The sequence below is a fragment of the Actinomadura craniellae genome, assembly GCF_003289645.1.
In the GTDB taxonomy this organism is placed as follows: domain Bacteria; phylum Actinomycetota; class Actinomycetes; order Streptosporangiales; family Streptosporangiaceae; genus Actinomadura_D; species Actinomadura_D craniellae.
Genome location: NZ_QLYX01000017.1, coordinates 54976 through 112138 on the forward strand (window position 1 = coordinate 54976; position 57163 = coordinate 112138).

Here is a 57163-nt window from a genome sequence, read left to right on the forward strand (position 1 = left end):
ATCCGGATCGCCGACCGGGTGAAGGTCCGCAGCCTGGACCTCGGCGGCCAGCCCGACTCGATCGCGGTGAGCGGCGACCGCCGGTACGCCGCGATCGTCATCGAGAACGAGCGCGACGAGGAGGCGACCCCGCCCGGTGGCGACGAGGGCGACCTGCCGCAGGCCCCGGGCGGCCTGCTGCGGATCCTCGACCTGACCGGCAGGAGCCCGGCCTCCTGGGGGCTGCGCACGGTGCCGTTCACCGGCTCCGGCGGCGCCGCGCTGCCGTCGTTCGTCCAGGCCGGCCTGGACACCCCGCAGGACCCCGAGCCCGAGTACGTCACCATCAACGACGACAACCGCGCCGCGGTGACGCTCCAGGAGAACAACGGGATCGCGATCGTCGACCTGCGCACCGGGCGGATCGAGCGGGTCTTCTCGGCGGGCAAGGTGACCGTCACCGGCATCGACATCGACAACGACGGCTCCTACGACCCCACTGGGAAGATCGAGGACACCCCCCGCGAGCCCGACGCCATCGCCTGGATCGACCGGCACACCCTGGCCACCGCCAACGAGGGCGACTGGAAGGGCGGCACCCGGGGCTGGACGGTCTTCAGCGACACCGGCCGGGTGCTGTGGGACGCGGGCAACTCCTTCGAGCACCTCGCGGCGCGGTACGGCCACTTCAACGACGACCGGGCCGACAACAAGGGCACCGAGCCCGAGGGCCTGGCCGTCGCGACCTTCAAGGGCCGGCGGTACGCGTTCGTCGGCTCCGAGCGGTCCAACTTCGTCGCCGTGTACGACGTCTCCCGGCCCACCCGGCCGGAGTTCGTGCAGTTCCTGCCGACCAACGCGGGGCCCGAGGGGCTGCTGCCGGTGCCGTCCCGGGGCCTGCTCCTGGTCTCCAGCGAGAACGACGACGCCTCGATCGGGATGCGCGCGGGCGTCCAGGCGTTCGGCCTGGGCCGGCCGGAGGTGCCCGGCCTGGTGGCGCGGGACCCGATCGGCTGGGGCGCGCTGTCGGGGCTGTCCCCGGTGCCCGGCGACAGGCGTGGCCTGTACGCGGTGTCGGACGCCGTTTTCACCCCGACCCGGATCTTCCGGATCGACACCGGACGGACCCCGGCCATGATCACCCGCACCCTGACCGTCACCCGAAACGGCACCCCGGCCGGGTACGACATCGAGGGGATCATCGCCCGGCCGCACGGGGGCTTCTGGCTGGCCGCCGAGGGCGACGCTGCGGCGGAGAACCCGCTGGCCACGCGGAATCTGCTGGTCCTGCTGGACGACCGTGGAGCCGTCCGGCAGGAGGTCCCGCTGCCCGCCGACATCGCCGCCAAGGTCGGCAAGCAGGGATTGGAGGGGGTCACCGTCACCGGCACCGGCAAGGACGAGGAGGTCTGGACGATCCTGCAGCGTGCGCTGCCCGGCGACCCCGCCGACGTGGTGCGGATCGGCCGCTACCGCCCGGCGACCGGCACCTGGGCCTGGTACGGCTACACGCTGGAGAAGTCGGCCTCCGCCGCGAACTGGAACGGCGTGTCGGAACTGGTCGTGGTCGGCGACCGGCTCGCGGTGGTCGAGCGGGACAAGGCGAGCGGTACCGACGCCGCGCACAAGAAGATCTACTCCGTTCCGCTGCCCGGCGGGACGCCCGCCCCGGGCACCCTGCCGGTCCTGCCCAAGCGGCTGGTCCGCGACCTGCTGCCGGACCTGCGGGGCTTCGGCGGCCACGTGCAGGAGAAGGTCGAGGGCCTGGCCGTCGCCGGCGACGGCCGCGTCTGGGTGGTCACCGACAACGACGGGTTCGTGGACGCCACCGGCGAGACCGTCTTCTACTCGCCGGGCACCGCGCGCGGCCTCTTCGGCCGCTGAGCCGCCGGCCCACCTGGGGCGCGGGTCCCGCGCCCCAGGTGGGGGTCGCCCCCCGGCGACAAGTAGCTTGATATCAAGATAAATCGGCTAAGCTTGTCCCCGGGGGAAAAGGTGCGGAAGTTAGGCTGCCCTGGGTCACGGAGAGATCCCCGGCTAGGGCAGGATTCATGGGGAATGACCTACCGCGCCGGACCCTGCGGTGCGCCCCGACGCGCACCTTGCCGGCAGCCATACGCGCCCAGATGAATAGTGCCGCGCCGCGCCCCCCGGCGCGGTGTGCTGAGGAGGAGTCGTGTCCGCGAACAGCTTCGGCAGCCGTAACACGCTGCGAGTAGGCGACAAGTCGTACGAGATCTACCGGCTGGACGCCGTCGAGGGCGCGGCCCGTCTCCCGTACAGCCTGAAGGTGCTGCTGGAGAACCTGCTGCGCACCGAGGACGGCGCCAACGTCACCGCCGACCACATCCGCGCGCTGGCCGGCTGGGACCCGGGCGCCCAGCCCAGCCGGGAGATCCAGTTCACCCCCGCCCGGGTGATCATGCAGGACTTCACCGGCGTCCCCTGCGTGGTGGACCTGGCCACCATGCGCGAGGCCGTCCGCGACCTGGGCGGCGACCCGTCCCGGATCAACCCGCTGGCCCCGGCCGAGATGGTCATCGACCACTCGGTGATCGTCGACTACTTCGGCCGTCCCGACGCGTTCGAGCGCAACGTGAACGTCGAGTACGAGCGCAACCGGGAGCGCTACCAGTTCCTGCGGTGGGGCCAGACCGCGTTCGACGAGTTCAAGGTCGTCCCGCCGGGCACCGGCATCGTCCACCAGGTCAACATCGAGCACCTGGCCCGGGTGGTCTTCGACCGCGACGGGGTGGCCTACCCCGACACCTGCGTCGGCACCGACTCGCACACCACCATGGAGAACGGCATCGGCGTCCTGGGCTGGGGCGTCGGCGGCATCGAGGCCGAGGCGGCCATGCTCGGCCAGCCGATCTCGATGCTCATCCCGCGGGTGGTCGGCTTCAAGCTGACCGGCGAGTCGCCGGCCGGCACCACCGCCACCGACCTGGTGCTGACCATCACCGAGATGCTGCGCGAGCACGGCGTGGTCGGCAAGTTCGTGGAGTTCTACGGCGAGGGCGTGGCCGCGCTGCCGCTGGCCAACCGGGCCACCATCGGCAACATGAGCCCCGAGTTCGGCTCCACCTGCGCGATCTTCCCGATCGACGGCGAGACCCTCAAGTACCTGCGGCTCACCGGCCGCAGCGACGAGCAGATCGCGCTGGTCGAGGCGTACGCCAAGGAGCAGGGCATGTGGCTGGACCCGGCCGCCGAGCCGGAGTTCTCCGAGTACCTCGAACTCGACCTGTCCACGGTCGTCCCGTCGCTGGCCGGGCCCAAGCGCCCGCAGGACCGCATCGCGCTGTCGGAGGCCAAGGAGACCTGGCGGCGCGACGTCCGCACCTACGCGCCGAGCGTCCTGAGCCCGGCGGACGAGGCGTCCGACGAGTCGTTCCCCGCCTCGGACTCCCCGGCCATCTCCCACGGCGGCGCCGGTGACAAGCCCCGCGACCACGGCACCAACGGCGGCGGCCGCCCGCACAACCCGGTCCAGGTGACGCTGGAGGACGGCACCACGTTCGAGCTCGACCACGGGCACGTCGCGGTCGCCGCGATCACCTCCTGCACCAACACCTCCAACCCGTACGTGATGGTCGGCGCCGCGCTGCTCGCCAAGAAGGCGGTGGAGCGGGGCCTGACCCGCAAGCCGTGGGTCAAGACCTCGATGGCGCCCGGCTCCCAGGTGGTCACCGACTACTACGAGCGGGCGGGCCTGACCCCCTACCTCGACAAGCTCGGCTACAACCTGGTCGGCTACGGCTGCACCACCTGCATCGGCAACACCGGCCCGCTGCAGCCGGAGATCTCCCAGGCCGTGAACGACAACGACCTCGCGGTCACCGCGGTGCTGTCGGGCAACCGGAACTTCGAGGGCCGCATCAGCCCCGACGTGAAGATGAACTACCTGGCGTCGCCGCCGCTGGTGGTCGCCTACGCGCTGGCCGGCACGATGGACATCGACATCCTCAACGACCCGATCGCCGAGGGCGCCGACGGCGAGCCGGTCTACCTGCGCGACATCTGGCCGTCGCAGGAGGAGGTCGCCGAGATCGTCGAGTCCTCCATCGGCCAGGAGATGTTCACCAAGAACTACGCGGACGTGTTCAAGGGCGACGAGCGCTGGCAGGGCCTCGACATCCCCACCGGCGACACCTTCGAGTGGGACCCGGCCTCCACCTACGTCCGCAAGGCGCCCTACTTCGAGGGCATGGAGATGGAGCCCGCCCCGGTCACCGACATCCACGGCGCCCGGGTGCTGGCCAAGCTGGGCGACTCGGTGACCACCGACCACATCTCGCCGGCCGGCGCGATCAAGGTGGGCACGCCCGCCGCCCAGTACCTCGAAGGCCACGGCGTGGCCGTCAAGGACTTCAACTCCTACGGCTCGCGCCGCGGCAACCACGAGGTGATGATCCGCGGCACTTTCGCCAACATCCGGCTGCGCAACCAGCTGCTGGACGGCGTCGAGGGCGGCTACACCCGCGACTTCACCCAGGAGGACGCGCCGCAGGCGTTCATCTACGACGCGTCGGCCAACTACCAGGCCGCGGGCGTCCCCCTGGTGGTCATCGCGGGCAAGGAGTACGGCTCCGGGTCCTCCCGCGACTGGGCGGCCAAGGGCACCGCGCTGCTCGGCGTCCGCGCGGTCATCGCCGAGTCCTACGAGCGGATCCACCGCTCCAACCTGATCGGCATGGGCGTGCTGCCGCTGCAGTTCGCCGAGGGCGAGTCCGCGCAGTCGCTGGGTCTGACCGGTACTGAGACCTTCGACATCGTGGGTGTGGAGGAGCTCAACGCGGGCGGGACCCCGCGCGAGGTCACGGTCCGGGCCGATGGCCGGGAGTTCCGCGCCGTCGTCCGCATCGACACCCCGGGCGAGGCCGACTACTACCGCAACGGCGGCATCATGCAGTACGTGCTCCGCTCCCTGCTCCGCAAGTAGCGGCTCAGCGGGCCGGCGGGCCGTCCCCCAGCCGGGGGGCGGCCCGCTCGGCCGAGAGCATGGCGGTGACCTCGGTGACGAGGCTGGGCAGGGGCTGCCACAGGCCGAGCCGGCCGAGGGAGACGATGGGGCGGGGGAGCGCGCGGATGTCGGCGAGCCGCCAGTGGTGGGCGTCCCGGTCGGCCCAGGGGCCGCACCCGCACTCCTCGTCGCGCACGGCCGCCGAGCAGACGTCGGCGAGTTCGGCCACCGCGATCGCGGCGCCGATGGTGGCCAGCGGGTCCCGGACGTCCCAGCCGGCCGTGCGGATCAGCGGGGAGTCGCAGGAGTCGAGGTCGACGCGCATGGAGGCGTGGATCAGCAGTGTTCCGCGGTAGGCCGTGGGCAGGTTCTGGTTGGAGATCCTCTTGTGCCCGCGTGCGATGGCGAAGGCCCAGGGCTGCCGAACACTGATCGCCTGCACTTTGGTTGCCTCCCGAGTTCGCCCGAGTCACAGCCCCTCGACCGGAACGCTCAGGGAATTCTCCCTGGTATGCGTCGTCTTCGGGCCGTGATGTCGTGATCAGCGCGTCACCGTCAGGCAAACGTGGCCGCTGAGTAACGCCCATACCTGTGGACATGGACGTTGCCCGGTGGGTTACCGGTCTGTAAGGATGTTTCTAACATAAAAAGGGTGAAGGTAACCATAACCGATCTATCGCGACATCCCACACGGGTTCGGCCGGTGGATGTGTCGCGTGCCGGGGTTTCGATCATCCCGGCGCCCATCCTTGCACCGGCTTCCGGCCGGGGGGCGTCCCGGGGTGGGTCCTCCGGCCGCGGGCGGCCGGAGGCGCCGCCGTGCGGCGCACGGCGGGCTCCCGGCGGCCCGGTGGTGGTGAAACGCGTGCCGCCCATGCGTCTCCTCGGCGAATCGGGGACGCACGCCCGCGACCGGGTCGCGAGAGTGACGTATCACCGACTTATTCGGTTTACTATGAAATGTAAGAAAAGCGGAGTTCTTCTGGTTAATTTGGTGATGGATTTGTCATCTGGCCGCATGCGGCCAGGCCTGTTCGGATTCGCCGGGGTGTGGCAATTCCGGTGGCTTTCTTACCGCTTCATCACCAATGCGTCACCAGAGGGAACGCCCCGTTACCGGCGCGTTCCGTCACCAGGCGAGAGCAGGGGGCAACTGCGTGAGGTCGGCGGCCGGCCACTTCTCCGGCGGGCCCAGCGGCACCAACTGCTCCATCTGCATGCGGAACCAGGGCGAGGAGTCGGGGTGCCTGGTCAGCTCCCGGCACTCCTCCCAGGTGCGCCACTCGGCCGCCGCCACCTCGGCGGGGTTGGGCTGTGGCGATCCGACCGGCACGGCGCGCACCACCGGGCAGCGCTCGTGTTCGACGAGGCCGTCGGAGGCGGTCGCCCGGTAGTCGAACTCGGGCAAGACCAGGGTGAGCTCCTGCGCGCCCATGCCGAGCTCGGTCTCGACCCGGCGCTGCACGGCCTCCCGCAGCCCCTCGCCGGGCGCCGGATGCCCGCAGCAGCTGTTGGTCCACACGCCGGCGAAGCTGGGCTTGTCGAGCGCCCGCTGGGTGATCAGCACCCGGCCCCGGGCGTCGACGAGGTAGCAGGAGAAGGCCAGGTGGTAAGGGGTCTTCTCGTGGTGGCTCGTGGCCTTGGGCGCGGTGCCGATCGCTTCTCCGGCCGTGTTCAGCAGCACGATCTCCTCGGTGCGCATGAGACGGGGTACCCCCAATGGTCGGGTGCGGAGATTTCTGCCTGGGATCTTCGCAGAAGATTGGGACTGGCGCACTGGAGTTCAAGCGGGACTAAACTCGTGCCCATTGCACGTCAAGATGAAAAGCATCGCCATGAGGGGATGACGCGCGTTGAGCCTGCTGAAGTCGATCTCAGGTCCCGAGGACCTCAAACGACTGGATGCGACGCAGTTGCCAGAACTCGCAGGGGAGATTCGTGACTTCCTGGTCGAGTCGGTTTCCAAGACCGGAGGGCACCTCGGGCCGAACCTGGGTGCGGTGGAACTGACCATCGCCCTGCACCGGGTTTTCGCCTCGCCGCACGACAAGATCCTCTTCGACACCGGCCACCAGTCGTACGTGCACAAGCTGCTGACCGGCCGGCACGACTTCTCCGGGCTGCGCCAGCGCGGCGGGCTCTCGGGCTACCCCAGCCAGGCCGAGTCCGAGCACGACATCATCGAGAACTCGCACGCCTCCACCGCGCTGTCGTACGCCGACGGCCTGGCCAAGGCGTTCGAGTTGAGCGGCGAGACCGACCGCGCCGTCGTCGCCGTGGTCGGCGACGGGGCGCTGACCGGCGGCATGTGCTGGGAGGCGCTGAACAACATTGCGGCGGCCGACCGCTCGGTGATCATCATCGTCAACGACAACGGCCGTTCGTACTCCCCGACGATCGGCGGGCTGGCCAGCCACCTGGCCGACCTGCGCGTCACCCGCGGCTACGAGCGCGCACTCGACCTGATCAAGAAGACCGTCCCCCGGACCCCGGTGGTGGGTCCGGTCGCCTACGAGACCCTGCACGGGTTCAAGAAGGGCATCAAGGACATCCTCCAGCCGCAGGCCATGTTCGAGGACCTGGGCCTGAAGTACGTCGGCACCATCGACGGCCACGACACCGAGGCCGTCGAGCACGCCCTGCGCAAGGCCCGCGACTTCGGCGGCCCGGTGATCGTGCACTGCATCACCTCCAAGGGCCACGGCTACGAGCCCGCCGAGAACGACGAGGAAGACTGCATGCACGGCGGCGGGGCGTTCGACCCCGCCACCGGGAAGCAGCTGCCCAAGGGCGGCGGCCCCTCGTGGACCAAGGTCTTCAGCCAGGAGATGGTGGAACTCGGCGCCGAGCGGCCCGACGTGGTCGGCATCACCGCGGCCATGCTCTACCCGGTGGGGCTGGCCCCCTTCGCCGAGGCCTACCCCGACCGCATCTACGACGTCGGCATCGCCGAGCAGCACGCGGTGACCTCCGCCGCCGGGCTCGCCCTGGGCGGCGCGCACCCGGTGGTCGCGATCTACGCGACCTTCCTCAACCGCGCCTTCGACCAGGTGCTGATGGACGTCGCGCTGCACCGGCTGCCGGTCACGCTGGTCCTGGACCGTGCCGGGGTGACCGGTGACGACGGGGCCAGCCACAACGGCATGTGGGACCTGTCGATCCTGCAACTGGTACCCGGCATGCAGATCGCGGTGCCCCGCGACGGCACCCGGCTGCGCGAGCTGCTGCGCGAGTGCGTCGCGGTCTCCGACGGGCCGACGGCGCTGCGCTTCCCCAAAGGCCCGGCCATCGAGGACGTCGAGGCCATCGACCAGATCGGCGGCATGGACGTGCTGGCCCGGCACACCGGCGCCAACGGGGCCAGCGTGCTCGTCGTGGCGGCCGGTTCCATGGCGGCCCCGGCCGTCGAGGTGGCCGACCGGCTGTCGGCCCAGGGCATCGGGGTCACGGTCGTCGACCCCCGCTGGGTCAAGCCGCTGGACCCGGCGCTGGTCGAGGCCGCCCGGGAGCACCGGATGGTCGCCGTGGTCGAGGACAACGGCCGGGTGGGCGCGGTCGGCGACGCGGTGGCCCGGCTGCTGCGCGACGCCGAGGTCGACACCCCGGTGCGGACCTTCGGCATCCCGCAGGAGTTCCCCGACCACGCCAAGCGCGCCGAGTTGCTGGTCGACTTCGGGCTCACCCCGCAGTACCTGGCCCGCGACATCACCGAGGCGATCGCCCGGGTCACCCATGCCGAGCCGGTCACGGTGCAGACCTCGGACTGATCAGTTGACCTCCTGAGCGGAGATCAACCTCCAGTAGTGCGTGATGACGGGGGCGGGGCCGCCGATGTCGCGGCCGACGTAGGTCCATCGGCCCGACAGCCGCCACGACCGCCCCGCCCCGTCCCGCACGTACACCTGGAGCGGGAAGGCGGCGTCATGCGCCCGGCCCGGGCCGCCGCCGTCCTGCACCGTCGGGCCGCCCTCGCACCGGATGCCCAGCACCCTGGTCCCGGTGTCCTGGCGGCGCAGTCCGAGCGTCAGGTCGCGCACGAGCATGCCGACGTAGTCGGGCCCCAGCCAGCGCAGCCCGGGCAGCACGTCCAGGGGCGGAAATCCGTACACCTGAGGACCATCGGTCACAAGCGCACGTTAGCGCCACGATGTCCACTACGTCACGTGCTGTGGCCCTATGACCTCAGCCGTGGGTGTGCTATTGCGGGTGGCAGGCCGCCCGCATGGCCGCCCAGTGGCCGAGCTTGACCCGCTCGCCCCGCTGGAGCGAGCGGGCCAGCTCGATCTCGGCGGTGTCGAGGTTGAGCCAGTGGGCGTAGGTGACGATCGGGCCGCGGCCCTCAAGGAGCTCCTCGATCCGGCGGGCGGGCCGGGGTCGGCCCGCGCCGGTGGCCTCGACGTCGGCGAGCAGTGCCGTGACGGTTTCGGCGGCGTCGGACTTGTTGGTGCCGACGACCCCGGTCGGGCCGCGCTTGATCCATCCGGCCACGTACTCGCGCGGCACCGGCGTGCCCGCGGCGTCGAGCACCCGCCCGGCCGCGTTCGGTACCACGGAGGCGCGCTCGTCGAACGGCACCCCGGTGAGCGGGACGCTCCGGTAGCCGACCGAGCGGAGCACCAGCCCCACCGGCAGGGTCTCGTACGTGCCGGTGCCGGTGACCCGGCCGTTTTCGTCGAGCGCGGTCCGCTCCAGCCGCAGCCCGGCCACCCGGTCGGTGCCCTCGATCTCCACCGGCGCCCGCCAGAACCGGACGTCGATCCGGCGCGGCCGGTCGCCCGTCGGCGGTTCGGTCCAGCCGCGCAGCACCTTGAGGTTGCCGCGCACCAGCCGGTCGGTCTCGGCCAGTTCCGCGTCGGCGGGGGAGAGTTCCAGGTCCCCGGGGCTGACGTGGATCTCGGCGCCGGGCAGCACGCCCAGCTCGCGAGCTTCCTTGGTGGTGAACTTGGCCTGGGCCGGGCCGCGCCGTCCGACCAGGTGGATCCGGCGGACCTTGCTGCCCGCCAGCGCGTCGATCACGTGCTCGGGGATGTCGGTGTCGCGCAGTTCGTCGGCGGTCTTGGCCAGGATCCGCACCACGTCGACGGCGACGTTGCCGACGCCGATCACCGCGACCTCCTCGGCGGACAGGTCGAACGCGTGGTCGGCGGCGTCGGGGTGCCCGCAGTACCAGTTCACGAAGTCGGTGGCCGCGACGCTGCCGGGCAGGTCCTCACCGGGCACGCCGAGCCGCCGGTCGACCATCGCGCCGGTGCTGTAGATCACCGCGTCGTAGCAGTCGAGCAACTCCTCGCGGGTGATGTCGTCGCCCAGCTCCACGCAGCCCAGGAACCGCACCGAGGGGTGTTCCAGCACCTGCTGCAGGTAGCGCGCGATGGACTTGATCGACTTGTGGTCCGGCGCCACGCCGTAGCGGACCAGGCCGTATGGGGTGGGGAGGCGGTCGATGACATCGACCTCCACCGTCCCGCCGGCCTGCTTGACCAGCGCCTCGGCCGCGTACAACCCGGCAGGACCGGAACCGACCACCGCGACGCGTACAGGATCTGCCATGCGGGCCATTCTGCCTATCCGATGGGGAAATGAGTACCGTGGGGTTGATCACCGTAACTCGGGTGAATTATCACTTTGCTTCAAATCTACGGCGTGCAGCGCAAGCCGGCTGTGCCGGTACCCGTACAGCCCATAGAGCACCACCCCGACCAGCAGCCAGGCCAGGAAGCGCAGCCAGGTCTCGACCGGCAGGTTCACCATGACGAACAGGCAGCTCAGTACCGCCAGTGCGGGGACCAGGGGCACCAGCGGGGTGCGGAAGGCCCGGGGCAGGTCCGGCCGGGTGCGCCGCAGGACCACGACGCTCACCGCCACCACCACGAAGGCGAACAGCGTGCCGATGTTGACCAGCTCCGCCAGTTCGGCCAGCGGGATGAACCCGGCCAGCACCGCCACCACCGCCCCCATGATCAGGGTGACCCGGTAGGGAGTGCCGAACCGCGGGTGGACGGCCGACAGCCCCCGGGGCAGCAGCCCGTCCCGGCTCATCGCGAAGAACACCCGGGTCTGGCCCAGCAGCATGATCAGCACCACCGTGGTGAGCCCCGCGATGGCCCCGACGCTGACGATCGTGGCGAATCCGGGCCGCCCGACCCCCCGGAACGCGTCCGCCAGCGGGGCGCTCGCGCTGAGCTGCGTGTACGGCTGCATGCCCACCACGACCAGCGCCACCGCCACGTACAGGACGGTGCAGATCGCCAGCGAGCCGAGGATGCCGATCGGCAGGTCGCGCTGCGGCCGGCGGGACTCCTCGGCCGCGGTCGCCACGATGTCGAAGCCGATGTAGGCGAAGAAGACGATCGCCAGCGCGGCGAAGACCCCCAGCCAGCCGTAGTTCACCGGGGCGGCCCCGAACAGCACCTGCATCAGCGGGGCCCGCACGCCCTCGACCTCAGCGGTGGACTGCGCTGGCGGGATGAACGGCCGGTAGTTGGCGCCCTTGACGTAGAACAGGCCGGCCACGATCACCAGGAGGATGACCGCGAGCTTCACCGTCACGATGATCGCGTTGAACCGTGAGGACATTTTGACCCCGAAGATCAGCAGCGCGGTCACCACCAGCACGACGAAGACGGCCGGCAGGTTGATGACCCCGCCGTCCGACCCGGGCGAACCCCCGATCGCGGTGGGCAGCGTGAGGCCCATGCTGTCCAGCAGGGAGGCGGCGTACCCCGACCAGCCGACCGCCACCACCGCCGCGCCGAGCGCCAGTTCGAGGATGAGGTCCCAGCCGATGATCCAGGCGGGGAACTCGCCCAGCGTCGCGTAGGAGAAGGTGTAGGCCGAACCCGCCACCGGGACCGTCGAGGCGAACTCCGCGTAGCACAGGGCGGCCAGTCCGCACACGATCCCGGCCAGCACGAAGGAGATCGCCACCGCCGGCCCGGCCTTGTCCCTGGCCACCACCCCGGTGAGCACGAAGATCCCGGTACCGATGATCACGCCCACGCCGAGCACGGTCAGGTCCAGCGCGGTCAGATCTCGGCGCAGCCGGTGGTCGGGATCCTCGGTGTCCCGGATCGAGTGTTCGACCGGTTTGGTACGGAACAGCGGCACGGTGCCCTCCAGTCCGGAGGCGAAGCTCTCCGTACGCAGTGGTCACCCGTAGTGATCGATCGAAACCCGCAGCTCAGACATCGCCTTTGGTCTCCACCCGCAGCAGCGCCCTGGCCAGCGGCACCGCGACCAGCTCGACCTGCCACTCGCGGGCGCCCAGCAGGGCCAGCGTGGTCGCCACACGTTCGGCGTCGACCGGCTCCGGCGGCGACCAGGCCAGCCGCCGGATCAGGTCGGGCTGCACCAGGTTCTCGCTCGGCATGGTGTGCTCGTCGGCCAGCGCGGCCACCACGCCGCGGGCGGCGGTGAGCCGCCGCGCCGCCTCGGGGTCGCGCTCGGCCCAGCGGTGCGCGGGCGGCGGGCCGTCCCCGGGCAGGCTCGACTCGGGCAGCTCGCGCTCGGTCAGCCCACGCGCCCGGTTCACCGCGCGCAGCCACACCGACAGGTACCGGCGGGCGCCCCGGCCGCGCATCGTGGACAGCTCCTGCAGCTCGGCGGGGGACTTGGGCTGGTTCAGCGCCAGCTCGACGATGGCGGTGTCCTGGAGCACCCGGCCGGGGGACAGGTCACGCTCGACGGCGATCCGGTCGCGGGCCTCCCAGACCTCGCGCACCACGGCGAGCCCGCGCCGGTTGCGCACCCGGTGAATCCCGGACGTGCGGCGCCACGGGTCGGGCCGCGGCGGCTTGGGCGGGGTGGCGAGCACCGCGGCGAACTCCTGCGCCGCCCACTCCAGCTTGCCCGCCGCGGTCAGCTCGGCGTGCAGCGCGTCGCGCAGCTCCACCAGCAGTTCGACGTCCAGCGCGGCGTAGCGCAGCCACTCGGGGGGCAGCGGCCGGGTCGACCAGTCGGCGGCCGAATGCCCCTTCTCCAGGGTGAAGCCCAGCACCGTCTCCACCATCGAGCCGAGCCCGACCCGGGGGTGGCCGAGCAGCCGCCCCGCCAGCTCGGTGTCGAAGATGCGCCGCGGCACCAGGCCGAGCTCGGCCAGGCAGGGCAGGTCCTGGCTGGCGGCGTGCAGCACCATTTCGACGTCGTCGAGCGCGGCGGCCAGCCCGGACAGGTCGGGGCAGCCGATCGGGTCGATCAGCGCGGTGCCGGCGCCGGCCCGGCGCAACTGCACCAGGTAGGCGCGCTGTCCGTAGCGGTAGCCGGAGGCGCGCTCGGCGTCCACGGCGACGGGGCCGTCGCCCGCGGCGAAGGCCGCGATGACGCGTTCCAATCCGTCGGCGGACGCGACCACCGGCGGGACGCCCTCGCGCGGTTCGAGCAGCGGCGTGGGCCGGGGCTCCTCCTCGGCGGGGACATCACCCCGGGGTTGACTGGTCTCGGACACTCCCACGCGCCTACCGTACGCCGTTCAATCGCCTGTTCGACCCGTCAACCCCGGCAGAGCGGTCACACCGGACGGGGGGAGTCCCGCCGCCATGCACATCACCTCGCACCAGGCGGTGACGTGACCCGACAGATCCTCACCGGTGGGCGACCAGGACGCGCGCAGTTCCAGCTCGGTAGTGGACGGGTCGTCGGCCTTGTCGCCGAAACTCTCCGAGACGGCCCGGGTGATCGTGCCGGACACCTTGGCGTACCCGGCGGCCTCCAGCGCCTCCAGCAGCCAGCTCCAGGCGACCGAACCGATCAGCTCGTCGGCGGCGATCTCGGGTTCCAGGTCGGCCCGGATATAGGCGACGACCCGGAACTCGCCGGCCCAGTCGCCGCGGCCCTCCGGGTCGTACAGGATGATCAGGCGACCCATGGCGATCTCGTGGTCGTCGCGGTAGACCGACCCCGAGATCGCCGCCGAGTAGGGCGCCAGCCGCTGCGGCGCGGGCATGTCCTCGAGTTCGAGCTCGGGTCGGCCCGGGTCGCCCTCGACCGCGCTGCGCAACGTGTCCAGCGCGTGCTGGAACGGGGCAGGTGTCATGTCCCGAGCGTAGGTCGCCGGATCGGCCGGTCCGGTGGCCGCCACGCCGGGCGGGCCGTCGGAGGAGCCCGTGGAGGGGCTCGCGGGTATGCGGGGAGTACGGGTTGGCACTGCGTGATCTCGGTTCGGCTCGATGCGGGGGTGGAGCCAGAGGCGGGGTTCGCCCCGTGGTGGGAAGATCACCGTGACACGAGGTCGCCACGGAATGGGGGACTTCGCGCGGCGTGTCCGGAAGTTCCTTGTCCCCAGTGCGCAACCCGGCGGAGGGTTCGCGGCGGCCTGTGGGAGCATTCGCTACGTGGCTGACGACGTTGCGGGGACCGGCATCCCCGGTGAAGAGTCCGTGTTCCTGAACGCCTGCCGCCGGCGGCCGGTTCCCCACACCCCGGTCTGGTTCATGCGTCAGGCGGGCCGTTCACTGCCGGAGTACCTGCGGATCCGCGAGGGCGTCCCGATGCTGGAGGCGTGCGCCCGGCCCGACATGGTCGTCGAGATCACGATGCAGCCGGTGCGCCGGTACTCGGTCGACGCGGCCATTTTCTTCAGCGACATCGTGGTCCCGCTCCGGGCGGTCGGGATCGACCTCGACATCAAGCCGGGCGTGGGCCCGGTGATCGCCGACCCGATCCGCGACCTCGCCGCGATCGAGCGGCTGCGCCCGCTGACCCCCGACGACGTGCCCTTCACCACCGAGGCGATCCACGGGCTGCTCGGCGAGCTGGGCCCGATTCCGCTGATCGGTTTCGCCGGCGGGCCGTTCACGCTGGCGTCCTACCTGATCGAAGGCGGTCCCTCCAAGAACCACGACCGCACCAAGGCGATGATGTACGGCGCGCCCGAGCTGTGGGCGGCGCTGATGGAGCGGCTGACCGACATCACGATCGAGTACCTGAAGGTGCAGATCGCCGCTGGGGCGCGCGCCATCCAGCTGTTCGACTCGTGGGTGGGTGCGGTCGGCCCGCAGGACTACCGGGAGAGCGTGTTCCCCTACAGCAGCCGTATCTTCGCCGCGCTCGCCGACACCGGGGTACCGCGCATCCACTTCGGCGTCGGCACCGGCGAACTGCTCGGCCTGATGGGCGAGGTGGGCGCCGACGTGGTCGGGGTCGACTGGCGGGTGCCGCTGGACGAGGCCGTGCACCGGGTGGAGTTCGGCAAGGCGCTCCAGGGCAACCTCGACCCGGCGCTGCTGTTCGCGCCGTGGGAGGTTGTCGAGCGCCGGGCCCGCGACGTGCTGACGAAGGGCCGCACCGCCGAGGGGCACATCTTCAACCTGGGGCACGGCGTGCTCCCCTCGACCGACCCGGACATGCTCGCCCGCCTCGCGGACCTGGTCCACGAGGCGAGCGCGCGCTGACCGTCAGTTCGGCGGGGCGGGTTCGGCCGGGCCGCCGGCTGCCGGGGGAACGGAAGGCCGTGGTGTGTCGCCGGGCGTCCGGCGCCGGACCAGCCGGCGCCGCAGCCGCCAGGCGGGCAGCGCGAGCACCGCGGCCAGGACCAGGAACGGCAGCAGCCAGCCGAGTACCGTGGCCAGACCGGTGAGGAAGGCGACGAGCGCGTTCCAGCCGGAGACGAGGCCGCCGACGAAGCCGTGGCGCTCCTCTTCCTCTTTGGCGCCACCGCTGTCGGGGGCATGCAGGGCCAGCGTCACTGTGGCCAGCCGGGTGCGGTGCTGCAGCGACTTCTGCCGGGCCAGCAGCGACTCCAGCTCGGCCTGCCGCCGGGCGATCTCCTGCTCGACGTTGATCACCTCGCCGACGGTGTTCGCCCGGTCGAGCAGCTTGCGGAAGGACTTCAGCGTCGCCTCCGCCGAGCGCACCCGGCTGTCGACGTCGGCGACCTCCTCGGTGACGTCCTCGGCCTCCTGCCGCAGCGACAGCCGGGTGCCGAGCCCGCTGGAGAGCTGGCCGAGCACCGCCTGGTACCGCTCGGCCGGGATCTTGAACGTGATGTTCGCGTACGTGGGGGGCCCGCCGTCGGCGGTCGCGCCGCTGCTGCGCTCGGTCTCGACGTAGCCGCCGGCCGCGGTGACGAGCTGCTTGGCGCGGGCCGCGGCGGGCTCCACCCCGTCCTTCCCTGCGATCCGGACCCGCAGGTCCGCGGTGTAGACGACGGCGCGTCCGGTGGGGTTGTCGGGCAGGTCGGTGGTGGCCGGCCCGGCGCCTTCGGCGGGCTTGCGATTGTCGGCTCCGCCGCCGCCCAGCTGGCGGCCGCCCTCGGCGGGCGCGGGCGCGGCGGGCGCGGCGTTCCCGCCCGCGTCTTCGGCGGTGCCGCTGGAGCTCTCGGAGGAGCCGCCGGCGCAGCCGGCCAGCAGCAGGGCGAGCGGCAGCGCGAGCAGGAGGGCTGCGCGGGCGTTTCGAGCAGTACGCATGGCCGTTGGACGGTAGGCGGCTTATTGGCGTTCTGCTCATGCGGTCGCAAACCGGTCACGATGCCGCCGCGCCCCGGTTACGGCACCACCCCGGATCGCGGTACCGCCGCGGGTCTGGGATCGTGGAGGGCATGAACGGGTCGCACGTCGTGGTCATCGGCGGGGGCATCGCCGGGCTGGCCGCCGCCCGCTTCCTGGCGGACGGCGGCGCGCGGGTCACCGTGCTCGAAGGGGCGTCGCGGATCGGCGGCAAGCTCCAGGTGAGCGAGGTCGCCGGGCTCCCCGTCGACGAGGGTGCCGAGGCGATCCTGACCCGCCGTCCCGAGGGGCTCGACCTGATCCGGGACGCCGGGCTGGGCGACCAGGTGGTGGACTCCGCCGGCGAGCCGGCCGGCATCCTCAGCCACGGCGCGCTCCGCCCGCTGCCCGCGGGCCAGGTCATGGGGGTGCCGTCCGACCTGACGGCACTGGCCCGCAGCGGGGTGCTGTCGCCGGGCGGGGTGGCCCGCGCCGCGCTGGACCTCGCCCTGCCCGTCTCGGGCCGGGGCATTCCGGTGGACGCCGCGGCGGACGTCTCGGTGGCCGCCTACGTCGGTGCCCGGCTCGGCCGGGAGGTCGTCGACAGGCTCGTCGAACCGCTGCTCGGCGGCGTGTACGCGGGCCGGGTGGAGGAGCTGTCCTTCCACGCTGCGCTGGGCGGGGTGGCCGCCGCGGCCCGCTCCCACCGATCGCTGATCATGGCGGCCCGGGCGGTGCGCGCCGCGGGCCCCGCAGATCCGGGGCCGATGTTCGCCACCCTGGCCGGCGGGCTGGGCTCCCTGCCACCCGCGCTGGCCGAGACGATCACGGCCGCGGGCGGCACGGTCCGGACCGGAGCCACCGTCCGGGAGCTGCGGGCGGCCGATTCCGGCTGGCGGCTGACCGTCGGGCCCACCAGGGCCCCCGAGCACCTGGACGCCGACGCCGTGGTGGTCGCCGTGCCCGCCCGCCCGGCCGGGCGGCTGCTGGCCGACCTCGCGCCGGTCGCGTCCCGCGAGCTCGCCCGCATCGAGTACTCCAGCATGGCGCTGGTCACCCTCGCCTACCCGGTGACGGCGTTCCCCGAGCGCCCGTCCAGCACCGGCTACCTGGTGCCCTCGGTGGAGGGCCGCACGGTCAAGGCCGTGACGTTCGGCTCGGTCAAGTGGCCGCACCTCGCCGGGCGCCGGCCGGACCTGGTGGTGCTGCGCTGCTCCATCGGCCGGCTGGGCGAGGAACACCTGCTGCAACGCGACGACGACGAGCTCAAAGCGGCCGCCATCGCGGAGCTGGCCCACACCTGCGGCGTCCGGGAACTGCCGGTGGAGAGCCGGGTCACCCGGTGGGGCGGCGCGCTGCCCCAGTACACGGTGGGCCACCTGGACCGGGTGGCGCGGATCCGCGCCACCGTGGCCGGGCTGCCGGGTCTGGCGGTGGCCGGCGCCGCCTACGACGGTGTGGGCGTCCCGGCGTGCGTCGCGTCGGCCCGAGCGGCGGCGGCCAGAGTGCTCGACCACCTCGCCGATCGGCAACGATCGGCCGTGAGCTGAGATTCAGGGGAGGACACAGTGGCCGACAGGCCGAAGGCACGCGATCTCAACCAGGTGATCCGCTACACCATGTGGTCGGTCTTCCGGGTGCGCGAGGCAGGGGCGCCGACCGGGGAACGGGTGGCCGAGGAGGTTGAGGAACTGCTCGAACAGGCCGCGCGCAAGGACGTGGTCACCCGGGGCCTGTACGACGTCGCGGGGTTCCGCGCCGACGCCGACTACATGTTCTGGTGGCACGCGCCGAGCTCCGACGACCTCCAGGAGGTCTACGGCCGGTTCCGCCGGACCGCGCTGGGGCGCGCCTCGACGCCGGTGTGGTCGGCGATGGCGCTGCACCGCCCGGCCGAGTTCAACAAGAGCCACGTCCCGGCCTTCCTGGCCGAGGAGGAGGCGCGGGCCTACGTCTGCGTGTACCCGTTCGTCCGCTCCTACGACTGGTACCTGCTGCCCGACGAGGAGCGGCGGGGCATGCTGGCCGAGCACGGCAAGATGGCCCGCGGCTACCCTGACGTCCGGGCCAACACGGTCGCCTCATTCGCGCTGAACGACTACGAGTGGGTGCTGGCGTTCGAGGGCGACGAGCTGCACCGGATCGTCGACCTGATGCGGCACCTGCGCGCGTCCCGGGCGCGGCTGCACGTCCGGGAGGAGATCCCCTTCTACACCGGTGCGCGCAAGCGGGTCGCCGAGCTGGTCGCGGGGCTGCCGTAACCCGGCGGACGGCGAAGGGCGGGCAAACCTTCGTTCTCCTCAAACCCAAGGCAACGTCCCGGTAAAGTGCGCTGCGTGAGTACTCCACCACGGCACGCGCGCGGGCGGCACCACAAGCCGCCGCCGGAGTTCGTCACGAGGTGCGATCGCGCGCTGCGCGGCGCCTTGGAGGAGCGCAACCGGCGCCGGCTCGTGGTCGTCGGCGCGGGTACCGCCTCGGTCGGGCTGCTGGTGGTGACGACGTTGGTGATCCTGTCGGCCACCGCGCCGGGCGAGTCGCCCGCACCGGAGGTTCCGGCGGGTTCGGCGGCTCGACCGGCGCAGCGGGCCGCTCCGGTGCCGGCCACCGGCGGCGACGCCGCCGACCTGCCGGACGCCGTCGCCTTCCTGCGGCGCAAGGACCCGCAGGAGACGGTGGTCAAGCACGTCCGGCAGGTCAGCCGGAGCGGGGCCTTCCTGCGGGTCTACACCGACCTGAAGGAAGGCGACGAGAACTCCCGGCCGGCGATCTCGCTGTGCGAGTGGACCGCGCAGTACCTGCGTGACCTCGGTGCCGCCGAGCCGATCGTGTTCGTGCACGCGCGCGAGAACGACAACGGCCATGTGGTGCTCGCCAACAAGCAGAGCGCGGCCGACGACTGCGCCGTCGGGGACACCCGCTAGTGCAGGGCCGTCGCACGGGTTTCGGCTTTCAGCCGCCGTCCGCGGGTTCGAGGGACAGCGAGACGCTGTTGATGCAGAAGCGGTCGTCGGTGGGCGTGCCGTAGCCCTCCCCGTGGAAGACGTGGCCCAGGTGCGAGTCGCAGGCCGCGCACCGGACCTCGGTGCGGACCATGCCGAGCGAGCGGTCTTCCAGCAGCCGCACCGCGGTGCTGTCGGCGGGTGCGTAGAAGCTCGGCCAGCCGCAGTGCGAGTCGAACTTGGTCTCCGAGCGGAACAGCTCCGTGCCGCAGGCCCGGCAGCGGTAGACACCGACGGTCTTGGTGTCGGTGTACTGCCCGGTGAACGGCCGCTCGGTGCCGCCCTCGCGGAGCACGTGGTACTCCTCGGGCGTCAGCCGGGCGCGCCATTCCTCTTCGCTGGTCTTCTCCATGAATCAGACGTTACCTGGCCGGATGTCCGGCGCCGGCCGCCGTAAGAAGACCGAAAGCAAGCCGAAAAATGTCGGCCCGCCGGGTTAGCGTGCCGGTATGGCCTCACCGTTCGTCGAGATCCCGGTCGGAGACCGTCTCGTCAAGGTCTCCAACCCGGACAAGATCTACTTTCCGGAGTCCGGCGCGACCAAGCGCGACGTGGTCGACTACTACCTGTCCGTGGGCGAGGGGGTCCTGCGCGCGCTGCGCTCCCGGCCCACCACCCTGGAGCGCTGGCCCGCGGGGGTGTTCGAGGGGGCCCGGCTGTCGACCCGGGCCGACAACCGCGGCGACGCCTTCTACCAGAAGCGGGTGCCCAAGGGGGCGCCCGACTGGGTCGGCACGTCCCGGATCGAGTTTCCCAGCGGGCGGTCCGCCGACGAGGTCTGCCCGGACGAGCTGGCCGTGGTGATCTGGGCGGCCAACCTCGGCACGCTCACCTTCCACCCCTGGCCGGTCCGGGCCGCCGACGTCGACCATCCCGACGAGCTCCGCATCGACCTCGATCCCCAGCCGGGCACCGACTTCGCCGACGCGGTCCGGGTGGCGCTGGGCCCGGTCCGCGAGCTGCTGGACGAGTTGGGCATGGTCGGCTTCGTCAAGACCTCCGGCGGGCGGGGTGTCCATGTCTTCGTGCGGATCGAGCCGCGCTGGGGGTTCACCGAGGTGCGCCGTGCCGCGCTGGCGTTCGGCCGCGAGGTGGAGCGCCGGATGCCCGATCTGGTGACCACCGAGTGGTGGAAGGAGAACCGGGGCGAGAAGATCTTCATTGACTTCAACCAGAATGCCCGAGACCGGACGATCGCCTCGGCCTACAGCGTTCGCCCGCGCCCGCACGCCCCGGTCTCGGCCCCGGTGACCTGGGACGAGCTGTCCGAGGTGGTTCCTGGTGACTTCACCATCGCCACCATGCCGGCGCGCTTCGCCGAGCTGGGCGACCTGCACGCGGCCATCGACGACCGGGCGTTCTCGCTGGACGGGCTGCTGGAGCTGGCCGAGCGCGACGAGCGTGACAGGGGGCTGGGCGACATGCCCTATCCGCCGAACTATCCCAAGATGGAGGGGGAGCCGGCCCGGGTGCAGCCCAGCCGCGCCAGATCCGACAAATAGCCGTAATTCAGGTATCGGGCGTCCCTAACCAGGACATCCTCGTCGTTCGTGATCCCGGGGGAATCCCCCTCCCGACCGTTCGACGACGATGAGGAGGCGACGATGGGCTTTGGATTCCGCAAGTCGGTGAAGGTCGGTCCGTTCCGGTTGAACTTCTCCAAGTCCGGGGTCGGGCACAGCGTGGGCGGCCGCGGCGCCCGGTACACCAAGACGGCCGACGGCCGGCGGCACATGACGCTGCGCGTGCCGGGCACCGGCCTGTCCTGGCGGCGGCCGCTCAGCCGCCGCGACCGCCGGCGCTGACGCGGCTCCGGCGGCCCTGACCGGTGCGGGCGCGGGTGGCCGCGCCCGCCCGCTCAGTCGGCGACGTACTGCACCTTGACGACCCGGAAGCCGGTGGCGGCGCTGAAGTTGACGTAGTAGTTCTGGCCGCCGCCCTCGTAGTAGAAGAAGCAGTGGTAGGCGTACGCCCCGCTGGGCGTGCGCTCACAGTTGCGCTGGGCGGGCAGCGGATAGGACGCCGGGTACCCGAACACGTAGTGCACCGAGGCGGCGTTGGCCGCGCGCAGCGCGTCCGTCCGGTCGTTCTGGGAGCGCGCCCGGGCGAGGTGCTCGATGGCGGCGAGCGGGCCGGTGAAACGGATCGCGCCGGGGCTCGGCGGGCTCGCCCCCGGGGCCGGCGGGGCCGGCGGGGCCGAAGGTGGCGCGGAGGCCGGCGGCGAGGCCGGGTCCCCGCCGGGCCCGTCGGCCGGCGGTGAGGCGGGGGCGCTCGGACCGCCCGGCGGGTCGTCAGGCGCCGCGGCGCCGGGCCCGTCGGTGGCGGGCTCGGCCGAGGCCACAGGGGCGGCCGGAGTCGGCTTACCCCCGAAGTCACATCCCGTGATCGTCATGTTACAAATAGTGATGGTGGCGGCGATGGCGACGAGGGGGCGAAGCTGCGACATGGGAGGCTATGCCTTTCTCAGGGCCGGTCACGGCTGTGCCGGGCGGTATGTCAGATGAGATGTCGGGGAATCCGCCCGGGTTCGCGAGGAGCCCGTCCGGACGTGCCACGGCGGGCCGGAGTCACCCTTCCGGAAGAGCGGCGTCGCCGGGCCTGCCGCGGTGTCTCCCGGAAGGCCGGTCGTGCTGCCGCCTGAGGGTTCCTCGTCGCTGGACCGGCGCTCCCTGCTCGTCGGCGGCCTCATCGTCGGTACCGTCGCCGCGCTGCCCGGCACCGCCTTCGCCGCCGGGCCCGGGCCGGGCCGGGCGCTGCGCACCGATCCCTTCACCCTGGGCGTCGCCTCCGGCGATCCGCACCATGACGGCTTCGTGCTGTGGACCCGGCTGGCCGTCGAACCGCTCGCCGGAGACGGTCTCGGCGGCATGCCGGACCGGCCCTATCCGGTGCGCTGGGAGGTCGCCACCGACCCCGGGTTCCGCACCGTCGTGCGGCGGGGCACGGCCTCGGCCCGGCCCGCGGCGGCGCACAGCGTGCACGTGGAGCTGAGCGGCCTCAAGCCCGGCCGCGAGTACTGGTACCGCTTCAAGGTGGAGCGGTACGTGTCACCGGTCGGCCGCACCCGGACCGCCCCCGACCCGGCGACCTACGGGCCGGCGCTGGCAATGGCCTTCGTCTCGTGCTCGGACTACGAGCACGGCTACTTCACCTCCTACCGGCGGCTGGCCGAGGAGCGGCCCGACCTGATCCTGCACCTGGGCGACTACCAGTACGAGTACCGGCGGAACACCTACACCATCCCTGGCGGCAACGTCCGCAACCATGTGGGCCCGGAGACCGAGACACTGCCCGAGTACCGGCAGCGGTACGCCCAGTACAAGACCGATCCCGACCTCCAGGCCGCGCACGCCGCCGCGCCGTGGCTGGCGGTCTGGGACGACCACGAGGTGGACAACAACTGGGCCGACGGGTTCTACGAGAACCCGCAGATCCCGCAGCCGCACTTCCGGGAGCGCCTGGCCGCCGCGTTCCAGGCGTACTACGAGAACATGCCGCTGCGCCGCACCGCGGTGCCCCACGGCGCCGAGATGCGGCTCTACCGCCGGGTCCGGTGGGGGCGGATGGTCGATTTCCACATGCTCGACACCCGCCAGTACCGCAATGTCCAGGCCTGCGGCGACGGCTACCGCGACTGCCCGGAGGCCACCGCCCCCTGGCGGACGATCACGGGGGACGCGCAGGAGCGATGGCTGCTGAAAGGCTTCCGTGCCTCCCGGGCGCGCTGGAACGTCCTCGGCCAGCAGGTGTTCTTCGCCCAGCGTGACAGGAACGCCGGCCCGCTCAAGGTCACCAGCATGGACGCCTGGGACGGCTACGTCGCCTCCCGCGACCGGATCACCAAGGGCTGGGTGACGGCGGGGGTGCGCAACGCGGTCGTGCTCACCGGTGACGTCCACGCCCACTGGGCCAGCGACCTCAAGCTGAACTACGACGACCCGGCGTCCGCGACGGTCGGTTCGGAGCTCGTCGCCACCTCGATCACCAGCGGTGGGAACGGGTACGACTCCGATCCCGCCGACAATCCCTTCCTGGCCATCAACCCGCATCTGCGCTTCTTCAACAACCAGCGCGGCTACGTGCTGACGAAGATCGACAAGTCGGAGATGAAGGCCGATTTCAAGGTCGTGCCGCAGGTCACCGTCCCCGGTGCCGCGGTGCACACCAAGGCGACGTTCGTGATCGAGGACCGGGTGCCCGGGCTGAACCAGACCTACCTGCGCCCGGTCGGACGCTCGAACGCCCGGCTGCGCGGCGACCACGAGGCAGGGAGCACCGTGCGGCGCGAGTGCGACCGCCCCGATCCGGCGTCGCGGCACGGAGCGGCCGGGACCTTCCCGAGGTCGTAGCCCGCGGGCGCTTCCGGGTGCCGGTGACCGCGGCGCGGGATGCAGCGCCTGCTCAGGGGCGGTAGGGGCCCCGCCGAGCCCTTGCGCGGGCGGAATGCCGAAGGACCTCCCGCCCGGCGGGCGGCCTGAGCGGACGTGCCGTGTTGGGGTGCAGGTCATCTTTCCGGAATGAGGGCGTTACCGGGCGTGCCGAAGCTGTCAGGCGGCTGATGTCCGATACCTCCCGGAAGGTCATCCCTTATGCCGCTTGACGGCCCCTCGCTGCTGAACCGCCGTTCCCTGCTCGTCGGCGGTCTCGCCGCCGGCACCGTCGCCGCGCTGCCCGCCGCCGCCTCCGCCGCCACGCGCGGCCATGGCCGGGCGCTGCCCACCACCCCCTTCACCCTGGGCGTCGCCTCCGGCGACCCCGACCACGACGGCTTCGTGCTGTGGACCCGGCTGGCCGTCGAACCGCTCGCCGAGAGCGGCCTCGGCGGCATGCCCGACCGGACCTACCCGGTGCAATGGGAAGTCGCGGCCGACCCCAGGTTCCGTTTCGTCGTGCGCCGCGGTACGGCCTCGGCCCGGCCCGCGGCGGCGCACAGCGTGCACGTGGAGCTGAACGGGCTGCGGCCCGGCCGCGAGTACTGGTACCGCTTCAAGGTGGAGCGGTACGTGTCACCGGTCGGCCGCACCCAGACGGCCCCGCACCCGGCGACCTACGGCGCCGCGCTGTCGATGGCCTTCGTCTCCTGCTCCCAGTTCGAGCACGGCTACTTCACCTCCTACCGGCGGCTGGCCGAGGAGCAGCCCGACCTGATCCTGCACCTGGGCGACTACCAGTACGAGTACCGGGCCGACACCTACACCATCCCCGGCGGCAACATCCGCGACCACCACGGGCCCGAGACCGAGACGCTGGCCGGGTACCGGCAGCGGCACGCCCAGTACAAGAACGACGTCGACCTGCAGGCCGCGCACGCCGCCGCGCCCTGGCTGGTGGTCTGGGACGACCACGAGGTGGACAACAACTGGGCCGACGAGGTGTACGAGAACCCGCAGACCCCGCAGCCGAACTTCCTCGCCCGCCGCGCCGCCGCGTTCCAGGCGTACTACGAGAACATGCCGCTGCGCCGCACCTCGGTGCCCCGCGGGATCGACATGCAGCTCTACCGCAGGGTCCGGTGGGGGCGGATGGCCGACTTCCACATGCTCGACACCCGCCAGTACCGCGACGACCAGGGTTGCGGCGACGGCTACCGCGACTGCCCGGAGGCCACCGACCCCCAGCGGTCCATCACCGGGGCCGCGCAGGAGAAGTGGCTGATCGACGGGTTCCGCAGGTCCGGGGCCCGCTGGAACATCCTCGGCCAGCAGGTGTTCTTCGCCCAGCGCGACAACAACGCCGGCCCGCTCAAGGTCACCAGCATGGACGCCTGGGACGGCTACGTCGCCTCCCGCGACCGGATCACCAAGGGCTGGCTGGACGCCGGGGTGCGCAACGCGGTCGTGCTCACCGGTGACGTCCACGCCCACTGGGCCAGCGACCTCAAGCTGAACTACGACGACCCGACCTCCAAGACGGTCGGTTCGGAGCTCGTCGCCACCTCGATCAGCACCGGCGGGAACGGCAGCGACTCCAACCCGGCCGACCACAGCTTCCTGAAGATCAACCCGCATCTGCGCTTCTACAACAACCAGCGCGGCTACGTGCTGACGAAGATCGACAAGTCGGAGATGAAGGCCGACTTCAAGGTCGTGCCGCAGGTCACCGTCCCCGGTGCCGCGGTGCACACCAAGGCGACGTTCGTGATCGAGGACCGGGTGCCCGGGCTGAACCAGACCTACCTGCGCCCGGTCGAGCCCGCGGCCGCTGCCCGGCGGTCGGGTGACGGAACCGACGACATCGCCGACATCGTCCGGAACGAGACCGAGCGTCCCTGACGGCTCAGGACGGGCCGGCGAACACCTCGTCGAGGTCGTAGGCTACGGGCACCTCCAGCTGCCCGTAGCCGCACGACCCGGGGGTGCGGTCGGTGCGCCAGCGGCGGAACCGCGCGGTGTGCCGGAACCGGCGCCCCTCCATCGCGTCGTAGGCCACCTCGCAGACGAGCTCGGGACGCAGCGGCACCCACGCCAGGTTCTTCCCGCCGCTCCACCGCGACACCGCGCCCGGCATCCGGTCGGCCGCCGCCGACCCGTCCTGCTGCGCCCAGCCCTCCCACGGATGGCCGGCCAGATCGTCGGTGCGGTACGGCGCCAGCTCGTCCAGCAGCTCGGCCCGGCGCTTCATCGTGAACGACGCCGCCACCCCGACGTGCTGGAGCGCGCCGCCGTCGTCGTACAGACCGAGCAGCAGCGACCCCACGATCGGGCCCGACTTGTGCCAGCGGAACCCGGCCACCACGCAGTCGGCGGTGCGCTCGTGCTTGACCTTGAACATCACCCGCTTGTCGGGCTGGTAGGGCAGCGCGCGGGGTTTGGCGATCACACCGTCCAGGCCGGCGCCCTCGAACTCGTCGAACCAGCGCAGCGCGGTGGCGTGCGCGTCGGTGGCGATCGTGACGTGGATCGGCGGCCGGACCCCGGCCAGCTCGGCCACCAGCCGCGCCCGCCGCTCCCCGAACGGCAGCCCGAGCAGCGACTCGTCGCCGACCGCCAGCAGGTCGAAGCCGATGAACGAGGCGGGTGTCCGCTCGGCCAGCAGCGTGATCCGGGAGGCCGCCGGATGGATGCGCTGCTGCAGCGCCTCGAAGTCCAGGACCTGGCCCTGGCGTAGCACGATCTCACCGTCGATCACGCAGCGTTCCGGCAGCTCGCGGCGGACCGCGTCGACCAGTTCGGGGAAGTAGCGGGTGAGCGGCCGCTCGCCCCGGCTGGACAGCTCGACCTCGTCGCCGTCGCGGAACACCACGCAGCGGAAGCCGTCCCACTTGGGTTCGTACAGCATGTCGCCGTCGGGCAGCGTCTTGACCGCCTTGGCCAGCATCGGTGCCAGCGGCCGACTGATCGGGAGGTCCACGGCCCCATCCTGCACCCTCCCGGCGACATTTCCCCGCGCCCGGCCCGGCTAGCCTGCCCGCATGCGCCGACTGCTGCCCGAGCCCGCCGCCGACATCGACCCCTACGCGGCGTACGGCGACGTGACCGGCCCCTGGCTGCGGGTCGGCATGGTGATGAGCGCCGACGGCTCGGCCACCGACGCCGAGGGCTGGACGGACGGGCTCGGCGGCGCGGCCGACTTCCGGGTGTTCCGCACGCTGCGCGCGCTGGCCGACGCCATCCTGGTCGGCGCGGAGACCGTCCGCACCGGCCGGCTCGGCCCGGCCCGGCTGCGGCCGGACCTGCGCGTCCGGCGAGGCCGCCCGCCCGCCCCGATCGTGGTGGTGAGCCGCTCGCTGGACCTCGACTGGTCCCTGCCGCTGTTCACCGCGGCCGAGACGCCCACCCTGGTGGTCACCTCGGCGGCGGGTGCCGCCCGGGCACCGGCCGGAATCCCGCTGGTCGTCGCGGGGGAGGACGCGATCGACTTCGGCGCTGCGGTGCGCGCGCTGCGCGACCGCGGCCTCGCCCACCTGCTGTGCGAGGGCGGTCCGGCGCTGACCGCCTCGCTGCTGGCGGCGGGGCTGGTCGACGAGCTGTGCCTGAACCTGGCGCCCACCCTGGTCGGCGATCCGGGCGGCCCCCGGCTGCTCGGCGCGGCGTCCCCGGCCGAACTCGAGCTGACGGCCCTGTACACCGACGAGCAGGTGCTGTTCCTGCGCTACCGGCCGCGGACGTAACGCAGGAACAGGAAGTCGTCGTCGACCATGGCCTGGGAGAGCCGCATCCGGTCCGGCGCGGGCAGCGGGGGGCCGGTCAGGATCCGGGACGGGTCACCGCCGACCAGGGCGGGGCTGAGCGTCAGGCACAGCTCGTCCAGCGCGCCGTCCAGCACGGCCCGGCCGAGGACGGAGGGGCCGCCCTCGCACAGCAGCCGGGTGTGCCCCCGGGCGGCCAGCTCCGCCCGGACGACGCCGAAGTCGACGCCGTCCCGGCCCGCGACGATCACCTCGGCCCGCTCGGCCGCGGCGCGCAGCCGGTCGGCCGGGGCCGTCTCGGCGGTCAGCACGATGGCCGGTCCCGCGGTGAAGATCGGGGCGTCGAAGTCCAGGTCGAGCCGGCGCGACACGATCGCCAGCGGGGTGGGGACGCCGTCCGGGCCGGGCTTGACCGGCCCGTACCCCTCCACCCGGACCGTCTCGGCTCCCACGATCACCACGTCGGCCAGTTCGCGCAGCAGCGCGAACAGCCGCTGGTCGGCGGGGGAGCCCAGCGCTTCGGTGCGCGTCTCGTACCAGGCGGCGCCGTCCAGGCTGGAGATCATGTTGGCTCGGAGCCAGGGCCGGTCGGGATAGGCGTACGCCGCGCGGAGTTCGGTCGGGTCGGTCGGCAGGCTGCGCATGCCCTGACGCTAGCAACCTGGGTGATATGCCGGACTTGCCCCCAGGCGGTTCAGCCGAGCCGCTGGAGCACCACCATCGAGCGGTTCGCCACCCGCACCCGGTCGCGGGCCTTGACCATGCGGTCGCCCGGATCACCGGGCACGGCGGTGTCGAGCACGTAGATCCAGCGCTCGCCGAACTCCGCGTCCGGCAGGGTGAACAGCACGTACTCGGAATGGGCGTTGATCAGCAGCAGGAACGAGTCGTCGCGCACCGGCCGGCCCCGCGGGTCGGGCTCGGTGATGGCCTCGCCGTTCAGGAAGGCCCCCACCGACTTGGCGAAGTGGGCGTGCCAGTCGCCGTCGGTCATCTCCGTGCCGTGCGGGGTCAGCCAGGTCAGGTCCTGCGGCCCGGCGGCGCCGTTGGCGCGGCCCTGGAAGAACCGGCGCCGGCGGAACACCGGGTGCTGGGCGCGCAGCCGCGACAGCCTGCGCACGAACTCCAGGTCGTCGTGGGGCCCGGACCAGTCGACCCAGGCCAGCTCGCTGTCCTGGCAGTAGACGTTGTTGTTGCCGTGCTGGGTGCGGCCCAGTTCGTCGCCGTGCGAGAGCATCGGCACGCCCTGCGACAGGAACAGCGTGGCCAGGAAGTTGCGCTTCTGCCGGGCGCGCAGCGCCTGGACGCCCGGATCGCCGGTCGGCCCCTCGACGCCGCAGTTCCAGGAGCGGTTGTCGTCGGTGCCGTCGCGGTTGTGCTCGCCGTTGGCCTCGTTGTGCTTGGTGTTGTAGGACACCAGGTCGCCCAGCGTGAACCCGTCATGGCAGGTCACGAAGTTGATCGACGCCACCGGGCGGCGGCTGCTGTGCTCGTACAGGTCGCTGGAGCCGGTCAGCCGGGAGGCGAACTCCGGCATCGTGGCCGGCCGGCCCCGCCAGAAGTCCCGCACGGTGTCGCGGTACTTGCCGTTCCACTCGGTCCACAACGGCGGGAAGTTCCCCACCTGGTACCCGCCCTCACCCACATCCCACGGCTCGGCGATCAGCTTCACCTGCGAGACCACCGGATCCTGCTGCACCAGATCGAAGAACGCCGCCAACCGGTCGACGTCGTGCAACTCGCGGGCCAGCGCCGACGCCAGGTCGAACCGGAACCCGTCGACATGCATGTCCAGCACCCAGTACCGCAGCGAGTCCATGATCAGCTGGAGTGCGTGCGGGTGCCGGACGTTCAGCGAGTTGCCGCAGCCGGTGTAGTCGAGGTGGTAGCGCCGGTCGTCGTCGCGCAGCCGGTAGTACGCCGCGTTGTCGATGCCGCGGAACGACAGCGTCGGCCCCAGATGGTCGCCCTCGGCGGTGTGGTTGTAGACCACGTCGAGGATCACCTCGATGCCGGCCGCGTGCAGGGCGCGCACCATGGCCTTGAACTCCAGCACCTGCCCGCCCGCCTGGCCCGAGGAGCTGTAGGCGTTGTGCGGGGCGAGGAAGCCGATGGTGTTGTAACCCCAGTAGTTGGTCAGCCCGCGTGCCACCAGCGCGTGCTCGGGCACGTGCTGGTGGACGGGCATCAGCTCCACCGCGGTCACGCCCAGCCCGGTGAGGTAGTCGACCATCGCCGGGTGGCCCAGGCCGGCGTAGGTGCCGCGCAGCTCCTCGGGGATGTCGGGGTGCTGGATCGTCAGGCCCTTGACGTGCGCCTCGTAGATCACCGTCTCGTGGTACGGGGTGCGCGGCGGGCGGTCGTCGGCCCAGTCGAAGAACGGGTTGATCACCACGTTCTTCGGCATGTAGGCGGCGCTGTCCTCGGTGTTCAGCACGTCGGGGTCGGCGAAATGGTAGGAGAACAGCGACTCGTGCCAGTCGATCTCACCCTCGACCGCCTTGCCGTAGGGGTCGAGCAGCAGCTTGGCCGGGTTGCACCGGTTACCCTGCGCCGGGTCGTAGGGGCCGTGCACCCGGTACCCGTAGCGCTGGCCGGGGCCGACGCCGGGGACGTAGCCGTGCCAGACGAACCCGTCGGTCTCGGGCAGCGCGATCCGCGTCTCACGGCCCGCCGCGTCGAACAGGCACAGCTCGACGCGCTGCGCGACCTCCGAGAACAGCGCGAAATTGGTGCCGGTACCGTCCCAGGTGGCGCCCAGGGGGTACGGCTCGCCGGGCCAGACCTCCGGCATCGTCTCGACTCCTCGGCTGGTGATCATGGGCATGGGTCATTGGCAGGGCACGGGCACAGTCGATTCTCGCCTACCCCGGCGTGATCCGCGCACCGCACCGCCGACAGCGATGTGTCACGTCGGCGGTGCCCCGCCTCACCCCCCGAGCTTGGGAGTGACCTGGGCGAGGATGGCGGCGAGGTCGGTCCCCGGGGGCAGGGTGCCGAACGCCAGACCGCCGTCGCCGGCCAGCCGGGAGGCGCAGAACGCGTCGGCCACCGCCGGATGCCCGTACCGGACCAGCAGCGAACCCTGCAACGCCAGGGCCAGCCGCTCCACCACCCGCCGGGCCCGCAGCTCGGCGTCGGCGGGGTCGGCGAGTTCGGCCCGGACCCCGGCGACGGCGGCGTCCAGCCGGTGGTCGGCCCCCGCCGCGGCGTCCAGTTCGGCCAGCACCACCTCGACGCTCTCCGGCTCCTTGAGCATCGCGCGCAGCACGTCCAGCGCCGAGACGTTCCCCGACCCCTCCCAGATCCCGTTGAGCGGGGACTCGCGGAACAGCCGGGGCATGCCGGACTCCTCGACGTAGCCGTTGCCGCCCAGGCACTCCAGCGCCTCCGCCGCGTGCGCGGGCCAGCGCTTGCACACCCAGTACTTGCCGACCGCGAGCGCCAGCCGCTTGAAGGCGGTCTCGGCGGCGTCGCCCCGCACGGACCGGTCGGCGGCCCCGGCCAGCCGGGTCATCAGCAGCGTCGCGGCCTCGGACTCCACCGCCAGGTCGGCGAGCACGTTGCGCATCAGCGGCTGGTCGGCGAGGTAGGCGCCGAACGCCGAGCGGTGCGCCGCGTGGTGCGCCGCCGTCGTGACGCCCTGCCGCATTCCGGCGGCGGCGCCGATCACGCAGTCCAGCCGGGTCATGTTGACCATCTCGATGATGGTGCGGACGCCCCGGCCCTCGGCGCCGACCCGCCAGGCCACGGCGCCCTCGTACTCCAGTTCGGCGGAGGCGTTCGACCGGTTGCCCAGCTTGTCCTTCAGCCGCATCAGCCGCAGCGGGTTGCGCGAGCCGTCGGGCAGCACCCGCGGCACCAGGAAGCAGGTCAGCCCGCCGGGCGCCTGCGCCAGGGTCAGGAAGACGTCGCACATCGGCGCCGAGGTGAACCACTTGTGCCCGGTGAGCCGGTACGACCCGTCGGACCCCGGCTCCGCGCGGGTGGTGTTGGCGCGGACGTCGGAGCCGCCCTGCTTCTCGGTCATCGACATGCCGGCGAGCAGCGCGGTCTTGGTCAGCGGCGCGCGCAGCCCGGGGTCGTACCCGGTGCGGGTCAGCAGCGGCTCGTAGTGCGCGGCCAGTTCGGGGGCGTGCCGCAGCGCGGGGACGGCCGCGTAGGTCATGGAGATCGGGCAGCCGTGCCCGGCGTCGACCCGCCAGACGTAGAACTTGGCGGCCCGCGCGACGTGGGCGCCGGGGCGGCCGTCCGCCCAGGGCGCGGCGTGCAGGCCGTGGGCGACGGCGGTGCGCAGCAGGTCGTGCCAGGCCGGGTGGAACTCGACCTCGTCGATCCGGTGCCCGTAGCGGTCGTGGGTGCGCAGGACCGGCGGGTGCTCGTTGGCGAGCCGGCCCCACTCCTGGGCCTCGGCGGTGCCGGCCAGCCGGCCCAGCTCGTGCACTTCGGCGGCGGCCCAGCCCGCGCCCTCCCGGTCGAGCCCGGCCAGCAGCGCGGCGTCGTCGGCCACGTCGTATCCGGCGAGCGGCGGAACCTGGTTGAACACCTCGTGTGTCACGGCGCTGCTCCTACTGCGGGTGAGTCCTCCCCGCACTCTATCCAGCTGTCCAGAACGCGGTTCGGGGTCGACCCTGAGGCCGTCCGGCCTGCGGGTCCTCCGAAAGGGGCAGTGCGGTTCGTCCGGGCGGCGGAGGAGAAACGGACTCCGCGCGACATACCTTCGGATCATGCCGATCACTCCAGCCACCCCAGATCCCGTGCGGGCGTCCGACGCCGAGCGCGAGGCCACCGTGGAACGGCTCCGCGTGGCCTCCGTGGAGGGCCGGCTGACGCTCGGCGAGCTGACCGAACGCACCGAAGCGGCCTACGCGGCCGCCACCCGCGGCGAACTCGCCCGCATCACCGCCGACCTCCCGCAGCTCAAAGAGGCCCCGCCCGAGTTCGCGCCGGCGCAGCGCCACTACCGGTTCACCGCGGTCCTGGGCGACACCAAGGAGCGCGTTGTCGGCCGGGTCGAGGCGGAGTTCGAGGCGCTGTCGGTCCTGGGCGACGTGGTCCTCGACCTGCGGGACGCGCAGGTCCCCACCGGCGAGGTGCAGATCACGGCCACCTCCGTCCTGGGCAACGTCAAGATCGTCGTACCCGACGGGGTGGAGGTCCGGCTCACCGGCTCGGCCCTGCTCGGCGACCGGCGGGTCCGGACGCGCCGGGTGCCGCCCGGCCGGACGGTCCCGGTCGTCCACGTCCACGCCACGGCGGTCCTGGGCGACGTCGAGATCGTGGACGACGAGCACCACGAGCGGGGACGGCGCATCCTGGCGGCCTGGTGGCGTTCCCGCACCGGCCGCCCGGCCGGCCCGCCGCGCGGCTGACGGCCCCGCTCAGGCCCGGTCGCCCGGGGAGGCGTACTTGCGGTGGACGGCCTGTTTGCTGACTCCCAGGGCCGCGGCGATCTGCGTCCAGGACGACCCGTGCAGCCGGGCCCGGTGGACCTGGAAGGCCTCCAGGCGCTGCGCCCGCCGGCGCAACTCCGCCACCGCCGTCAGGGCCATCAGTGGGTCCTCCACGCCGGTCGCCTTCGCCAGCCGTACGAGATCTTCCACATGATCAACCCTGCGTGACCATCAGGCCGCCGTCAAGTGCCGTTGGTGACAATGCGTGGTCGAACGACGGCTATTCGACCGTCAATGTTCGCGGGAGGCGTCGCCGCGCTCGGCCTCGCGCACCCCCTCCTCGTTGGCGGGAATCGCGTCGGGGTGACCGACGTCGACGCCCGGTGTCCCGGTGCCGCCGGCCGCGTCCTCCTGGCGCTGCATGCCCTCTTCCGCGGGGGTCCGTGTCCCGGGCGGGCCGAACGGATCACCTCCCGGGTCCACGCTCCGCGGTACCGGCTCGACGGTCTCCCCGCTCCCTGCCCTCGTGCGGCCCCGGGCGTCGGAGCCCCGGTTGACCGGGGCGAATCGCCGGTCGTGGGTCTCCGCCGGCTCGTGTCCGACGTCTTCGGCTCGCTGCTTCTCGTTCATGAGCAGCCGCATACCCGGCGTGCGCGGGTTATGCGCGAAGAGGCGGGAAAGGGCGGGAAAGAAGTTCAGCCGGCCGCCGCCCGGACGTCCGTCAGCGCCTCGGCATGGCGGTACAGCACCAGGTCGGCGACCTCCGGCGCGGCGCCCAGCACGGGGGAGACCACGGTGGCCCCGGCGGCCAGCGCCTCGGCCCGGACCTTGTCGGCGAAGTGACCGGGGGCCAGGAAGTACGACGCCACCGCCACCCGGGGGGCGCCCGCCCGGTACAGGGCGGCGATCGCCTCCGCCGGGGTCGGCCGGGCCGCCGAGGCGTACGCGGGCCGCACCGCCCACCAGCCGCGTGTCTCCCACGACCGGGCGATCCGTGCGATCACCGCGTTGGCCGCCGGGTCGCTGGACCCCGCGGCCACCAGCACGACCGCCGTCGACGGGTCGCCGACCGCCACCCCGACCTCGGCCAGCCGACGCTCCAGCGCAGCCACCAGCAGCGGGTGCGGGCCCAGCGTGGCGGCGGTCCGCAGTTCCAGCCGGGGGCGGCGGGTGTGGACCTCGGCCAGCACCCCCGGAATGTCGATCTTGCTGTGGTACGCCGCGGTCAGCAGCAGCGGCAGCACCACGGCCCGGCCGGACAGGCCGCCGAGCACCTGCACCGGCGAGGGCGCCGAGTGGTCCAGGTAGGAGGTCAGCACCGGCAGCCCGGGCCGGCCGCGCCGCACCGCGGCCAGCAGATCCTCCACCGTCGCCGCGGCGCGCGGGTCTCTGCTCCCGTGCGCCACGGCGACCAGCGGCACCTGAGCGATGCTCACAGGTGGATGCCGCATTCGGTCTTGCCCATCCCGGCCCACCGGCCGCTGCGCGGGTCGTCGCCGGGGGCGACCCGGTTGGTGCAGGGGGCGCAGCCGATCGACGGGTAGTCGTCGTAGTGCAGCGGGTTGACCAGGATGCCGTTGTCCTCGATGTACTCGTCCATCTCCCGCTGGGACCAGTTGAGAATCGGGTTCACCTTGACCATGCCGCGGCGGGCGTCCCACTCCACCACCCGGCGCTCGCGCCGGCTGACGGTCTCGTCCCGGCGGATGCCGCTGAACCAGGCCATGTAGCCCTCCAGCGCCCGGCCCAGCGGCTCCACCTTGCGCAGGTGGCAGCAGAGGTCGGGGTTGCGCCCGTGCAGCCGGGGGCCGAGGTCGCGCTCCTGCTCGGCCACGGTCCGGCTGGGGGTCACGTTGATCACGTTCACCGGGTAGACGGCCTCGACGGCGTCCCGGGTCCCGATCGTCTCGGCGAAGTGGTAGCCGGTGTCCACGAACAGCACGTCGATGCCCGGCTTCACCTTCGACACCAGGTGGATCAGCGCGGCGTCCGACATCGAGGAGGTCAGGCAGATGCGGTCGCCGAAAGTCGCGGACGCCCAGCGGACGACCTCCAGCGCGGAGGCACCGGCCAGGGCTTCGGCCGCGGACTCGGCGACGTCGCGCAGGTCGAGGGTCGGTCTGTCGGTCTCGATCTCCAGGGTGGTCATGAGGTCTCCTTGGCTCCGATCCCGAGGAATTTCACGGCGAAGGCCCGCAGGCAGGCGCGGCAGTACCAGGTCCCGTCCTTCTCGTAGGGGACCAGGTCCTCGTCGCCGCAGTAGGGGCAGTAGAAGGGCGCGGCCCGGCCGCTCATGTTCCGGTTCCGCTCATCGCAGGTCGGCGTCGTCGGCGCGCTGCACCCACTGGGCGAAGGTCTCGCCCTCGGCGCGCTGCGCGTCGTAGGCGCGGACCACCCGCTCGACGTAGTCGGTGAGCCCGGCCGAAGTGGTCTTCAGCCCGCGCACCTTCTTGCCGAACGTGGCGCCCAACTGGCCGCCCAGGTGGATCTGGAAGCCCTCGACCTGCCGCCCGTCGTCGTCGACGACGAGCTGGCCCTTGAGGCCGATGTCGGCGACCTGGATCCGGGCGCAGGCGTTGGGGCAGCCGTTGACGTTGATGGTCAGCGGCTGGTCGAAGTCGGGCAGCCGCTGCTCCAGCTCGTCGATCAGGTCCATCGCGCGCTGCTTGGTCTCGACGATGGCGAGCTTGCAGTACTCGATGCCGGTGCAGGCCATGGTCTGCCGCCGGAACGTGGACGGCTCGACCTGCAGGTCGTGCTCGGCCAGCGCGGCGGTCAGCGCCTCGGTCCGGTCGCCGGGAACGTCGAGGATGACGAGTTTCTGCTCGGCGGTGGTGCGGACCCGGCCCGAGCCGTACTCCTCGGCCAGGTCGGCGATCACGTGCAGCAGGTCGCCGTTGACCCGGCCGACCTTGGGCGTGAAGCCGACGTAGTAGTCGCCGTCCTTCTGCCGGTGGACGCCGACGTGGTCGCGCCGGGGGAGCGGTGCGGCCGGGGCGGGGCCGTCGGGCAGGGCGTATCCGAGGTATTCCTTCTCCAGCACCTCGCGGAACTTCTCGGCGCCCCAGTCGCTGACCAGGAACTTGATGCGGGCCCGGTGCCGCAGCCGCCGGTAACCGTAGTCGCGGAAGATCGCGATGATGCCCTTCCAGACCTCGTGGGCCTGCTCGGGCTTGACGAAGGCGCCCAGCCGCTGGGCGAACATCGGGTTGGTCGACAGCCCGCCGCCGACGAAGACGTCGTAGCCGACCTCGCCGGACTCGTTCACCACACCGACGAACGCCACGTCGTTGATCTCGTGCACGGTGCAGTGCGCGGTGCAGCCCGACATCGCCGACTTGAACTTGCGCGGCAGGTTGGAGAACTCCGGGGAGCCGATGTAGCGGTCGTGGACGTCCCGGATCTGCGGGGTGGCGTCGATGACCTCGTCCTCGGCGATGCCCGCCAGCGGGCAGCCGATGATCACGCGCGGGGTGTCGCCGCAGGCCTCCATGGTGGAGAGCCCGACGGCCTCCAGCCGCTCCCAGATGTCCGGGATGCTCTCGATCTCGATCCAGTGCAGCTGGATGTTCTGCCGGTCGGTGACGTCGGCGGTGCCCCGGCCGTACTTGTTGGAGATGTCGGCGATCGCGCGCAGCTGGGCGGGGTCGAGCTGGCCGCCGTCGATGCGCACCCGCAGCATGAAGTAGCGGTCGTCGAGCTCCTCGTCCTCCAGCACGGCGGTCTTGCCGCCGTCGATGCCGGGCCGGCGCTGGGTGTAGAGGCCGAACCAGCGGAACCGGCCCCGCAGGTCGGCGGGGTCGATGGAGTCGAAGCCCGCCTTGGAGTAGATGTCGATGATCCGCCGGCGGACGTTGAGCCCGTCGTCGTTCTTCTTGTTCTCTTCGTTCTTGTTCAGCGGCTCGTGGTAGCCGAGGGCCCACTGGCCCTCGCCGCGCTTGCGCTTGGGCTGGTTGGAAACACGGGGTGGCACGGTGCGCGTCCTCCGGACGTTGCGGGGCGCGGCACGTGGCACTGGGGCGGCGGCCTCTGAGGCGGCTCGACGGTGAGCGTTGCTACGAGGGCGGGAAAAGACGCCGGCGTGCCACGCGCCCGCGATGGCAGGGGCGTGGTCGGGGCGTCACAGACAGATGGCGCTGCGGACTCGCAGGAAGTCGACATGGCGGCGCATCACCAGCAGAGGGTTCGCGGCAGCCATGCCTTGACTTTGACATGCCGTCTGCCCGGCTGTCCAGTTGGGTCCGGCATGTGGACGGGCGGCGTTCATCCCTGGCGCACCCAGTTGACGGGCGGCTCGGCCGGCTTGGCGGACCCCCGGCGGGGGGTCTCGGCGGCCGGCTGATGCTGACAGTCGCACCAGGTGCCGCCACGGCATCGACCGTGTCGGCGGTCTCGGCAGGACTGGCAGATCATGTCCCTATTGTCACTCCAAGTCCGGTATATCGGTGCGCTTGGGGTGTGATGATGGTCACGTGCCGGACGGGGTCGTGCTCAACGTCGGGATCGGTCGGCTGTGGCCCGGAGTGCCCCGGCAAAGAGTAAAAAAACCTCTCACGTGGTAAAACGTCCCCAAATTCCCGGTAACCTCGTCGGGCATGAGCCCTGCTCCGGAAACCGCTCGGCTGCGCACCGTCACGGGAACGATCCCGGCCTCCACGGTCACCGGTACCGTACTGCCGCACGAGCACCTGCACCTCGATCTGCGCTGGCCGGTCGGCGCCGACTCCGACCCCCGCCGCTGGATCGACGAGGAGCAGGCGGTGGCGGCCGAGTTGACCGCGCTGCGCGCCGAGCACGACCTGGGCCTGGTGGTCGACCTGACCTGCATCGGCATGGGCCGCAACGCGGCGACGCTCAGCCGGATCAGCGCGGGCAGCAGGGTGGCCGTGGTGGCGGGCACCGGGTTCTTCGCCCGGCCGTTCCTGCCGCAGGCCATCCGCGAACTCGGCGTCGACGGCCTCACCGAGCGGCTGCTCGCCGAGATCGGGTTCGGGCTCGACGGCACCGGCGCGCTGCCCGGCGTGATCGGTGAGGTCGGCACCTGGGACGAGGCGCCCAGCGAGATCGAGGAACGCTGCCTGCGCGCCGCCGCGGCGGCCGCGCACTCGTCGGGGCTGGCCGTGGCGACGCACGGCCGGCCGGGCCTGGCCCTGCTGGAGATCCTGACCGCCGACGGGCTCCCCGCCGGCCGGGTCGCGGTCGGGCACCAGGATCTGGTCGACGATCCGGCCGCCCACCGCAAGATCGCCGAAGCCGGTGCCTACGTGTCCTTCTCGGTCGGCGCCGCCGGCGACGATCCCGTCGCGCTCGGCACCCGGGTCCGGTACGTGATGGACCTGCTGGCGGCCGGTTACGGCGACCGGGTGCTGCTCGGTACCGGCGTCTCCCAGATGACCGACCTGACGCGGTACGAGGGGGGCGGCTACGGGACGCTCTTCCGCACGTTCCTGCCCGCGCTGCGCGCCGCCGGGGCCGACGAGTCCGCACTGCGGGCGATCCTGCGGGACAACCCGCTGCGCTGGCTCGCCGCCGAAGCCTGAAAACCCCTGGACCGCCCTCCGGCCCCCCGGGTAGCGTGGGCGCCGCCGCGAGAGGCGTGGCACCCGGCGAGAGGAGGTGGACCTGTATGGCCGTCGTTGCCGTGTGCGCGATTTCCCAGGTCCATTCCTCCAGGGTGCCCGGCTGACCTCATCTGCTGCGGGCACCCGTGTTCCGAAGGGTGCCTGAATTGGCCTCCGCCTTCTCTCTTACTGAACTGGGCTGGGACGACGGCTGGGCGGCCGCGTTCGAGCCGCACACCGACGCCGGGCTGCTGCCCGCCCGCCTCGTCCGGGTCGACCGGGGCGCGTGCACCGCGCTGTCCGCCACCGGCGAGTTCCGGGCCGAGTACGGAGCCCGGTCACCCGCGCACGTCGCCTGTGTGGGCGACTGGGCGGCGATCCGCGGGTTCCCCGACGGCCGGACCGAGGTTGCCGCCGTCCTGCCCCGGCGCACCGCGTTCGTCCGCGGTGGTGTCGGCCGCGGATCCCGGGGCGGGCTCTCCGGTGACTCCAGCGGCCAGGCGCTGGCCGCCAACGTCGACGTCGTCTACATCGCCGAGCCCGCCGCGCACGAGACCGGTGGCGACGGGCCGGATCTCGGGCGGATCGAGCGGCTGCTCGCGCTGGCCTGGGAGAGCGGCGCGACGCCCGTCGTGCTGATCACCAAGGTCGATCTCGTCGCCGATCCGTCCGTCCTGCTGGACACGGTGGCCGGTGTGGCGCCCGGTGCCGGGATTCAGGCGGTCTCGGCGGCCGGCGGGATCGGGCTGGAACCACTGCGGCCCGGTCCGGGCCGGACGGCGGCGCTGCTGGGCCCGTCCGGAGCGGGCAAGTCCACCCTGGTCAACGCGCTCTGCGGCGACGAGGTCATGCGGACCCAGCGGGTGCGCGCGGCTGATGGCCGGGGCCGGCACACCACCACCCACCGGGAACTGCTGGTGTTGCCCGGAGGCGGCCTGCTGATCGACACTCCCGGGCTGCGCAGGGTCGGCCTGTACGAGAGCGATGAGGGGTTGGAGCGGGCGTTCGCGGACGTCGAGGAACTGGCGGCCGGCTGCCGGTTCACCGACTGCGCGCACGACGCGGAACCCGGCTGTGCCGTCCTGGCCGCGGTGGAGTCGGGCGACCTGCCGCAACGGAGGCTCGACAGCTGGCACCGGCTGCGCCGGGAAGCCGCCTGGATGGCGGGCCGCACCGACGCCCGGCTGCGGGCCGAGCAGACCCGCAAGTGGAAGATCATCCACAAGGAGATGCGCCGCTCCGGGCGCAGCCGTCCCTGAGCGCCGCCCTGGCCCCGGTCGAGCCCGCTCGGCCGGGGCCAGGCAGTTCGTAGGGGTTTATGCGCTTTTGTGGGGTTGGGTGCGCGTCTCGGGGGAGGGATGAGGACGGCAGATTCCTTCAGACGGCGAAGAGGTGAGGAACGTGGCGTGGGCCAGGACTTCGCAACCGATGACGGAGGTCCGGCTGCCGTTCACCGACCGGACGGAGGCGGGCCGCCTGCTCGCCGAGCGACTGGATCCGCCGCCCGGCGCCCCGATTCTGGTGCTGGCGCTGCCCAGGGGCGGCGTGCCGGTGGGGGTCGAGGTGGCGCGGCGGCTGGATGCGCCCCTCGACGTGCTCGTCACCCGCAAGATCGGCTTCCCGGGCCAGCCGGAGCTGGGGGTGGGGGCGATCGCGGAGGGTGGGGAGCCCGTTTTCGACCGTACGCTGCTCGATCGGCTGGGGCTGACCCGGGAGGAGCTGACGGGCACGGTGGCCGCCGAGCGCGCGGAACTGGCGCGCCGGGTCGAGGCGTACCGGGGCGACCGGCCGCCGCCCGACGTCGCCGGCCGGCAGGTGGCGGTGGTCGACGACGGCCTGGCCACCGGCGGCACCGCACGTGCGGCGCTGCGCGCGGTCCGGGCCGGCGGTCCGGCCGGGCTGGTGCTCGCCGTTCCGGTGGGGGCTGCGGAGACCGTGCGGGGGCTGGCGGGCGAGGCCGATGAGGTGGTGGTGCTCGCCGTACCCGAGATGTTCTACGCGGTCGGGCAGTGGTACCGGCACTTCGACCAGCTCACCGACGACGACGTGCTCGCCGGGCTGGCGGCGGTGTCCCGAACCGCGCCCTGAACCCGTGTCCTGAACACCGCGCCCTGAACAGGGCTCCGAGGGCATGCGAACGGCCCCGCCGGGGGCGGGGCCGCTGTGCCGTTCGTACCGCTTGAGTTGGCGTCGCGTGCCGGAGACGCGTACCGTGGCGCGGGTAAGGCGTCAGGCTGCGTTGGCGCGGCGCATCCGACGACGACGCTCCGATGCGCGCTCGTCCTCATTGAGGCCGCCCCAAGTGCCGTACTTCTCGGGCCGGGAAACGGCGTAGTCAAGGCAGTCCATGCGTACCGGGCAGCCCATACAGATCTGCTTGGCCTTGCGCTCGCGAATCTCGCGCTCGGGCTGACGCTCGCCGTCGGGGCCGAAGAAGAGCACGAGGTCTTCTCCCCGGCACGCGGCGGCGTCCTGCCAGCCCCAGCTGGGACGGGGGAGGTTTGCCTGCCGACGTACCTGAGCCATGAATGAAACACCCACCTTGTTGGTTTGCTGACCAATTTCGGACATGGACGCTCGGCCGATTGTGGAAGCGCCGAAAGGTCCAACGTCTGGATTTGCCGCTCTGTTCCCCGACAGCTGGGGAGGTGCGGCGGAGAGGCACCCACGACTGGGGCCTCAAAGAGGCTACACGAGGGCCGCCTCGTTGAGAAGGGCAAGGTTCCCTGTTTGGTAGGAGACCAAACCTTCTTCACACCCAGAATCGCAGGAATCTTCGACGTCGACCGTCTCCACCGTGACCCGGTACCGGGCCTGGCCTGCGGTGACGGTCACTTCCCAGGCCGACTTGCCAGTGACCGATTCCACAGTCACCGCGTCCACCCCCAACAGCCCGGAGTGTGCACGGATGAAATGCTCGGCGGCCTGCGCCGGTTCGGGCAGCCCGGCCCGGCCGCGTAGCCGGTCGAGCGACACCTCGCCGCGGAGGTAGGCCTCCACCGCCGACACGGCCTGGGCCGTGTCGAGGTTCCCGTAGTAGAGCCCATGAGGGAGACACACCAGATTTGCCGCATATCGGTCACCACCGACGTGAGTGGTCTCCCATATGGCGGAGTCGAAACGTGCCGAGAGCTCTCGCGCCAGCGGCGCTCCGGTGCGTGCGCAGCAGACGTTGCGCCGTCCGTGGGTGCAGACCAGGACCACCGGCTCGGTCACCGGCTCGCCGAAGCCCGCCCGTCCCCCGGCCGCGACCGTGGCCAGGTCCAGCTCCGCGAGTTCCCGGAGGTCGGTGAGCTCGCGGCCCTCCAGCCAGACGTCGCTGCCGAGCGAGCGGCCGACGTAGACCTGAAAGGGAGGGGCGGCCCGTCGCCGCCCGGTCCGCCGGATGAGCTGGGGGCGGACGCCGCGCCGCCGCGCCGCCTGGATAGCCTCGGCGAGCGGAGCGGGGTCGGTGAGCTGCTCGATGCGTTCGGGCCAGGGGCCGGGGTGCTCGATGAGCAGCCAGGTCCGGGCCTTGGTGGTCGCGCTGGCAAAGCACGGCAGCGCACCGGTGTGGCTGCCGACGCAATGCGTGCATCGCGCGGCGCGGCGTGTCCCGGACAAGTCGCTCTCCCCGATCGATCAACTTAGGCAAGACTAACCTAACCCCTCTCCCCTCGGTCACACCTGTGAGGTCCGGCACAGAAGTGCTCCCTTCCGGTCTGGTCTCTTCCGCGGTGCCGGGGCGGCGCGCTCCCCGGGTTGCGGAGCGTCCGGAACTCGACGGGGGATCTCGCCATCACCTGGACCGATGTCCCCTTATCGGATTTCCGGCAACTTTTAGGGTGGTTTGCCGAAGCGTTACGGCACTGCCAATACTGTGGACTCAGGTGCCCGGTCGGGGGGTCGGGCACCGTGAGAAGCGCCGTGTGGCGCCGGCTCCACGGGGGCGGAGTCGGCGCCCGGCGTCACCCCTCGCGGTTCCCTCGGGTCTCGACATGCTCGCCGACCGAGTCCACTATGGGCGATATGTCAGGCGCGAACCCACTGCCCAGAGCCGGTGACGTGTTCTTCGACGTCCGCGGCGAGGAACGAGTGCTGCGGCTCGGCTGGCACCCGGACGCCCAGGTCATGGTGATCAGCATCTGGAACGGCGGGGAATGCTCCGGCACCTTCCGGCTGTCGGCGCAGGACGTGCCCGCCTTCGTGGAGGCGCTGTCACAGGGGCTGCCCGCCGCCCCGCCCCGCGGGGGCAGGCACGCCGCCGGCGGCCCGCCACCCGCCCCGCCCGCCGGGCCGACCCAGGCCACCGGTCCCGCTCCCGGGTTCGACCCCAGGTACACGCCGGGCCCCGGGCCCGCGCCCGCCCGGGCGCCCGATCCGGCTTACGGCCAGAGCCGCCCGGGCCAACCACCAGCCCAACCACCGGGCCCGCCGCCGCAACCGAGCCGTCCCGCTGACCCGGGCTGGGAGCCGTACCGGCCCGGTCAAGCCCCCGCGGCGAACCACGGTGCCCCCGCCGCTCCGGGCCGGGGGCCGTACCCGGCGCATCCGGCCGACCCCGGGCACGGTGTCGGCCGGGGTCGGCCCGCCGATTCCCGGCAGGGGCAGGGGCAGGGGCCGCCCGCCCCGGGGCGGCAGGCCGGTTCGACCACCCAGGCGCTCGACGCGCTGACCCGGCTGGCGACCGGCCCGGCGCCTGAGCGGTTCCCCCGGACGGGCGAATACGAACGGCCCTAGCCGGCGGTGACGGCAGGAGTCCGGACCGTAACAGGACTCTCACCCCGAACGGGTTGACTAGCGGATCTTGGCCGGGAATCGTGTCGGTGTCCCCACGGATCGTTGCGCGGGACTTCCCGGAAGCCCCCATCCCCCGGAGGTGCAGGTGGACGCCGACGACGTGGTCACACGTGGCGGTTCACGCGTCTCCGAGGCCGGGGCCGGCTGGCACTGCGGCACGCCGGCCCGGCACGCCGAGCTTCCCGACGGGGTGCAACGGTTCTCCTGGCGGCATCCGCGGGTGCTGTGGCGCTCGCGCAACGACGTGATCGCCAAGGTGTTCGGCGACCCCTCCCATGCGATGCGCCGGAAGTGGGTCGCGACGCTGGCCGAGCGCGACGCCGATCCGGCCTTCACCATCGTGCGGGAGCAGCCGGAATTCTCCTTCCTGCTGCTGGGCGACACCGGGGAGGGCGACCGGTCCCAGTACGCGGTGGTGCCCCCGATGCTCGCGGTCGGCGCCGACACCGACTTCATGGTCGTGTGCAGTGACGTGATCTACCCGGCGGGCGAACTCGACGGCTACCCCGGCAAGTTCTTCCGGCCCTACGCCGACTACCAGGCCCCCATCTACGCGATCCCCGGCAACCACGACTGGTACGACGGCCTGACCGGGTTCATGCGGGTCTTCTGCGACGTGACCGGGGATGCCGAGCCGCCGCCGTGGCGGGGCCCGCTCGGGCCGTTGCTGCGCCGGTTGTGGTGGCGGCCCGGACCTGCCGCGGCGGCGACGCTGGCCGAGGTGGGGAAGTGGCGCGCCGACGAGCGCCGGCATCCGTTCCAGCCCGGCCCGTACTGGGCCGTCGACACCCCATCGCTGCGGATCGTGGGCATCGACACCGGTATCACCGGCGGCATCGACCGGGACCAGGCCGCCTGGCTGCGGCGGGTCTCCGCGGGAGACAAGCCCAAACTGCTGGTCACCGGCAAACCGCTGTACGTCGACGACTCCTCCCGCCCCGGGCCGATCGAGGGCGGGGGCACGATCGACGAGATCGTGCGCGACCCCGATCACCACTACGTCGCCGCGATCGGCGGTGACATCCACAACTACCAGCGCTATCCCGTGCCGGTCGGCGACCGGGTGATCCAGTACGTGGTGTCCGGTGGCGGCGGGGCGTTCATGCACGCCACCCACACCATCCCGAAGACCACCGTGGTGGACGAAGGGGGGTTCCGCTGCTACCCGCTGCGCGGTGACTCGCTCTCCCGCTACAGCCGGCTGTACGGCAGGTGGACGCGGCTGTCCCGGCTGTTCGAGCTGACCCCCGCGGAGGCCGCACGGGTCGTCTCGCACCGGCTGGGCATGCCGACGACCCGCCCGGACGGCGGTGTGTCTCCACGGCCGTCCCTGCGTGCCCGGCTGGTGGCGGTCCTGCTCGGAGTGCCGCGCCGGCACCGGCACCGACCCCGGCTGCTGCGGCTGCCCGTCCGCAGGCTGCCGCAGCGCTTCCGGTCGGAACTGGCCGACTGGGACCGGCCGCCGTTCTTCAAGAATTTCCTGCGCGTCAATGTGACCGAGACGGAATTGACGATCAGGTGCTACGGGGTGACCGGATGCGGGGAGAACGAACTCGATCCGCCATGTGAGGACGAGGTCACGATCAGTTTGCGGTAAGGGCACGATAATGTGATGCGGCTGAATTAATTCCGGGATTTTCCCATTAAACCTGCGGCTGTCAGGGCTCTGCCGTACAGTACGGCCTCGTCTACCGGTGGCCGTCCAGCCCCGGCTGCCATCTCGCATACGCGTCCGTTACCGCGGACCCGGGGGGCGTGGTGGGGGACGGTTGGGCCACGATCAAGTCCCTCATTTCGGAGTCGCGGATGAGTTACCCCCAGCAAGGCCAGCCCTACCAGCAGGCGTCCGGACAGGGCGGTTACGCCCCGATGCCCGCACAGAACCACGCGCCGGCGTCCTCCGGCTACAACATGAAGCGCCGCAACCCGGTCGGCGTCTGGCTCGGCATGCCGATCATCACGCTCGGCTTCTACGGCATCTTCTGGTTCTTCAAGGTGCACTCCGAGCTGGCCGACTTCGACCGGCGCCGGAACATCAGCTCGACCAACGCGCTGCTGTCGATCCTGTTCGGCTGGATCACCCTCTACATCTGGCCGCTGATCGTCGCCTACCAGTTGGGCAACCACATCCGGGACGCGCAGCGCGCGGCCGGCCTCCAGCCCACCTGCAGCGGCGGGGTGGGCATCCTGCTGTACATCTTCCTGTTCGGCAGCGGCAGCCTGTACTACCAGATCGAGCTGAACAAGGTCGTCGACCGCTACGGCTCGACGCCGCCCGGCCAGCAGGTCCCGCTGGCCGCCTGAGCCGAGGGAGTGAGCGGAGTGGCCGTGAGGGACGAGCGGCCGCGTAGCGAACGAGCGAGGTGAAGGCGGAAACGACGCCGCGTAGCGAGGGAGTGCGCGCCCCGCCACCCGTCCGGCGGAATTGTCGGAGGGCAGGGGCAGAATGTGCCCGTGCGGATCGCGGTGGCGGGGCGGGCGGGTGGCGGGGGAGTGCTCCGCCCGTTGACCGACGAGGGTGTCCCGGCCGGGCCGCCCGAGCCGGTCGCCGATCTGGCGGCGGCGATCGTCGCTGCGGAGCGGGCGCACGCGCCCCGGTGGGTCTGGGCGGCGACCTCCCGTGTCTATCCCGCGGTGCTCGACGGCGGCCGGGTGGCGCGTGCGCACGACCTCGAACTCGTCGAGGGCCTGCTGCTCGGCCATGCCGGCCGGTACGGCGAGCCCCGGTCCGTGGCGGCCGCCCGGGCCCGGCTGCGCGGCGCGCCGGTGCCCGCCGACGCCGGGCCGCCCGACGGTTCGGTCCAGCCCGCACTGTTCGGCGGGCCGCCCGACGACGACCTCGACGCGATCATCGAGGTGCACGCCGACCAGGTGCGGCGGCTGGCCGCGGCGGAGGAGCCGCTCGGCCTGCTGGCCGCGGCCGAGTCGGCCGGTGGCCTGGCGGCGGCGGAGATGAGCCGGCACGGCCTGCCCTGGCGGGTCGACCTGCACGACGCCCTGCTCACGGAGTCGCTGGGTCCCCGGCCCGGGCCCGGGCTGCGGCCCCGCCGGCTCCAGGAGCTCGCCGACCTGATCGGCACGGCGTTCGGCGGGCGCGTCCCGGTCAACCCGGACTCACCGGCCCAGTTGCTCAGGGCGTTCGCCGCCACGGGGGTGTCGGTTCCCTCCACCCGGGCGTACGTGCTGAACCGGGTCGACCATCCGGTGGTGCCGCTGCTGCTGGAGTACAAGGAACTGGCCCGGCTGCACGCCGCGCACGGCTGGTCCTGGCTCGACACCTGGGTGCGCGACGGGCGGTTCCGGCCCGAGTACGTGGTCGGCGGGGTGGTCTCCGGCCGCTGGGCCAGCCGGGGCGGCGGTGCGTTGCAGATTCCCCGGGTGCTGCGCCGGGCCGTGGTGGCCGATCCGGGCTGGGCGCTGGTGGTCGCCGACGCGGCCCAGCTCGAGCCCCGGGTGCTTGCCGCGCTGGCGGGCGACCGCGCCTTCGCCGCCGCGGCCTCGCACGGCGACCTGTACTCGGCGCTGGCCGAGGTGTACGGGGGTGCCCGGGCCGGGAGCGACGCCCACGCCGAGGCCCGGGGCAAGGCGAAGATCGCCCTGCTCTCGGCCATGTACGGCGGCGGCGGGGGAGAGGCCGGGCAGCTCCTCGCCGTGCTGCGGCACCGGTTTCCCACCGCTTTCGAGTACGTGGAGGCGGCGGCCCGGGCGGGTGAGGCGGGCCGGCTGGTCCGCTCCCGGTTGGGCCGCACCTGCCCGCCGCCGACCGCCGCCTGGCGTGACCTCACCGCCACCGACGACACCGACCGGTCGGGCTCGGCGCTGCGCGGCCGGGGTCGCTTCACCCGCAACTTCGTGGTCCAGGCCAGCGCCGCCGACTGGGCCCTGGCGCTGCTGGCGACCCTGCGCGGCCGGCTCGCCGGCCTCGCCGGCCGTGGCACGGCCCCGCACCTGGTCTTCTTCCAGCACGACGAGGTCATCGTGCACACCCCGCGCGACCGGGCCGAGGCCGTGGCGGACGCCGTCCGCGCCGCCGGGGCGGAGGCCGGACGGCTGGTCTTCGGCCCCACCCCGGTCGTGTTCCCGCTGGAGGTCGCCGTCGTCGACTGCTACGCCGACGCCAAGTGATCGCCTCCCGCGGGGTCGCCACCGACCCGGGAGCCTGCCCGCCGGCTGACTCAGCGGAGCACGGGCGTCCAGGAGGGGCGGGAGTTGAGCTCGGCCACGTCCGTGTGCGTGATCGACTGGTAGCCGTCGATCAGCGGGGCGAGCTCCGCGGAAGTGATCACGTCTTCTATCCGGTCGAATCCCGCGGGGGCCCGCTGGGAGATGGTCTCCATGATGGCGTCTGCCGGGTTTGTTCGGTTGGCGAGCACGAGCCGGTTCACCGGTTCCCGGCGGATCGCGTCGTAGGCGGCCGCCCCAGCGACGGGATCACCGGTCGAGGCCAGCTCGCGGGCCAGGATCCGGGCGTCGAGGATCGCCTGGGAGCCGCCGTTGGAGCCGACCGGGTACATCGGGTGCGCGGCGTCGCCCAGCAGGACGACCCGGCCGAAGACCCAGGACGGCAGCGGGTCGCGATCGACCATCGGGTACTCCAGGACCTGCGGGGCCCCGGCGATCAGGCCGGGGACGTCCAGCCAGCCCACCTGCCAGTCGGCGAAATGCCGCAGCACGTCCTCGGCCCGGCCCGCCCGGTTCCAGTCGGCGACCTCGGTGAGCTCGGTCACCGTCTCCTGGGACTCGGCCACCCAGTTCACCAGCGCCCGGCCGCGCCCGTCGGCCTCCGGGCAGACGGGGTAGGCGATGAACTTGGTGCGGTGCCGGGTGCCCAGCACGACCATCGTCCGGCCGTCGAGGAACGGTTCGGCCTCGGTCATCCCACGCCACATCCGGACGCCGTTCCACAGCGGGGCGCCCTCGCCGGGGTACAGCCGCCGCCGCACCGCCGAGTGCAGCCCGTCCGCCCCGATGAGCACGTCCGCGGGCAGGGCGGACTCCGCGCCGGTGCGCACGTCGCGCAGCCGGGCCGTGACCTCGGTCCCGTCGTCGGTGTGGTCCAGGTAGGCGGTGCCGGAGCGGACCGCGGCCTCGCCCAGCCGCTCGCGCACCGCCTGGAGCAGCAGCATCTGCAGCCGGCCGCGGTGGACGGAGTACTGCGGCCAGCGGTAGCCCAGCCCGAGCCCGCGCGGCTCGCCCCAGACCCGGTTGCCGTGCCGGTCGAAGTGGGCGAAGTGGCCGACCGGCAGCGCGCCGGCGGCCAGCGCGTCGCCCAGCCCCAGTTCGGTGAGCTCCCGGGTGGCGTGCGCCTGGAGGTTGATGCCGACTCCCAGCGGGCGCAACGCCCGGGCGGAGTCGATCACGGTGATCCGGGTGAGACCGGCGGCATGCAGGCCGAGCGCGGTGGTGAGGCCGCCGATCCCGGCCCCGACGATCAGGACGCGCATGGCGCCGGTCTCCTTCCGGGGTTCAGGAGGCGGACTGGACGGGTGTTCCGATGCCCCGGACCAGCCGCCCCACCTCGGCCCGCAGGTGCACGAACTCTGGCAGCCCGCGGGTGGTGATCTGGTCGCGCTTGGCGGGCAGTCCCACCCGCAGGTCGGCGCGGACCCTGGTCGGCGACTTGGTCAGCACCACCACCCGGTCGCCCACGTAGACGCTCTCGTCGATGTCGTGGGTGACCAGCAGGATGGTCATGCCGCCGTTGCCGCGCACGCTCAGCAGCAGGTCCTCCAGATCCTCGCGGGTCTGGGCGTCGACCGAGCCGAACGGCTCGTCCATGATCAGCAGGGTCGGCCGGTAGGCCAGCGCACGGGCGATCGACGCCCGCTGCTGCATGCCGCCCGACAGCTGCCAGGGGTACTTGGATCCGGCCTCGGCCAGGCCGACCGACTCCAGTGCCTGGTCGGCGGCCTCGTGGCGCGCGGCCCGCTTCAGCCCGCGGCGGCGCAGCGGCAGCGCCACGTTGTCGCGGACCGACAGCCAGGGGAACAGCGAGCGGCTGTAGTCCTGGAAGACCACGGCGAGGTCGTCGGGTACCTGCTCCACGACCTTGCCGTCCTTGGTGACCAGACCGCCCGACGGCCGTTGCAGCCCCGCGATGCACCGCAGCAGGGTCGACTTGCCGCAGCCCGAGGGGCCGACGATGCTGACCAGCTCACCGGCCTCCACGCGCAGGTCGATCCCACCGACGATCAGTGGGCCGGAACCGTAGGCGTGGGTCAGGTTCTCGATCTCGAGCACTCAGATCATCCTCACGTGTCGTCGAGGCGGCGGGCGCCGCCGTGCCAGGCCAGGAGACGGCGTTCCACCAGGACGAAGGCCCCGTTGATCAGGCAGCCGAGGATGCCGAGCAGCATGATCCCCGCCCACATCTCCGCCATGTCGAAGCTGCGCTGGGCGCTGATCAGCCGGGCGCCGATGCCGCTGGTGCTTCCGATCAGCTCGGAGATGACCATCAGGATGAGGGCGAATCCCAGGCTGACCCGGAGCCCGGCGAAGATCTTGGGCGCGGCCGCGGGCAGGACGATGCGGCGTAGCCGGGAGAGCCCGGTGATGCCGAACACCTTGGCGGTTTCGAGCTGGAGGGTGTCGACGGTGCGCACCCCGTCGATGGTGTTGAGCAGGACCGGCCAGACGACGCCGAACACGATCGTCGTCACCTGCATCTGGGCGCCCAGGTCGAGCACCACGATGAAGAACGGGATCAGGGTCGGCGGCGGTATCGACCGGCCGAACTGGAGCACCGGGTCCAGGAAGTCGCCCAGCGCCCGGAACCGGCCGATGACCAGGCCGAGGGCCACCCCGACGACGGCGGCGATCAACCAGCCACCGAACACGTGGGTGAGGCTGGGCCGGAAGTCGTCGATGGCGTCGGTGGTCAGGAAGAGCCGGTCGGCCGGCCCGGAGAACCACAGCTCGTACATCGCCCGCACGATCTCGGACGGCGGCGGGAAGTAGGCGTCGCCGATCGCCCGGCAGGTGATCTCCCAGACCGCGACCAGCAGCACCGCCAGCCAGAGCCGGGACAGCTGACCGGCCAGGGTCCGCAGTGCGGAGGGCCGCTTCGTGGGCGGTGTCTTCACGGGCGCCACCGCGGGCGCCTGCGCGGGTGCGGTCATGCGGACGCTCCCGTTCGTACGGTGTGCCAGCGGAACGCCCGCCGCTCCGCCGCCACCAGGACGGCGTTGATCAGCAGGCCCAGGACGCCGGCCCAGACCGCGCCGGCCAGCATCAGGTCCGGCCGGCCGCCGCCTGACTGGGTCTCGGTGAGGTAGCTGCCGATGCCTTCGCCCCCGGCCACCAGCTCGGTGCTGATGACCACCACCAGGCCGACCGAGGCGGAGATCCGCACCCCGGTGGCGACGAACGGGGCGATGCTGGGCAGGTTCACCCGCAGCAGGACGGCGGCGGGGCCGAAGCCGAAGCTGCGCAGGGTCTCCTTGGCCAGCGGGTCCACGTCGCGCAGCGCGTAGAGCGTGTTGATGAGGATCGGCCAGGTGGCCGCGTAGCAGACCAGCGCCATCTTCGACTGGGTGGCCGAGCTGAAGGTGACGATGGCCAGCGGGATCAGCGCGACCGACGGGATCGGCCGCATGAACTCCACCACGATCCGGCTGGCCCGGCCCAGCCACGGGGTGGAACCGAGCGCCAGCCCCGCGGCGAGGGCGATGAGCGTGGCGAGCGCCAGCCCGCCCAGCCATGCCTTCAGGGTGTCGGTGACGTCGGCGAGGAACTCCCCGTCGACGGTGAGTTCGGCTGCTCGCTGGAGGACCGTGGAAGCCGCAGGCAGGGCGGCCGGGTCGACGAGCCCGCTTCGTGAAGCGAGCTCGGCGACCGCGACCGCCCCTGCGACTCCGATCGTCCCCCGAACGATCTGGATCTTTCTCATCCGTTCTCGATCACCAGGGACTTCACGTCCAGCTTGGTCTTCAGGTAGCCGAACTGCTGCATGACGTCGGCCACCCGCTGCAGCCGGGTGGCGCTGGTCGAGGTCGGGAAGCCGTTCAGGCTGACGACCGCGACGACGTTCGCCGGGATCTTGGTGTACTGGGGCACCACCTGCTGGAGCACCGCCCGGTCGGAGGCGAGCGCCTGGGCCTTGGCCATGGCGCGCTGGAAGGCGGCGACCGTCTTGGGGTTCTTCTCGGCGAACTCCTCGGTCGAGGCGAAGCCGGTGATCGGGAAGTCCTTGGTCGGGCCGGTCGAGAAGTCCGTCAGGAGGCGGGCTCCGATGGTCTGCTGGACCTGGGTGACGAAGGGCTCCGGCACGATGATCGCGTCGACCTTCTTGGACTTCAGCAGCCCCTCCTGGTTGGGGAAGGGGGCCTCGACGATGCTCTTGTCCTCGTCGATCTGCACGCCGTAGGGCTGGAGGGCGGCGTGCAGCAGCAGGCTGACCTGGTTGCCCTTGGCGTTGGTACCGATCTTCTTGCCGGCCAGGTCCTTGGGGCTGCGGATCGGGGAGTCCTTGGGCACCAGGACGGCGTTGAGGTTCTTCGACATGGAAGAGGCCTCAGTGAGGATCTTGACCTTGAGCGCGCCCTGCTCCTGGGCGAGGAAGTAGCCGACGTGGCCACCGTGGCTGATGTCGAGGCTGCCGCCCTTGAGCTTGGGGATGGCCTCGGCGCCACCGCTGATCGGCTGGGGCTTCACGGTCAGGCCCTCGGCCTTGAAGAAGCCCTTGTTGATGGCGATCTGGACGGCGGCGCCCTCGATGATCGACATGACGCCGACCTTGATCTCGGACTTCTCCAGCCCGGTCGGCGAGGCCTCCGTCTCACCGCCGCAGGCCGTGGCGGAGAGCGCGAGCGCGGCGGCTATCGCACCGCTGAGGGAAACGCGGCGCAGACGAGCGAACTTCATGAACGCTCCTTCGAACGTCAGGGGACGGGGGATGCCCGGTGGGGCTACCGGGACGGCGGGGACTCTAGCGCAGTTACCGAACGTAACTCTTGACTTCGTAGTTTTTTTGTACGTCCGCACCAAAAACGTAGAAACCGACAAGTAGGCATAAATCAGACATCCTTGTCAATTTGGCATAAGTTTCAAACGTCCGGTTGGACCGGGGGATTACTCTGTGCTCCAATGACCCACGCGTCACAGGTGCCGGAGGACCAGGGCGGGCCCCAACGTCCCCCTCTCGGCGGTGGTCGATCCGGTGAGAGGTGATGGAGGGAAGTGCGACCGGCAATTGAGCGGGACCGCGCCCCGGGCCCGGTGGCCGAGCCCCCCCGAGGTGTGGAAAAACCGCAGGTCGAGCCGCCTTCCAGGCGTTCCGCCCGGCAGCGGTTGAAGCTGTCGAACTGGCGCGTCCCGGTGCGGCTCGTCGCGCTGATTGTGATCCCCGCGATCCTGGCGGCGATGCTCGCCGGGCTGCGCGTGCGGGATTCAGCCCAGGATGCGCTGGTGTTCACGCGCATCGAACAATTGGCTACGCTGAGTGACCGAATGGGCACCCTCGTTCAGGAGCTCGAGGATGAGCGGGATCTCACAACCGAGTACCTCGCGCGCCCATCCCGCCAGCGTCTGGCTACGCTCCGTGAGCAACAGGGGGGTACCGATCGGGCGGTGAGTACCGTCCGAGGCCTCCTCGGCGACATCGACGACACGTATTCGTCCTCGGTGCGGACCAAGGTCGACCAGATCAGGTACCGCCTCGACTCCTCGTTGCCGACGATGCGCGGCCTGTCGAGCCGGACCAACGCCTCCGCGGCGACGGCCTTCGACATCTACTCGCAGACCATCGCCACGTTCCTGGAGTTCGGCGACCTCATCGCCCAGGGCAGCCCGGACACGGAGCTGGCCGAGGGCACCCGTGCCCTCGCCGCGCTCGGCCGGGCCAAGGACGCCGCCTCCCAGGAGCGCGCGCTCGTCACGGTGACGCTGATGGCCGGTGGCTTCACCACCCCGGCCGACCGGGAACGGCTGCTGGGCATCAGGTCCCTGCAGGACAGCCAGTACGCGGTGTTCCGGTCGTCGGCGGCGCTGTCCCAGCGGCAGTTGTACGACGACACCGTCACCGGCCCGGAGATCGGTGAGGTCGAATCCCTCTACCAGCAGGTGCTCATCAGCTCGGGAGCGTCACCGACGCTTTCGGTCCGCCCGCTGAGCGTGGCCCAGGTACGAGCCTGGAACCAGGCCAGCTCCGCCCGGATCGAGCAGATCCGCAAGGTGGAGGGACGGCTGGTGGCCACGGTCATCGCCGACAGCCGGGCGCTCAAGAACGACGCGCGCCAGGGCGCGCTGACGGACGGCGGTCTGCTGCTGGTCGGGCTGCTGCTCGTCCTCGCCCTGACCGTGCTCGTCGCCCGCTCCCTCGTCCGGCCGCTGCGCCGGCTGCGCACCGGGGCGCTGGAGGTGGCCGACGTCCGGCTGCCCGGCCTGGTGGAGCGGTTGCGCGAGACCGACGAGGCACCCGCCGGGATCGACGTGGACCCGATCGACATCCACTCCACCGACGAGATCGGTGAAGTCGCGCGGGCCTTCGACGAGGTGCACCGCGAGGCGGTCCGGCTGGCCGCCGAGGAGGCGGTGCTGCGCGGCAACATCAACGCGATGTTCGTCAACCTTTCACGGCGCAGCCAGTCGCTGATCGAACGGCAGCTCCGCCTGATCGACGAACTGGAGCAGAGCGAGCAGGACGAGGAGCGGCTGGCCAGCCTGTTCCGCCTGGACCACCTCGCCACCCGCATGCGCCGCAACTGCGAGAACCTCCTCGTCCTCGGCGGCCAGGAGCAGGTCCGCCGGTGGAACCAGGCGGTGCCGCTGATCGACATCGTCCGCGCCTCCCTCTCCGAGGTGGAGCAGTACGAGCGGGTCGGCCTGCGCATCCAGGGCGAGGTGTCGGTGATCGGCCCGGTCGTCAACGACCTCGTCCACCTGGTGGCCGAGCTCGTCGAGAACGCGACCGTGTTCTCCGCCGACCACACCCGCGTCACGGTCTCCGGCCACCTGCTCAGCGGCGGCGGCGCGATGCTCCAGATCACCGACAACGGGGTCGGCATGTCCCCGGAGGAACTGGAGGAGGCCAACTGGCGGCTGGCCAACCCGCCGACGGTCGACTTCTCCGCCGCCCGCCGGATGGGCCTGTTCGTGGTCGGCCGGCTCGCGAGCCGGCACACCATCCGGGTCGAGCTGCGCGCCGCCCTGTCGGGCGGGCTCACCGCGTTCGTGCTGCTGCCCCCGCAGTCGGTGGCGCAGGGCTCCGAGCCGACCGGCTCCGCTCCGCAGCGCTTCGGCGCGGAGCAGCAGGCACCGGCCGGGGTCGGTGCGGCCGCCGCGCCCCGGGCGCTCGGCGCCGCCATGTCGGCGCCGACCGTGCCCGCCCCGCGCGAGCCCGGCCCGCCCGCCGACGACCGGTACGCCGGCCATCGGGATGCCGCCGGAACCGGCGGGTACCCGGCGTTCGGCCGGTCCGGCCCGGGCGAGGACCCCTACGCCGATCGTCGGGATCCCGCGGGTACCGGTGCGCATCCGGTGTTCGGGCAGACGGGTCCGCAGCCGGTGGTGGGGGATGATCCTTACGCCGATCGTCGGGATCCCGCGGGCACTGGTGCGCATCCGGTGTTCGGGCAGACGGGTCCGCAGCCGGTGGTGGGGGATGATCCTTACGCCGATCGTCGGAATCCCGCCGGTACCGGTGCGCATCCGGTGTTCGGGCAGACGGGTCCGCAGCCGGTGGTGGGGGACGATCCCTACATCGACCGCCGGGACCCGCTCGCCTCGGGCGGCCACCCGGTGTTCGGGCAGACGAGCCCGCAGCCCATCGTCAACGAGGGTTCCTACTCCGACCAGAGCGGCCCGTACCCCACGACCGGACGGCCCCCCGGCGCGCAGCCGGGGAACCAGGCCCTGCCGCAGCGCCCACCCGGCGCGAGCGGCATGCGCCCCGGTGGCGCGCGCCCCGGCACCGGTGTGACGGGCCCGCAGCCGTCGGTCTCGGGTGCCGGCGGCGGGGCACTGCCCGGCTTTACCGACGCGCAGTCCTCGTCCACGGTCTCCTGGAGCGGAGGCGAGGAACCGCCCGCGCGGCCCCCAGAGCGATCGCCGATCTTCGACGCGATGGAGTCCGAGTGGTTCCAGCGCCGTAACCCCGGTGTGCAGGAGGGGAAGAAGGGCACGGAGCAGGCGCCCCCCGTGTGGCAGTCGCGTGCGGACGAAGGGTGGAAGGTCGCCGAGGCGGCCCGCAAGCCGGCCGCCGGCGGGCGCACCTCGACGGGCCTGCCCAAGCGGGTGCCCGGCCGGAACCGGGTGCCGGGTTCGGTACCATCCCAGGCTCGGCCTCCGGCCCAGCAGCAGCGGCCCGCCGCGCCTGCGCCCGCGCCGCAGGAGCAGCCACCGACCCAGGCGGCTGACTTCGCGCGCAACCGCTTCGCTAGTTTGCAGCGTGGCGCCCACCGTGGCCGGGCCGAGGCCCGGAACGCAGGGCCCGAAGATACGTTGGACCCCCCTTCCCGGGGCGGTAATGAACAAGGAGGCGGCTCGTGAGCCGGCAGGATCTCAACTGGCTGGTGACGAATTTCGTCGAACGGGTGCCGAAGGTCGCGCACGCCGTGGTCGTCTCCACCGACGGCCTGCCCATGGCGTTCTCCGACGGTTTCCCGCCCGACCGGGCCGATCAGCTGTCGGCGATCGCTTCTGGCCTGACCAGCCTGACCCACGGCGCGGCGCAGATCTTCGACGCGGGCGGGGTCAACCAGACCGTCGTCGAGATGGACCGCGGCCTGCTGTTCGTGATGGCGATCCGCAACGGCTCGGTGTTCGCCGTGCTGGCCGCCCCCGACTGCGACCTCGGCCTCGTGGCCTACGAGATGACCCTGCTCGTCGAGCGGGTGGGCCGGGTGCTGACCCCGGCGCTCCGCTCGGAGCTGGGCGCGGGGCCGCCCCGATACTGACCCGAATTCAGCAGTGTCCCTGACCGACTCCGACGGAAGGCACCGTGGTGGACCACGGCAGGCATTTCGGTGCCGGGCCCGGTGGTGCGCCGGGGCGGCCGGGCGATCCGCCGCCCGGCCACTCGCCCCCGCCCGCCCCGGCAGAGACCGGCGACCCGCGTTCCCTGGTGCGCCCTTACACGGTGACGGGCGGGCGCACCCGGCCTCGATACGACCTGGCGATCGAGGCCCTCGTTTCCGCGGCGCCCTACCCGCCGCGCGACATCTCCTCTCTCACGCCGGAGTACCGAGCGATCATCGACCTGTGTCGCTCGTGGCGTTCGGTGGCAGAGGTCTCCGCGCTGCTCCGGCTACCGCTGGGAGTGGCCCGCGTGCTCATCGCCGATATGGCGCATGAGGGATTGCTCAGGCTGCACCAGCAGCGTCCGGCCGATGAGCAGCCCGACCTACGCCTGCTGGAAAGGGTTCTCAGTGGACTTCGCAAGCTCTGATCCGGGTTCCCCGCCGGGGGCCGGAGCAGCGATGACTTCGGTGAAGATCGTCGTTGGCGGCGGTTTCGGCGTCGGCAAGACGACCTTCGTCGGCTCGGTCTCGGAGATCATGCCGTTGACGACGGAGGCCGTCATGACGGCGGCCAGCGCCGGCATCGACGACCTCACCGCGGTCCCGGACAAGACGACCACCACCGTCGCGATGGACTTCGGCCGGGTCACGCTCGACAGCGACCTGATCCTCTACCTGTTCGGCACCCCCGGCCAGCACCGCTTCTGGTTCATGTGGGACGACCTGGTGCGTGGTGCGATCGGCGCGGTGGTGCTGGTCGACACCCGGCGGCTGGAGGACTGCTTCGCCGCCGTCGACTACTTCGAGGAGTCGGGCCTGCCCTTCATCGTCGGCATCAACGGTTTCCACGGGGAGTTCTCGCACGGCACCGAGGAGATCCGCGACGCCCTCACGATCGGCGCGCACGTGCCGATCGTGCAGTGCGACGCGCGCAACCGCGATTCGACCAAGCAGGCGCTCATCACGTTGGTCCAGCACG

The 57163-nt window shown here is 72.0% G+C and carries 51 protein-coding genes (2 of these 51 running past the window's edge); 24 read left to right on the forward strand and 27 right to left on the reverse strand.

Going from position 1 to position 57163, the window contains the following annotated elements:
* Both DPM19_RS28935 and DPM19_RS28940 read left to right on the forward strand, forming a co-directional pair.
* A protein-coding gene (locus DPM19_RS28935; protein ID WP_111871228.1) for an esterase-like activity of phytase family protein crosses the window boundary here: on the forward strand, window positions 1-1863 show its 3' portion. 408 nt of this gene lie to the left of the window's left edge; only the last 1863 of its 2271 coding nucleotides appear in the window; the start codon falls outside the window, past its left edge; it ends in the stop codon at window positions 1861-1863.
* A gap of 292 nt (window positions 1864-2155) precedes the next feature.
* Window positions 2156-4924 (forward strand): aconitate hydratase, encoded by a 2769-nt coding sequence (locus DPM19_RS28940; protein ID WP_111871229.1) that lies wholly within the window; start codon window positions 2156-2158, stop codon window positions 4922-4924.
* 4 nt (window positions 4925-4928) lie between these two features.
* Here DPM19_RS28940 and DPM19_RS28945 read toward each other — a convergent pair whose 3' ends face one another.
* Window positions 4929-5387 carry an ASCH domain-containing protein gene (locus DPM19_RS28945; RefSeq protein WP_111871230.1) on the reverse strand — a complete coding sequence of 153 codons (459 nt, stop codon included), beginning with the start codon at window positions 5385-5387 and terminating at the stop codon, window positions 4929-4931.
* 687 nt (window positions 5388-6074) lie between these two features.
* Window positions 6075-6647 carry an isopentenyl-diphosphate Delta-isomerase gene (gene idi / locus DPM19_RS28950; protein ID WP_111871231.1) on the reverse strand — a complete coding sequence of 191 codons (573 nt, stop codon included), beginning with the start codon at window positions 6645-6647 and terminating at the stop codon, window positions 6075-6077.
* Between the two features lie 151 nt (window positions 6648-6798).
* Between idi and dxs the strand changes: the two genes are divergently transcribed.
* Complete coding sequence (gene dxs, locus DPM19_RS28955; RefSeq protein WP_111871232.1) at window positions 6799-8712, forward strand: 1-deoxy-D-xylulose-5-phosphate synthase; 1914 nt, start codon at window positions 6799-6801, stop codon at window positions 8710-8712.
* Here the strand turns inward: dxs and DPM19_RS28960 are convergent, their stop codons facing one another.
* The 5 genes from DPM19_RS28960 to DPM19_RS28980 all read right to left on the reverse strand — a co-directional run bounded on the left by DPM19_RS28960 (window position 8713) and on the right by DPM19_RS28980 (window position 13976).
* On the reverse strand, window positions 8713-9072 hold the full coding sequence (locus DPM19_RS28960) for a hypothetical protein (RefSeq protein WP_111871233.1): 360 nt from the start codon (window positions 9070-9072) through the stop codon (window positions 8713-8715). It lies immediately after the preceding gene.
* 70 nt (window positions 9073-9142) lie between these two features.
* Complete coding sequence (locus tag DPM19_RS28965; protein WP_111871234.1) at window positions 9143-10504, reverse strand: FAD-dependent oxidoreductase; 1362 nt, start codon at window positions 10502-10504, stop codon at window positions 9143-9145.
* A 39-nt stretch (window positions 10505-10543) separates the two neighbouring features.
* Entirely contained in the window at window positions 10544-12052 is a 1509-nt protein-coding gene (locus DPM19_RS28970; RefSeq protein WP_111871235.1) for an amino acid permease, read from the reverse strand.
* Between the two features lie 73 nt (window positions 12053-12125).
* A complete protein-coding gene (locus DPM19_RS28975; protein ID WP_111871236.1) occupies window positions 12126-13388 on the reverse strand; it encodes a ribonuclease D in 1263 nt (420 codons plus the stop codon).
* Between the two features lie 24 nt (window positions 13389-13412).
* On the reverse strand, window positions 13413-13976 hold the full coding sequence (locus DPM19_RS28980; RefSeq protein ID WP_111871337.1) for a DUF3000 domain-containing protein: 564 nt from the start codon (window positions 13974-13976) through the stop codon (window positions 13413-13415).
* Between the two features lie 349 nt (window positions 13977-14325).
* Between DPM19_RS28980 and hemE the strand changes: the two genes are divergently transcribed.
* A complete protein-coding gene (gene hemE, locus DPM19_RS28985) occupies window positions 14326-15333 on the forward strand; it encodes a uroporphyrinogen decarboxylase (protein ID WP_267900922.1) in 1008 nt (335 codons plus the stop codon).
* Between the two features lie 3 nt (window positions 15334-15336).
* Here hemE and DPM19_RS28990 read toward each other — a convergent pair whose 3' ends face one another.
* A complete protein-coding gene (locus DPM19_RS28990) occupies window positions 15337-16347 on the reverse strand; it encodes a DUF4349 domain-containing protein (RefSeq protein ID WP_111871238.1) in 1011 nt (336 codons plus the stop codon).
* 131 nt (window positions 16348-16478) lie between these two features.
* Between DPM19_RS28990 and hemG the strand changes: the two genes are divergently transcribed.
* The 3 genes from hemG to DPM19_RS29005 all read left to right on the forward strand — a co-directional run bounded on the left by hemG (window position 16479) and on the right by DPM19_RS29005 (window position 19289).
* Window positions 16479-17915: a protoporphyrinogen oxidase gene (gene hemG / locus DPM19_RS28995; protein ID WP_111871239.1), complete on the forward strand. Its 1437-nt coding sequence runs from the start codon at window positions 16479-16481 to the stop codon at window positions 17913-17915.
* A 69-nt stretch (window positions 17916-17984) separates the two neighbouring features.
* Entirely contained in the window at window positions 17985-18626 is a 642-nt protein-coding gene (hemQ, locus tag DPM19_RS29000) for a hydrogen peroxide-dependent heme synthase (protein ID WP_111871338.1), read from the forward strand.
* A 75-nt stretch (window positions 18627-18701) separates the two neighbouring features.
* Window positions 18702-19289, forward strand: a complete 588-nt coding sequence (locus DPM19_RS29005; protein ID WP_146779037.1) for a hypothetical protein — start codon at window positions 18702-18704, stop codon at window positions 19287-19289.
* 28 nt (window positions 19290-19317) lie between these two features.
* On the opposite strand, the gene msrB is transcribed toward DPM19_RS29005, so the two are convergent.
* Window positions 19318-19719 carry a peptide-methionine (R)-S-oxide reductase MsrB gene (msrB, locus tag DPM19_RS29010; RefSeq protein WP_111871241.1) on the reverse strand — a complete coding sequence of 134 codons (402 nt, stop codon included), beginning with the start codon at window positions 19717-19719 and terminating at the stop codon, window positions 19318-19320.
* 97 nt (window positions 19720-19816) lie between these two features.
* On the opposite strand from msrB, the gene ligD reads away from it, so the two are divergent.
* Together ligD and DPM19_RS29020 are read left to right on the forward strand one after the other, a co-directional pair.
* Entirely contained in the window at window positions 19817-20869 is a 1053-nt protein-coding gene (gene ligD, locus DPM19_RS29015) for a non-homologous end-joining DNA ligase (RefSeq protein WP_111871242.1), read from the forward strand.
* Between the two features lie 102 nt (window positions 20870-20971).
* Complete coding sequence (locus DPM19_RS29020) at window positions 20972-21172, forward strand: DUF4236 domain-containing protein (RefSeq protein WP_111871243.1); 201 nt, start codon at window positions 20972-20974, stop codon at window positions 21170-21172.
* Between the two features lie 53 nt (window positions 21173-21225).
* On the opposite strand, the gene DPM19_RS29025 is transcribed toward DPM19_RS29020, so the two are convergent.
* Window positions 21226-21813 (reverse strand): DUF3597 domain-containing protein, encoded by a 588-nt coding sequence (locus DPM19_RS29025; protein WP_146779038.1) that lies wholly within the window; start codon window positions 21811-21813, stop codon window positions 21226-21228.
* 181 nt (window positions 21814-21994) lie between these two features.
* Between DPM19_RS29025 and DPM19_RS29030 the strand changes: the two genes are divergently transcribed.
* Both DPM19_RS29030 and DPM19_RS29035 read left to right on the forward strand, forming a co-directional pair.
* Window positions 21995-23716, forward strand: coding sequence for an alkaline phosphatase D family protein (locus DPM19_RS29030; protein WP_233510871.1), 1722 nt, complete (start codon window positions 21995-21997; stop codon window positions 23714-23716).
* A gap of 240 nt (window positions 23717-23956) precedes the next feature.
* The gene (locus DPM19_RS29035) at window positions 23957-25639 is read left to right on the forward strand and encodes an alkaline phosphatase D family protein (RefSeq protein ID WP_111871245.1); all 1683 of its coding nucleotides are present in this window, start codon (window positions 23957-23959) and stop codon (window positions 25637-25639) included.
* A gap of 4 nt (window positions 25640-25643) precedes the next feature.
* Here the strand turns inward: DPM19_RS29035 and DPM19_RS29040 are convergent, their stop codons facing one another.
* Window positions 25644-26717: an ATP-dependent DNA ligase gene (locus tag DPM19_RS29040; RefSeq protein WP_111871246.1), complete on the reverse strand. Its 1074-nt coding sequence runs from the start codon at window positions 26715-26717 to the stop codon at window positions 25644-25646.
* A gap of 61 nt (window positions 26718-26778) precedes the next feature.
* On the opposite strand from DPM19_RS29040, the gene DPM19_RS29045 reads away from it, so the two are divergent.
* Window positions 26779-27477, forward strand: a complete 699-nt coding sequence (locus DPM19_RS29045) for a dihydrofolate reductase family protein (RefSeq protein ID WP_111871247.1) — start codon at window positions 26779-26781, stop codon at window positions 27475-27477.
* On the opposite strand, the gene DPM19_RS29050 is transcribed toward DPM19_RS29045, so the two are convergent.
* The 3 genes from DPM19_RS29050 to DPM19_RS29060 form a co-directional block, all read right to left on the reverse strand.
* Complete coding sequence (locus DPM19_RS29050; RefSeq protein WP_111871248.1) at window positions 27459-28139, reverse strand: pyrimidine reductase family protein; 681 nt, start codon at window positions 28137-28139, stop codon at window positions 27459-27461. The two genes, DPM19_RS29045 and DPM19_RS29050, sit on opposite strands and share 19 nt — an antisense overlap.
* Before the next feature lie 50 nt (window positions 28140-28189).
* A complete protein-coding gene (gene glgX / locus DPM19_RS29055; RefSeq protein WP_111871249.1) occupies window positions 28190-30289 on the reverse strand; it encodes a glycogen debranching protein GlgX in 2100 nt (699 codons plus the stop codon).
* Between the two features lie 135 nt (window positions 30290-30424).
* Window positions 30425-32053 (reverse strand): acyl-CoA dehydrogenase family protein, encoded by a 1629-nt coding sequence (locus DPM19_RS29060; protein ID WP_233510886.1) that lies wholly within the window; start codon window positions 32051-32053, stop codon window positions 30425-30427.
* Between the two features lie 169 nt (window positions 32054-32222).
* On the opposite strand from DPM19_RS29060, the gene DPM19_RS29065 reads away from it, so the two are divergent.
* Window positions 32223-32867: a DUF1707 SHOCT-like domain-containing protein gene (locus DPM19_RS29065; RefSeq protein WP_233510888.1), complete on the forward strand. Its 645-nt coding sequence runs from the start codon at window positions 32223-32225 to the stop codon at window positions 32865-32867.
* A gap of 9 nt (window positions 32868-32876) precedes the next feature.
* On the opposite strand, the gene DPM19_RS29070 is transcribed toward DPM19_RS29065, so the two are convergent.
* From DPM19_RS29070 to DPM19_RS29095, 6 genes are all read right to left on the reverse strand, one after another.
* Window positions 32877-33098, reverse strand: coding sequence for a hypothetical protein (locus DPM19_RS29070; RefSeq protein WP_111871251.1), 222 nt, complete (start codon window positions 33096-33098; stop codon window positions 32877-32879).
* An 81-nt stretch (window positions 33099-33179) separates the two neighbouring features.
* Window positions 33180-33518 carry a hypothetical protein gene (locus DPM19_RS29075; RefSeq protein WP_146779039.1) on the reverse strand — a complete coding sequence of 113 codons (339 nt, stop codon included), beginning with the start codon at window positions 33516-33518 and terminating at the stop codon, window positions 33180-33182.
* Window positions 33519-33583: 65 nt separating this feature from the next.
* Window positions 33584-34339 (reverse strand): sirohydrochlorin chelatase, encoded by a 756-nt coding sequence (locus DPM19_RS29080; RefSeq protein WP_111871253.1) that lies wholly within the window; start codon window positions 34337-34339, stop codon window positions 33584-33586.
* On the reverse strand, window positions 34321-35037 hold the full coding sequence (locus DPM19_RS29085) for a phosphoadenylyl-sulfate reductase (protein WP_111871254.1): 717 nt from the start codon (window positions 35035-35037) through the stop codon (window positions 34321-34323). The genes DPM19_RS29080 and DPM19_RS29085 overlap by 19 nt, the downstream gene beginning before the upstream one ends.
* Window positions 35034-35183 carry an Insertion element protein gene (locus DPM19_RS29090; RefSeq protein WP_111871255.1) on the reverse strand — a complete coding sequence of 50 codons (150 nt, stop codon included), beginning with the start codon at window positions 35181-35183 and terminating at the stop codon, window positions 35034-35036. Before DPM19_RS29090 ends, DPM19_RS29085 begins: the two co-directional genes overlap by 4 nt.
* Before the next feature lie 13 nt (window positions 35184-35196).
* Window positions 35197-36861, reverse strand: a complete 1665-nt coding sequence (locus DPM19_RS29095) for a nitrite/sulfite reductase (protein ID WP_111871256.1) — start codon at window positions 36859-36861, stop codon at window positions 35197-35199.
* Between the two features lie 622 nt (window positions 36862-37483).
* Here DPM19_RS29095 and DPM19_RS29100 point away from each other — a divergent pair.
* From DPM19_RS29100 to DPM19_RS29110, 3 genes are all read left to right on the forward strand, one after another.
* A complete protein-coding gene (locus tag DPM19_RS29100; RefSeq protein WP_111871257.1) occupies window positions 37484-38428 on the forward strand; it encodes a phosphotriesterase family protein in 945 nt (314 codons plus the stop codon).
* A gap of 179 nt (window positions 38429-38607) precedes the next feature.
* Window positions 38608-39708, forward strand: coding sequence for a ribosome small subunit-dependent GTPase A (gene rsgA / locus DPM19_RS29105; RefSeq protein WP_407642575.1), 1101 nt, complete (start codon window positions 38608-38610; stop codon window positions 39706-39708).
* A 169-nt stretch (window positions 39709-39877) separates the two neighbouring features.
* Entirely contained in the window at window positions 39878-40537 is a 660-nt protein-coding gene (locus tag DPM19_RS29110; protein WP_111871259.1) for a phosphoribosyltransferase, read from the forward strand.
* 141 nt (window positions 40538-40678) lie between these two features.
* On the opposite strand, the gene DPM19_RS29115 is transcribed toward DPM19_RS29110, so the two are convergent.
* Window positions 40679-40975, reverse strand: a complete 297-nt coding sequence (locus DPM19_RS29115; RefSeq protein WP_111871260.1) for a WhiB family transcriptional regulator — start codon at window positions 40973-40975, stop codon at window positions 40679-40681.
* A 162-nt stretch (window positions 40976-41137) separates the two neighbouring features.
* Entirely contained in the window at window positions 41138-42052 is a 915-nt protein-coding gene (locus DPM19_RS29120; RefSeq protein WP_111871261.1) for a sucrase ferredoxin, read from the reverse strand.
* A 405-nt stretch (window positions 42053-42457) separates the two neighbouring features.
* Between DPM19_RS29120 and DPM19_RS29125 the strand changes: the two genes are divergently transcribed.
* From DPM19_RS29125 to DPM19_RS29140, 4 genes are all read left to right on the forward strand, one after another.
* On the forward strand, window positions 42458-43168 hold the full coding sequence (locus DPM19_RS29125) for a DUF1631 domain-containing protein (RefSeq protein WP_146779040.1): 711 nt from the start codon (window positions 42458-42460) through the stop codon (window positions 43166-43168).
* 145 nt (window positions 43169-43313) lie between these two features.
* Complete coding sequence (locus DPM19_RS29130; RefSeq protein WP_233510890.1) at window positions 43314-44825, forward strand: metallophosphoesterase family protein; 1512 nt, start codon at window positions 43314-43316, stop codon at window positions 44823-44825.
* A 209-nt stretch (window positions 44826-45034) separates the two neighbouring features.
* Window positions 45035-45532: a DUF4234 domain-containing protein gene (locus DPM19_RS29135; protein WP_111871264.1), complete on the forward strand. Its 498-nt coding sequence runs from the start codon at window positions 45035-45037 to the stop codon at window positions 45530-45532.
* A gap of 150 nt (window positions 45533-45682) precedes the next feature.
* A complete protein-coding gene (locus tag DPM19_RS29140; RefSeq protein WP_199485342.1) occupies window positions 45683-47353 on the forward strand; it encodes a bifunctional 3'-5' exonuclease/DNA polymerase in 1671 nt (556 codons plus the stop codon).
* Between the two features lie 50 nt (window positions 47354-47403).
* Here DPM19_RS29140 and DPM19_RS29145 read toward each other — a convergent pair whose 3' ends face one another.
* From DPM19_RS29145 to DPM19_RS29165, 5 genes are read right to left on the reverse strand one after another with little or no spacing between them, the layout of a single operon-like run.
* Window positions 47404-48672, reverse strand: coding sequence for a flavin-dependent oxidoreductase (locus tag DPM19_RS29145; protein ID WP_111871266.1), 1269 nt, complete (start codon window positions 48670-48672; stop codon window positions 47404-47406).
* 22 nt (window positions 48673-48694) lie between these two features.
* Window positions 48695-49468, reverse strand: a complete 774-nt coding sequence (locus tag DPM19_RS29150; protein ID WP_111871267.1) for an ABC transporter ATP-binding protein — start codon at window positions 49466-49468, stop codon at window positions 48695-48697.
* Between the two features lie 11 nt (window positions 49469-49479).
* Complete coding sequence (locus DPM19_RS29155) at window positions 49480-50346, reverse strand: ABC transporter permease (protein ID WP_111871268.1); 867 nt, start codon at window positions 50344-50346, stop codon at window positions 49480-49482.
* Window positions 50343-51116, reverse strand: coding sequence for an ABC transporter permease (locus DPM19_RS29160; RefSeq protein ID WP_111871269.1), 774 nt, complete (start codon window positions 51114-51116; stop codon window positions 50343-50345). Before DPM19_RS29160 ends, DPM19_RS29155 begins: the two co-directional genes overlap by 4 nt.
* Window positions 51113-52090 (reverse strand): ABC transporter substrate-binding protein, encoded by a 978-nt coding sequence (locus tag DPM19_RS29165; RefSeq protein WP_111871270.1) that lies wholly within the window; start codon window positions 52088-52090, stop codon window positions 51113-51115. The genes DPM19_RS29160 and DPM19_RS29165 overlap by 4 nt, the downstream gene beginning before the upstream one ends.
* 375 nt (window positions 52091-52465) lie before the next feature.
* On the opposite strand from DPM19_RS29165, the gene DPM19_RS29170 reads away from it, so the two are divergent.
* The 4 genes in view from DPM19_RS29170 to DPM19_RS29185 are tightly spaced (at most 47 nt apart) and all read left to right on the forward strand, a layout consistent with a single transcriptional unit that may run on beyond the window.
* Window positions 52466-55714, forward strand: a complete 3249-nt coding sequence (locus DPM19_RS29170) for a sensor histidine kinase (protein ID WP_407642576.1) — start codon at window positions 52466-52468, stop codon at window positions 55712-55714.
* Window positions 55711-56121: a roadblock/LC7 domain-containing protein gene (locus DPM19_RS29175; protein WP_111871271.1), complete on the forward strand. Its 411-nt coding sequence runs from the start codon at window positions 55711-55713 to the stop codon at window positions 56119-56121. The genes DPM19_RS29170 and DPM19_RS29175 overlap by 4 nt, the downstream gene beginning before the upstream one ends.
* Before the next feature lie 47 nt (window positions 56122-56168).
* Window positions 56169-56612: a DUF742 domain-containing protein gene (locus DPM19_RS29180; protein WP_111871272.1), complete on the forward strand. Its 444-nt coding sequence runs from the start codon at window positions 56169-56171 to the stop codon at window positions 56610-56612.
* Window positions 56613-56643: 31 nt separating this feature from the next.
* Window positions 56644-57163, forward strand: partial view of a GTP-binding protein gene (locus DPM19_RS29185; RefSeq protein ID WP_111871273.1) — the 5' portion only. It continues 74 nt past the right edge of the window; 520 of the gene's 594 nt are visible here — the first part of the coding sequence; the start codon lies at window positions 56644-56646; the stop codon falls past the right edge of the window.

Coding starts and splice junctions, on each gene's coding strand:
- ligD (WP_111871242.1), top strand. CDS start 19,817: ATGGCCTCACCGTTCGTCGAGATCCCGGTCGGAGACCGTCTCGTCAAG.
- DPM19_RS29145 (WP_111871266.1), bottom strand. CDS start 48,672: ATGCGCGTCCTGATCGTCGGGGCCGGGATCGGCGGCCTCACCACCGCG.
- DPM19_RS29090 (WP_111871255.1), bottom strand. CDS start 35,183: ATGAGCGGCCGGGCCGCGCCCTTCTACTGCCCCTACTGCGGCGACGAG.
- DPM19_RS29160 (WP_111871269.1), bottom strand. CDS start 51,116: ATGAGAAAGATCCAGATCGTTCGGGGGACGATCGGAGTCGCAGGGGCG.
- DPM19_RS29045 (WP_111871247.1), top strand. CDS start 26,779: ATGCGCCGACTGCTGCCCGAGCCCGCCGCCGACATCGACCCCTACGCG.
- msrB (WP_111871241.1), bottom strand. CDS start 19,719: ATGGAGAAGACCAGCGAAGAGGAATGGCGCGCCCGGCTGACGCCCGAG.
- DPM19_RS28965 (WP_111871234.1), bottom strand. CDS start 10,504: ATGGCCCGCATGGCAGATCCTGTACGCGTCGCGGTGGTCGGTTCCGGT.
- glgX (WP_111871249.1), bottom strand. CDS start 30,289: ATGCCGGAGGTCTGGCCCGGCGAGCCGTACCCCCTGGGCGCCACCTGG.
- DPM19_RS29135 (WP_111871264.1), top strand. CDS start 45,035: ATGAGTTACCCCCAGCAAGGCCAGCCCTACCAGCAGGCGTCCGGACAG.
- DPM19_RS29080 (WP_111871253.1), bottom strand. CDS start 34,339: ATGCGGCATCCACCTGTGAGCATCGCTCAGGTGCCGCTGGTCGCCGTG.
- DPM19_RS28990 (WP_111871238.1), bottom strand. CDS start 16,347: ATGCGTACTGCTCGAAACGCCCGCGCAGCCCTCCTGCTCGCGCTGCCG.
- DPM19_RS29020 (WP_111871243.1), top strand. CDS start 20,972: ATGGGCTTTGGATTCCGCAAGTCGGTGAAGGTCGGTCCGTTCCGGTTG.
- DPM19_RS29100 (WP_111871257.1), top strand. CDS start 37,484: ATGAGCCCTGCTCCGGAAACCGCTCGGCTGCGCACCGTCACGGGAACG.
- DPM19_RS29075 (WP_146779039.1), bottom strand. CDS start 33,518: ATGAACGAGAAGCAGCGAGCCGAAGACGTCGGACACGAGCCGGCGGAG.
- hemQ (WP_111871338.1), top strand. CDS start 17,985: ATGTGGTCGGTCTTCCGGGTGCGCGAGGCAGGGGCGCCGACCGGGGAA.
- DPM19_RS29165 (WP_111871270.1), bottom strand. CDS start 52,090: ATGAAGTTCGCTCGTCTGCGCCGCGTTTCCCTCAGCGGTGCGATAGCC.
- DPM19_RS29050 (WP_111871248.1), bottom strand. CDS start 28,139: ATGCGCAGCCTGCCGACCGACCCGACCGAACTCCGCGCGGCGTACGCC.
- DPM19_RS29085 (WP_111871254.1), bottom strand. CDS start 35,037: ATGACCACCCTGGAGATCGAGACCGACAGACCGACCCTCGACCTGCGC.
- DPM19_RS29155 (WP_111871268.1), bottom strand. CDS start 50,346: ATGACCGCACCCGCGCAGGCGCCCGCGGTGGCGCCCGTGAAGACACCG.
- DPM19_RS29110 (WP_111871259.1), top strand. CDS start 39,878: ATGACGGAGGTCCGGCTGCCGTTCACCGACCGGACGGAGGCGGGCCGC.
- DPM19_RS29025 (WP_146779038.1), bottom strand. CDS start 21,813: ATGTCGCAGCTTCGCCCCCTCGTCGCCATCGCCGCCACCATCACTATT.
- DPM19_RS29115 (WP_111871260.1), bottom strand. CDS start 40,975: ATGGCTCAGGTACGTCGGCAGGCAAACCTCCCCCGTCCCAGCTGGGGC.
- idi (WP_111871231.1), bottom strand. CDS start 6,647: ATGCGCACCGAGGAGATCGTGCTGCTGAACACGGCCGGAGAAGCGATC.
- DPM19_RS29125 (WP_146779040.1), top strand. CDS start 42,458: ATGTCAGGCGCGAACCCACTGCCCAGAGCCGGTGACGTGTTCTTCGAC.
- DPM19_RS29035 (WP_111871245.1), top strand. CDS start 23,957: ATGCCGCTTGACGGCCCCTCGCTGCTGAACCGCCGTTCCCTGCTCGTC.
- DPM19_RS29065 (WP_233510888.1), top strand. CDS start 32,223: ATGCCGATCACTCCAGCCACCCCAGATCCCGTGCGGGCGTCCGACGCC.
- hemG (WP_111871239.1), top strand. CDS start 16,479: ATGAACGGGTCGCACGTCGTGGTCATCGGCGGGGGCATCGCCGGGCTG.
- DPM19_RS28980 (WP_111871337.1), bottom strand. CDS start 13,976: ATGACACCTGCCCCGTTCCAGCACGCGCTGGACACGTTGCGCAGCGCG.